The 44,825-nt window shown below is 74.3% G+C and carries 35 protein-coding genes (1 of these 35 running past the window's edge); 9 read left to right on the plus strand and 26 right to left on the minus strand.

Annotation, left to right across the window (positions count from 1 at the left end; genetic code table 11):
• The 3 genes from ACFVUY_RS27550 to ACFVUY_RS27560 form a co-directional block, all read right to left on the minus strand.
• Window positions 1–758, minus strand: the 5' portion of a protein-coding gene (locus ACFVUY_RS27550; RefSeq protein ID WP_387693596.1) for an acyl-CoA thioesterase. It extends 112 nt beyond the left edge of the window; only the first 758 of its 870 coding nucleotides appear in the window; the start codon lies at window positions 756–758; its stop codon lies off the left edge, out of view.
• A gap of 140 nt (window positions 759–898) precedes the next feature.
• The gene (locus ACFVUY_RS27555) at window positions 899–1,588 is read right to left on the minus strand and encodes an alpha-ketoglutarate-dependent dioxygenase AlkB family protein (protein WP_387734318.1); all 690 of its coding nucleotides are present in this window, start codon (window positions 1,586–1,588) and stop codon (window positions 899–901) included.
• 319 nt (window positions 1,589–1,907) lie between these two features.
• Entirely contained in the window at window positions 1,908–2,708 is an 801-nt protein-coding gene (locus ACFVUY_RS27560) for a transglycosylase family protein (protein WP_387693595.1), read from the minus strand.
• 590 nt (window positions 2,709–3,298) lie between these two features.
• Here ACFVUY_RS27560 and ACFVUY_RS27565 point away from each other — a divergent pair.
• Window positions 3,299–4,168, plus strand: a complete 870-nt coding sequence (locus ACFVUY_RS27565; protein WP_387734283.1) for a hypothetical protein — start codon at window positions 3,299–3,301, stop codon at window positions 4,166–4,168.
• Between the two features lie 264 nt (window positions 4,169–4,432).
• Entirely contained in the window at window positions 4,433–5,311 is an 879-nt protein-coding gene (locus tag ACFVUY_RS27570) for a hypothetical protein (RefSeq protein WP_387734285.1), read from the plus strand.
• Between the two features lie 223 nt (window positions 5,312–5,534).
• Here ACFVUY_RS27570 and der read toward each other — a convergent pair whose 3' ends face one another.
• The 3 genes from der to ACFVUY_RS27585 form a co-directional block, all read right to left on the minus strand.
• Window positions 5,535–6,989 carry a ribosome biogenesis GTPase Der gene (gene der / locus ACFVUY_RS27575; protein ID WP_387693592.1) on the minus strand — a complete coding sequence of 485 codons (1,455 nt, stop codon included), beginning with the start codon at window positions 6,987–6,989 and terminating at the stop codon, window positions 5,535–5,537.
• 176 nt (window positions 6,990–7,165) lie between these two features.
• The gene (gene cmk / locus ACFVUY_RS27580) at window positions 7,166–7,879 is read right to left on the minus strand and encodes a (d)CMP kinase (RefSeq protein WP_359899216.1); all 714 of its coding nucleotides are present in this window, start codon (window positions 7,877–7,879) and stop codon (window positions 7,166–7,168) included.
• 342 nt (window positions 7,880–8,221) lie between these two features.
• A complete protein-coding gene (locus ACFVUY_RS27585; protein ID WP_380546829.1) occupies window positions 8,222–9,307 on the minus strand; it encodes a prephenate dehydrogenase in 1,086 nt (361 codons plus the stop codon).
• 383 nt (window positions 9,308–9,690) lie between these two features.
• On the opposite strand from ACFVUY_RS27585, the gene ACFVUY_RS27590 reads away from it, so the two are divergent.
• The 3 genes from ACFVUY_RS27590 (at window position 9,691) to ACFVUY_RS27600 (ending at window position 13,965) form a co-directional block, all read left to right on the plus strand.
• On the plus strand, window positions 9,691–11,967 hold the full coding sequence (locus ACFVUY_RS27590; protein WP_387734287.1) for a DUF4139 domain-containing protein: 2,277 nt from the start codon (window positions 9,691–9,693) through the stop codon (window positions 11,965–11,967).
• A gap of 3 nt (window positions 11,968–11,970) precedes the next feature.
• Entirely contained in the window at window positions 11,971–13,518 is a 1,548-nt protein-coding gene (locus tag ACFVUY_RS27595) for a mucoidy inhibitor MuiA family protein (protein WP_387734289.1), read from the plus strand.
• 84 nt (window positions 13,519–13,602) lie between these two features.
• The gene (locus ACFVUY_RS27600) at window positions 13,603–13,965 is read left to right on the plus strand and encodes a DUF952 domain-containing protein (protein WP_387693588.1); all 363 of its coding nucleotides are present in this window, start codon (window positions 13,603–13,605) and stop codon (window positions 13,963–13,965) included.
• A 268-nt stretch (window positions 13,966–14,233) separates the two neighbouring features.
• Here the strand turns inward: ACFVUY_RS27600 and ACFVUY_RS27605 are convergent, their stop codons facing one another.
• The 10 genes from ACFVUY_RS27605 to ACFVUY_RS27650 all read right to left on the minus strand — a co-directional run bounded on the left by ACFVUY_RS27605 (window position 14,234) and on the right by ACFVUY_RS27650 (window position 28,005).
• The gene (locus tag ACFVUY_RS27605) at window positions 14,234–15,241 is read right to left on the minus strand and encodes a helix-turn-helix domain-containing protein (protein WP_387693587.1); all 1,008 of its coding nucleotides are present in this window, start codon (window positions 15,239–15,241) and stop codon (window positions 14,234–14,236) included.
• A 340-nt stretch (window positions 15,242–15,581) separates the two neighbouring features.
• Window positions 15,582–16,877 carry a pseudouridine synthase gene (locus tag ACFVUY_RS27610; protein ID WP_387734292.1) on the minus strand — a complete coding sequence of 432 codons (1,296 nt, stop codon included), beginning with the start codon at window positions 16,875–16,877 and terminating at the stop codon, window positions 15,582–15,584.
• A gap of 62 nt (window positions 16,878–16,939) precedes the next feature.
• The gene (locus tag ACFVUY_RS27615) at window positions 16,940–17,533 is read right to left on the minus strand and encodes an SMC-Scp complex subunit ScpB (RefSeq protein WP_387734320.1); all 594 of its coding nucleotides are present in this window, start codon (window positions 17,531–17,533) and stop codon (window positions 16,940–16,942) included.
• A gap of 386 nt (window positions 17,534–17,919) precedes the next feature.
• Window positions 17,920–18,825, minus strand: coding sequence for a segregation and condensation protein A (locus ACFVUY_RS27620; RefSeq protein ID WP_387734294.1), 906 nt, complete (start codon window positions 18,823–18,825; stop codon window positions 17,920–17,922).
• Window positions 18,826–19,407: 582 nt separating this feature from the next.
• Window positions 19,408–19,992 (minus strand): hypothetical protein, encoded by a 585-nt coding sequence (locus tag ACFVUY_RS27625; protein WP_387734297.1) that lies wholly within the window; start codon window positions 19,990–19,992, stop codon window positions 19,408–19,410.
• Between the two features lie 41 nt (window positions 19,993–20,033).
• Window positions 20,034–21,101: a ParA family protein gene (locus ACFVUY_RS27630; RefSeq protein ID WP_030245868.1), complete on the minus strand. Its 1,068-nt coding sequence runs from the start codon at window positions 21,099–21,101 to the stop codon at window positions 20,034–20,036.
• Window positions 21,102–21,527: 426 nt separating this feature from the next.
• The gene (gene ald / locus ACFVUY_RS27635; protein WP_387693583.1) at window positions 21,528–22,643 is read right to left on the minus strand and encodes an alanine dehydrogenase; all 1,116 of its coding nucleotides are present in this window, start codon (window positions 22,641–22,643) and stop codon (window positions 21,528–21,530) included.
• A 260-nt stretch (window positions 22,644–22,903) separates the two neighbouring features.
• Window positions 22,904–25,207, minus strand: coding sequence for an AAA family ATPase (locus ACFVUY_RS27640; RefSeq protein ID WP_387734299.1), 2,304 nt, complete (start codon window positions 25,205–25,207; stop codon window positions 22,904–22,906).
• A 336-nt stretch (window positions 25,208–25,543) separates the two neighbouring features.
• Complete coding sequence (locus tag ACFVUY_RS27645) at window positions 25,544–26,191, minus strand: NUDIX domain-containing protein (protein WP_380348098.1); 648 nt, start codon at window positions 26,189–26,191, stop codon at window positions 25,544–25,546.
• 134 nt (window positions 26,192–26,325) lie between these two features.
• The gene (locus ACFVUY_RS27650) at window positions 26,326–28,005 is read right to left on the minus strand and encodes a CTP synthase (protein WP_359899194.1); all 1,680 of its coding nucleotides are present in this window, start codon (window positions 28,003–28,005) and stop codon (window positions 26,326–26,328) included.
• A gap of 718 nt (window positions 28,006–28,723) precedes the next feature.
• On the opposite strand from ACFVUY_RS27650, the gene ACFVUY_RS27655 reads away from it, so the two are divergent.
• Complete coding sequence (locus tag ACFVUY_RS27655; protein ID WP_387693581.1) at window positions 28,724–30,724, plus strand: glycoside hydrolase family 15 protein; 2,001 nt, start codon at window positions 28,724–28,726, stop codon at window positions 30,722–30,724.
• Between the two features lie 53 nt (window positions 30,725–30,777).
• Here ACFVUY_RS27655 and ACFVUY_RS27660 read toward each other — a convergent pair whose 3' ends face one another.
• The 3 genes from ACFVUY_RS27660 to ACFVUY_RS27670 all read right to left on the minus strand — a co-directional run bounded on the left by ACFVUY_RS27660 (window position 30,778) and on the right by ACFVUY_RS27670 (window position 34,565).
• A complete protein-coding gene (locus ACFVUY_RS27660) occupies window positions 30,778–31,956 on the minus strand; it encodes a glycosyltransferase family 4 protein (RefSeq protein WP_387693580.1) in 1,179 nt (392 codons plus the stop codon).
• Window positions 31,957–32,122: 166 nt separating this feature from the next.
• Window positions 32,123–33,856, minus strand: coding sequence for a DNA repair protein RecN (gene recN / locus ACFVUY_RS27665; RefSeq protein ID WP_387734322.1), 1,734 nt, complete (start codon window positions 33,854–33,856; stop codon window positions 32,123–32,125).
• An 88-nt stretch (window positions 33,857–33,944) separates the two neighbouring features.
• Window positions 33,945–34,565 (minus strand): YitT family protein, encoded by a 621-nt coding sequence (locus ACFVUY_RS27670; RefSeq protein WP_387693637.1) that lies wholly within the window; start codon window positions 34,563–34,565, stop codon window positions 33,945–33,947.
• Between the two features lie 210 nt (window positions 34,566–34,775).
• Here ACFVUY_RS27670 and ACFVUY_RS27675 point away from each other — a divergent pair, with 210 nt between their 5' ends.
• The gene (locus tag ACFVUY_RS27675; RefSeq protein WP_387693579.1) at window positions 34,776–36,275 is read left to right on the plus strand and encodes a PLP-dependent aminotransferase family protein; all 1,500 of its coding nucleotides are present in this window, start codon (window positions 34,776–34,778) and stop codon (window positions 36,273–36,275) included.
• A gap of 181 nt (window positions 36,276–36,456) precedes the next feature.
• Here the strand turns inward: ACFVUY_RS27675 and ACFVUY_RS27680 are convergent, their stop codons facing one another.
• From ACFVUY_RS27680 to ACFVUY_RS27695, 4 genes are all read right to left on the minus strand, one after another.
• Window positions 36,457–37,362, minus strand: coding sequence for an NAD kinase (locus ACFVUY_RS27680; protein WP_387693578.1), 906 nt, complete (start codon window positions 37,360–37,362; stop codon window positions 36,457–36,459).
• Window positions 37,363–37,455: 93 nt separating this feature from the next.
• Window positions 37,456–38,262 (minus strand): TlyA family RNA methyltransferase, encoded by an 807-nt coding sequence (locus ACFVUY_RS27685; RefSeq protein WP_387693635.1) that lies wholly within the window; start codon window positions 38,260–38,262, stop codon window positions 37,456–37,458.
• A gap of 35 nt (window positions 38,263–38,297) precedes the next feature.
• On the minus strand, window positions 38,298–38,531 hold the full coding sequence (locus tag ACFVUY_RS27690; protein WP_387734301.1) for a hypothetical protein: 234 nt from the start codon (window positions 38,529–38,531) through the stop codon (window positions 38,298–38,300).
• On the minus strand, window positions 38,515–39,384 hold the full coding sequence (locus ACFVUY_RS27695) for a hypothetical protein (protein ID WP_387734303.1): 870 nt from the start codon (window positions 39,382–39,384) through the stop codon (window positions 38,515–38,517). Before ACFVUY_RS27695 ends, ACFVUY_RS27690 begins: the two co-directional genes overlap by 17 nt.
• Before the next feature lie 199 nt (window positions 39,385–39,583).
• On the opposite strand from ACFVUY_RS27695, the gene ACFVUY_RS27700 reads away from it, so the two are divergent.
• Window positions 39,584–39,931: an SCP2 sterol-binding domain-containing protein gene (locus ACFVUY_RS27700; protein ID WP_387734306.1), complete on the plus strand. Its 348-nt coding sequence runs from the start codon at window positions 39,584–39,586 to the stop codon at window positions 39,929–39,931.
• A gap of 118 nt (window positions 39,932–40,049) precedes the next feature.
• Here the strand turns inward: ACFVUY_RS27700 and ACFVUY_RS27705 are convergent, their stop codons facing one another.
• Entirely contained in the window at window positions 40,050–41,087 is a 1,038-nt protein-coding gene (locus tag ACFVUY_RS27705) for an HAD-IIA family hydrolase (protein WP_387693574.1), read from the minus strand.
• A 168-nt stretch (window positions 41,088–41,255) separates the two neighbouring features.
• The gene (locus ACFVUY_RS27710) at window positions 41,256–41,969 is read right to left on the minus strand and encodes a tetratricopeptide repeat protein (protein WP_387734308.1); all 714 of its coding nucleotides are present in this window, start codon (window positions 41,967–41,969) and stop codon (window positions 41,256–41,258) included.
• A 92-nt stretch (window positions 41,970–42,061) separates the two neighbouring features.
• On the opposite strand from ACFVUY_RS27710, the gene ACFVUY_RS27715 reads away from it, so the two are divergent.
• Window positions 42,062–43,432, plus strand: a complete 1,371-nt coding sequence (locus ACFVUY_RS27715; RefSeq protein WP_387693572.1) for a DUF1015 family protein — start codon at window positions 42,062–42,064, stop codon at window positions 43,430–43,432.
• 124 nt (window positions 43,433–43,556) lie between these two features.
• Here ACFVUY_RS27715 and ACFVUY_RS27720 read toward each other — a convergent pair whose 3' ends face one another.
• Window positions 43,557–44,477 (minus strand): hypothetical protein, encoded by a 921-nt coding sequence (locus ACFVUY_RS27720; protein WP_387734324.1) that lies wholly within the window; start codon window positions 44,475–44,477, stop codon window positions 43,557–43,559.
• Between the last annotated feature and the right edge of the window lie 348 nt (window positions 44,478–44,825).

Here is a 44,825-nt window from a genome sequence, read left to right on the forward strand (position 1 = left end):
GCGATCGGGGACTCCTGCTGGTACAGCAGCCAGTCGTCCGTCCGGAACGGCTGGTGGAACCACATCGCGTGGTCGAGCGAGGCCATGTCGAAGTTCCGCTCGCCCCACAACGGCTCGACCGGGGCACGGACGGCGTCCAGCAGCGTCATGTCGCTGGCGTAGGTGAGGGCGCAGACGTGGATCAGGGGGTCGTCCGGCAGTCGGCCGTTGGTGCGCAGCCAGACGCCGCTGCGCGCCTCGACGCCCTCCAGCTCCTCCTCGGTCCAGCGCAGCCGGTCGACGTAGCGGATGTCGAAGGGCTGGCGGCGACTGATGAACGGGGGCAGCTCGCCGAGCCGGGATCCGACCTCGTCCAGGGCGCTGGGCAGGTCCTCGGGGGCGGCGACGGCCGGCATCGGGTACTGGTGGTCGATGCCGCCCTCCTCGGGTCTGTGGAAGTCGGCGGTGAGCGCGAAGATCGACCGGCCGCCCTGGATGCCGAGCACCCGGCGGGTGGTGAAGGAGCGGCCGTCGCGGATCCGGTCGACCTGGTAGACGATCGGCACGCCGGGGACTCCGGGGCGCAGGAAGTAGGCGTGCAGCGAGTGGACCGGGCGCGCGTCGTCCACCGTGCGCCCCGCCGCGACCAGTGCCTGCCCGGCGACCTGGCCGCCGAACGTCCGTTGCAGCGCCTCCTCGGGACTGCGCCCACGAAAGATGTTGAGTTCGATCTGCTCAAGGTCGAGCAGATCGACCAGGTCGTCGACGGGGGTACCCATGCGCACGCTTCCTCTCCGGACTCCGAATGCATTCTCCAGCTCACTCGAATTCTCCGGCGACCCGGGTCATTCCCGCGCAGCAGTCCGGAACCCCCGGTTCACTCGAACGAGTAGACGAGCGACGGCCCCGCCTCCCGGGGCTACTCCCCCAGTCCCGACTCCCGGACCGTGATGTTGAGCCGCCCGACCAGCCCCAGCGCCGGATCGGCCGTCCCCGGCAGCGTCCGCACCACCCCGTGGTACGCGAACCGGGCCGGACCGCCGAACACCAGCAAGTCCCCGCTGCGCAGTTCCAGGTCGGTCCACGGACGGGTCCTGGTTTCGGCGTTCCCGAGCCGGAAGACGCAGCCGTCGCCCAGCGAGAACGAGACCACCGGCGCGTCCGCCCGCTCGTCGCGGTCCTGGTGGAGCCCCATCTTCGCGCCCTGCGCGTAGTGGTTGACGATCGCGATGTCCGGCTCGTACGACGCCGCGCCCGCGATCTCCCCCAGGGCTGCCCCGTACGCCTCGGCGACGGCCCTGCGGGCCAACTCCCCGAGCAGCGGCGGGAACGGCTTGACGGGCGCACCGTCCTCGGCGACCCGCCGGTACCCGTACGGGTACCAGTGCAGGCCGAGGCTCACCATCCGGACGGACATCATCCCGCCGGTGGGCATCCGCACGGCGTGCAGGCCGGCCGGCGGGCGGGCCCACTCCCGGCAGGCGGCGACCAGGCGTTGCTGAGCGCCGAGGTCCAGCCAGTCGGGCAGCAGGACGGCGCCGGGGGCCGGTTCGGAGCGCTCGCGCCCGTCCGGGCACCCACCCGGGTCGCCGAACAGCTCACCCTGGATCACCCCACCATCCTCCCGCACCGCGCCGGCCCACGAACGCCGACGGCCGCTCCCCCGGTCGGCGGGAAGAACCCGCGGGACGGAGAAGCGGCCGTGGAAGCCGTGCACATCGACACATCGGTACGTCAGCACATCCGTACATCGGTACGTCAGCACGTCCCTATGCCCGGATGCCCGTACGTCGGCACATCGGCACGTCGGTACATCAGTTCGTCAGCACCTCGACAGGTCGGCGCATCGCCGCCCGGTCGGGCACCGGCGCCGTGAAGCCCGCCAGCCGATGCCGGCTGCGCACGGGACCTCAGCGCTCGGGGAGACCTCAGATGCTGAGGGTCTGGCCCGGGAGGATCAGGTCCGGGTTGCCACCGATGACCTTGGCGTTGTTCTGGTACAGGTCGTGCCAGTCCAGGCCCTGCGCGGCGGCGATGGAGCTCAGGGTGTCACCGGCCTTGACGGTGTAGTCGCCCTTGGCGGCCGGCTTGGCGTCGTTCGAGCGGTTCCAGGACTTGGCGCCCTGGTCGGCCTTCGGCGCGGACTTCTGGGCGTCGGCCTTCGGGGCGGCAGCCTTCGGCGCGACGGCGTCGGTCTTCGGCGCGGCCTGGGCCTTGGGGGCGGCCTTCGGGGCCTCGGCCGGCTTGGCGGCGGCCTTCGGGGTCTGCGCCGGCTTGGCGGCGGTCGAGCCGGAGGTGGAGCCCGCCGAGGTGTCGACGGCGGCCGGGGCGCCGCCCTTGGTCAGACCGGCCTTGACGGAGCAGACGGGCCAGGCGCCCGGGCCCTGCGAGGCGAGGACCTTCTCGGCGACGGCGATCTGCTGGGCCTTGGTGGCCTGGTTGGCCTGCGGGGCGTAGGCGGTGCCACCGAAGGCGGCCCAGGTGCTGGAGGTGAACTGCAGACCGCCGTAGAAACCGTTGCCGGTGTTGATGGCCCAGTTGCCGCCGCTCTCGCACTGGGCGACGGCGTCCCAGGTGGAGACGGAGGCGGCGGAGGCCGAGGTGGCCGTGACGAGGCCGGCCACCGGCAGGGCCGCGACAGCGGCGCCCGCCACGACCGCCATCCGAACGCGGTTGCGCTTGGTGACGGTGGAGGTGGTGGCAGCGGCGGTCTCGTTACGGAAGGTCATGGGGTTCCTCTCGACAGCCCCGGGCGGACATGCGGAACCAGGCCCCGGAAGGGGCCTCGTTCGCTTGCCGCGTCCGTCGGACGGCCGTGCACGTGTCGGACGTGCCGCTGCCGCCCCGGCCACCCAGCCGCTCGCCGACGACCTGTTCGAGCGATCGCGTCGGCGGGCACCTGCCGCACCCGGCGGACCGGGGGGCTGTGCGTCGGGGGTGAACCCGGGTGGCGCTCGTTGCGCCGACCAAGAAGCTACGAGCCGGTCGACAAGGAAGCCAAAACTTCAACGATTTGCCCAGCTCAGCCTGGGGTTACCGATGGTAACGACCATGCAATCGTGACCGAAATGTCCGCTTTGGCCATTGATTCCTAGATCAAACATCAGTGCGGCGTGACCCACCTCACTGTTTGATTCCGGCAGTCCAGGCACCGACATCGACAGATTGCGACCACGAGAACACGCCACGCGGTCGGATCAGACGCAATTCCCGTCAGCCTCGACGGGCACCCGTGACGCCTGACACAAGGGCCCGTTGGGCATGGCGACCTCCCTGTGTCCGCTCCGAACCCCCATCCGCACCCATCCGAGGAGACCCTGTGCCGCGCATGCTCGACGTCAGCGACGAGGTCCGGTCCGAGATCGGCGACGACGAGGCCGACCGCCTGCTAGGCGGTGACCGCGCCCCCGACGGCTACGAGTGCACCTCCTGCCGGACCCCCGGCGACACGCACGTGGAGCCCACCAGCACCGTGCTGTTCGTCGGCGAGGAGACCGCCGTCCTCGCCTTCGCGCACGCCCGCTGCATCCCTTCCCAGGTGGTCCCGGTCTCCGAGGAGCAGCTGGTCGGCGCCGTCCGCAGCATCAGCCAGTCCCAGCACGGCGGCCCGGACCTGGCCGTCCCCGCCCCCGCACCAGTCCCCACCTCCGCCCCAGCCCCCGCCCCGGCCGCGGCCGTGCCCGGCGGAGCCGCCCCGACCCAGCCGGCCGCGCCCGGCCAGGCCGCCATCCTCGGCATCACCTGCGGGCTGGTGCTGCACGGCAAGGTCGGGCACGCCTCGCTGGTGGTCGAGCCGACCGGGCCGGTCGGCCGCCCCGGCAGCACCTCGGGCGAGGACGAGTTCCTCGACCTGCTCCACGACGCCGGCTTCCAGCCCGTCACCGACCTGGACGAGACCCCGGACCAGCTGCCCGGCTGGTCCGTCCTGGTCGCGATGGGCAAGCTGCACGCGGTCCTCCAACCCGCCGCGGCCGGCGGCAGCACCGGGTGGTGGCAGGCGCACCAGCCGCTCCAGGTCACCGACGCCTGGCGGATGGCCGCGAACCAGCTGTCCGAGGTGACGATGTACGCCGTGCCGGCCGGCATGGTCGGGCGCCAGCCCCGCGAGGACCTGCTGCGCCAGGCACTGGAGCGGGCGGTGGCACTGGGCCAGGTGGTCGCCGCCTCCCTCCCGCTCGCCGGCACCTGATCCGTCCCGGCGCCCCGTCCCGCCCGGTCCCGCCCCGTACCCGCCGGAAGGCGGCCTCCTCCCCCATGGCCGTCTTCCGGCGGGCGGGCGCGCCCAGCGCCCCAACGCCCCGATACGCCCAACACCCCGGCGCACCGCCCGGCCCGTACCCCGGCGCCCCAGCACTCCGCCCGGCGCGCCCTACCCCTCCACGCTCCGGCGTGTGGGCGCACCCACACCCCGGCGCCCCGCATCCCCCCGCCCCTCTCACTCGTTGGCTCCTACGTGTACAGCTACGACGTCTCCGCAGCCCCCGGCCGGTCCGCCACCGCCTCGCGCTCGATCCCGGGCATGCGCCCGTCGTACGACGCCGAGCACCCGCACTCCGCCACGCCGATCTACGACGAGCTGTACTCCGAGTACCGGCGCCTCTTCCGTGCCCTGCCCGGCGACCGCTCGGGGGAGGAGGACCTGAAGTTCACCGGCTTCGCGGTCCGCGACAGCTACCCGGTCCTCGGCGAGCAGCGCCCGTACCCGCCCCAGCAGCAGGCCTTCCACACCCTCGCGGGCCAGGCGCCGGGGCTCCCCCAGTTCATGCCGAGCTCCCAGCACCACGGGTCCGGTCCGACCGGCGGCCACCAGCACGGACATGCCGGTGCCCAGCAACACGGCCACAGCGGCACCCACACCGGCGCCCACACCGGCAGTCACCACGGAAGTCACACCGGTGATCACAACGGCGCGCACACCGCCGGAAGCCACGTCGGCGGCCACACCGGCGCCCACGCCGCAAGCCTCACCGCCGGCCGTCACCACGGCCACCCCGGCAGTCACTCCAGCAGCCACCCCGAGCCCACCGCCACCACCCCCACACCCGCCGGAGACGGCCCGGGCCACGCCACCGCAGCCCCGCCCCAGGAGCAACCCGCCCTCCCCGCCGCCCAGTTCACCAACGGTCAGGGCTGGGTCGCGGCCGGCTATCTGGGCTCGTCCCCGCACCCCACGCCGATGCCGATGCCGGTCCCCGCACCCCAGCCTCCGGCACCGCCCGCGCCCTCCCCGGTGATGGGTACGGTCTCCGGCCTCGCCCCCACCCGGTCCACCGGCGGCCGCCACCGCCAGATGCTCTCGCTGCCCCCTGGTCCCACGGTCGACCACCGCTGACGCCCGCCGGGCCCCGAGCGGCACCGAGCGGATCCGAGCGGGGCCCCAGGCCGAGCCCGGCTGCACCAGGCCGAACCGGATCGGCTCAGGTCGGGACGAGCCAGGACGGGCCGGACCAGGCCGGACGCGCCCGCGCCCCGAAAACGCCGGAGGGCCCCGCCACCACTGCGGCGAGGCCCTCCGGCCGTCGGTCGGCGGACCGACCACTCCTTGCTACCTACTACTACTTCTTCTTGCGCTTCTCCCGGACCCGCACCGAGATCGAGATCGGCGTCCCCACGAACCCGAACTCCTCACGCAGGCGGCGCTCGATGAAGCGCCGGTAACCGGCCTCCAGGAAGCCCGAGGCGAACAGCACGAAGCGCGGCGGACGGATGCCGGCCTGGGTGCCGAACAGGATGCGCGGCTGCTTGCCGCCGCGGATCGGGTGCGGGTGGGCGGCGACCAGCTCGCCGAGGAAGGCGTTCAGTCGCGCGGTCGGGATGCGGGTCTCCCAGCCCTCCAGCGCGCTCTCGACCGCCGGGACGAGCTTCTCCATGTGCCGACCGGTCTTGGCCGAGACGTTGACCCGCGGGGCCCACTGCACCTGGACGAGGTCGCGCTCGATCTCGCGCTCCAGGTAGTAGCGGCGCTCCTCGTCCAGCTGGTCCCACTTGTTGTAGGCGATGACGACGGCGCGCCCGGCCTCGACGGCCATCGAGATGATCCGGGTGTCCTGCTCGGCGAGGGTCTCGCTGGCGTCGATCAGGACGACCGCGACCTCGGCCTTCTCCAGCGCGGAGGAGGTGCGCAGCGAGGCGTAGAAGTCGGCGCCGGCGGTCAGGTGGACCCGGCGGCGGATGCCGGCGGTGTCCACGAACTTCCAGGTCTTGCCGCCGAGCTCGATCATCTCGTCGACCGGGTCACGGGTGGTGCCGGCCAGCTCGTTGACGACGACGCGCTCCTCGCCGGCGACCTTGTTCAGCAGGCTGGACTTGCCGACGTTGGGCCGGCCGATCAGCGCGATGCGGCGCGGGCCGCCGGGGGCGGCGTCGCCGAAGGTCTGCGGCGGGGCCTCGGGCAGCGCGTCCATGACGGCGTCCAGCAGGTCGCCGGAGCCGCGGCCGTGCAGGGCCGAGACCGGGAACGGCTCGCCCAGGCCGAGCGACCAGAGGTAGGCGGCCTCGGCCTCGGTGGAGGGGCCGTCGACCTTGTTGGCGCACAGGACGGTCGGCTTGCCCGCCCGGCGGATGAGCTTGATCAGGGCCTCGTCGGTGTCGGTGGCGCCGACGGTGGCGTCCACCACGAACAGCACCGCGTCGGCCTGCTCGATGCCCAGCTCGGCCTGGGCGGCCACCATGGCGTCGATGCCGAGGACGTCGATCTCCCAGCCGCCGGTGTCGACCACCTTGAAGCGGCGGCCGTTCCAGCTGGCCTCGTAGGTGACCCGGTCGCGGGTGACGCCAGGCTTGTCCTCGACGACGGCCTCGCGGCGGCCGATGATGCGGTTCACCAGGGTCGACTTGCCGACATTCGGGCGGCCGACGACGGCCAGCACCGGCAGCCGGACGTGCTCGGCACCGTCCACGGCGTCGAAGCCGTCGAGGTCGAAGCCCTCTTCGGCGGCGAGTGCCATGAACTCGGCGTAGTCGGCGGCGTCCAGCTCACCGGGGCCGGTGGCGGCGTGCTCTGCGGTCATGTTCGTCTGTTCCGTTTCCCGGCCCGGCCCTTCCCAGGGGCGTGCCGTGCGTACCTGCCCCGCTCGGGGCAGCGCGATGGTTGTCTCCGCGGCACCTCGACGGCCCGCGGTTCACTTCGGTCGTTGGTCGGCCCGAGTGTGCTCGGACCGGTCCTGATCGGACCGGCGGCCGCCGGTCAGACCGCGGACAGTCCGGCCCGCTCCTCCACCAGTCCGGCGATCCGGTCGATCACCTGCTCCAGGGTGAGGTCGCTGGTGTCGACCAGGACCGCGTCCGCGGCCTGGGCCAGCGGGGCCGTCTTCCGGGAGGAGTCGGCGGCGTCGCGGCGGGCGAGGTCGGCGGCCATCGCGGTGATGGTCGCCTCCTCCACGCCCTTGGCGCGCAGCTCGGCCGCCCGGCGCGCGGCCCGGGCCTGCTCGGAGGCGGTCAGGAAGACCTTGACGGTGGCGTCCGGGAACACCACGGTGCCCATGTCCCGGCCCTCGGCGACGATGCCGCGCTCGGCGACCTCGGCGCAGCCGCGCTGCAGTTCCACCAGCCGGGACCGTACGGCGGGGACCGCGGACACGGCGCTGACCTTGGCGGTCACCTCGGGGCCGCGGATCGGGCCCGACACGTCCTGGCCGTCCACCGTGATGGTGGGGCCGTCGGCGTCGGTGCCCGAGACGATCACCGGCTTGCCGCACGCGACGGCCACCGCCTCCGGGTCGTCGACGTCGACCTCGTTGGCCAGCATCCACCAGGTCATCGCCCGGTACATGGCGCCGGTGTCCAGGAAGCTCAGGCCCAGCCGGGCGGCGACCGCCCGAGAGACGGTCGACTTGCCGGAGCCGGAGGGTCCGTCGATGGCGACGACGACCGGGGCGTGCGCTCGGTCGGCAGTGTCCACGGGGCGAACCTCTCTCGAAGCATGGGAGCCGGAGCCTGGGCAGGCGGACGGCCGGGGATTGTCTCCCTCAAGGTTAATGGACCGCCGCCGTGACACTCTCCGCCGCTGTCCGGCCCGACCGGTCGAGACGGACCGGGCGGCGTGAACCGGGTCGGCGTGAACCGGTCGGCCTCGGCCGGTCTCCACGGATTGGTCGGTAAAGACTAGTCGATACCGACCGGTCGACTCGGACCGGTCGAACTCCCAGCATGCCGGTACGCCGGTACCCCGTGTACTGGTTGTACTGGTACAGCAGGTACACCCGGTACACCGGGCACAGGCCGGGCCGCTCGCCGGGGAACGTCAGTCCCGGACGCTCCAGCCGCTCGCCCGCAGCGCCTTGGTCAGCCGCTTCACCGCCGTCGGCGCGACCGACAGCTGGACGAAGCCGACCTGCTGCCCGGTCGAGTGCTCGATGACGACGTCCTCGATGTTGACCCCGGCGTCGCCGACCTCCCCGAACAGCCGGCCCAGCTCGCCCGGCTGGTCGCCCAGCACGACCGCCACGGTCTCGTACCGGGTGGGCGGCGCCCCGTGCTTGCCGGGGATCCGGGCCTGACCGGTGTTGCCGCGCCGCATGACGGCCTCGATCCCGGCCGCTCCGGCCTGGCGCTCGTCCTCCTCGACGGCTTCCATGGCGCGCAGCGCGGTGACCGTCTCGGCGAGGTCGCGGGCGACCCCCTCCAGGACGTCGGCGACCGCGCCCGCGTTGGCGGAGAGGATGTCGACCCACATGCCGGGGTTGGAGGCGGCGATCCTGGTGACGTCGCGCACGCCCTGACCGGACAGCCTTATGGCGGTCTCGTCGGCGTTCTCCAGCCGGGCCGCGACCAGCGAGGAGACCAGCTGCGGGGCGTGCGAGACCAGGGCGACCGCCCGGTCGTGCTCGGCGGCGTCCATCACGATCGGCACCGCGCCGCAGAGCGCGACCAGCTCCAGCGCGGCGTTGAGCGTCTCGGTGTCGGTGTCCGCGGTCGGGGTGAGCACCCAGGGGCGGCCCTCGAAGATGTCGGCGCGGGCGGCCAGCGGGCCGGACCTCTCACGGCCGGCCATCGGGTGACTACCGATGTAGTGGACGGTGTCGCAGCCGAGCTCGGCGATCTCGCCGCTCGGGCCGGCCTTCACACTGGCGACGTCGGTGTACCAGTGCGCCAGGTTGCGGCGCTGGCAGTCGGCGAGCACCTTGCCGACCAGCGCGGGCGGGACGGCGATGATCGCCAGGTCCACCGGGCCGTCGACCGGGTCGGTGATGCCCGCGCCGAGCGACTCGGCGGTACGGGCCGCGTCCGGGTCGGCGTCCTCCAGATGGACGGTCAGCCCGCGAGCGGTCAGCGCGAGCGCGGCGGAGGTGCCGATCAGTCCGGTGCCGACGACGACGGCAGTGCGCATGGCGGGTCGCTCTCCTCATCACGAATCTCGACAGGTGCCGGGACCGTTCGGGAGCACCCGCGCCCCATCCTCCCTCATCCACCCCGCCGAAGTCCCCACCCACTGCCCGGCAACCCGAACGGCAGCCCCGGCAGCTTCCGGCACCGGCAACCGCCACGAACCCGCCCCCGTCCCACACAGTGCGCACGTCGGACCCGGAAATCCTGCGACGCCCGCCCCGAAGCGGGGCAGACTGGCCGCCCGGAGGAAGGCACCGGCTGCACGGAACCTGGGCAACGCAGAAGAAACGGACCGGCAGCGGAACACCGCACGACGAGCACCGCACCGCCGACGCCACGCGGCGGGGGAACACCTCGGGGAACACGCGAACGAAGGGGTTGCGCATGGACGATCAGCACAACGGCCGGAGCGGGCAGTCGAAACCGCCGGCCGTACCGGCCCACCCGTCGGTCCTGGACTCCGTCGTGGTGTACGCCGAAGGCGCGGTGTGCCGCCGACGGGCCACCGTCCCGGTCCCGCCCGGGGGACGGCTGCGGCTGACCGGTCTGCCCGCCGCCCTGGACGGCCGCTCGCTGCGCGCCCGGGTGCTCTCCGGACCGGCCGGCACCGCCGTCACCGAGGCCCGGCTCGAACTGCTCGCCGAACTCCGCGAGCCGGATGAACTCCCGGACCTGAAGCGGGCGCTGGACGAGGTCACCGAGCGCCGCAGCGCGCTCGCCGAGCGCCACCGGCTGGTCCTGGCCTCGATCGCCGAGACCGCCGCACTGCGCGCCGTCCCGCCGCAGCGCCGACGCGACGAGCCGCTGCGCCGCACGCCCGCCGACGCGTGGCTGGAGCTCGCCGACTTCGTCGACGAGCGGCTGGCCCGGCTCCAGGAGCGCGCCGAGCAGCTCACCCGGGAGCTGGAACTCACCGATCACGAGCTCGACTTGGCCGCCGACCGGCTGGAACGGGCGTCCACCGCCGACCGGGCCGAGCCGATCGGCACCAGCACCACCGTCCTGCTCACTCTCACCACTCCCGGCACCACCCCGAGCGCCACCACGGGCACCGCCGCCCTCACCACCCCCGGCGCCACCGAGGACACCGCCCCCGGCGGTGACCACCTCGACCTGGAACTGGAACTGGAGTACGGGGTCCCCGCCGCCCGCTGGGTGCCCGCCTACCGGTTGTCCTACCGGACCGGCTCCGACACCGCCCACCTGGTCCTGCGCGCCGCCGTCGCCCAGCGCACCGGCGAGGACTGGACGGGCGTGCGCCTCGCCCTGTCCACCGCCGACCTCGACCGCCGCACCGACCTGCCCCGGCTCGCCTCGCTGCGGATCGGACGCAGCCAGCCCGCCCCACCACCCTCCGGCTGGCGCGAGCCCCCGGCCGGCCTGACCGACCTCTTCACCGGCTACGACGCGGCCGACGCCGACCGCCCCGCCCCGCACCACCGGCCCCACCTCACCGCATCCCGCCCGATCGGCGCCCCCGCCCCGACGCCCGTCTCCGCCGTCCCTGCCACCCGCTCCGCCCGTCTCCGCGGCGGCGCACGTCCGGGCGGCCCCCGGGCCGAGGCCTTCGGGGCCGACGAGCAGATCGCCCCCGCGGCCGGCCCGTACGGCGGCGGCCTGCTGAGCGCCGACGAGCCGATGCCCCCTCCCCCGGGCAGCCCCGGTGGCTTCGCCGGCTACGGCGCCCCGCCGCCGCTCCTTTCCCCGGCCCCGGTCGCCGCCTACGCACCGCTGCCGCAGGCTCCGGGCGGCCTCCCGCCCGGGGAGGCCCGCCGCCGTGTCGGCCACGCCGCCCCACCGCCTCCTCCGCCCGGCCTCGCCCCGGACGCCACTCTGCTCGACTACCCCGACCTCGTCCTGGCCGGCCCGGAGGAATCCCCCGCCCGGCGCGGCACCCTGCACGCCCGCCCCGAACGGATCGAGCGCGAGGAGCAGGCCTGGCCCCTGCCCGGCGGCAGCGGTACCACGCAGCTGCGCACCCTCGCCCTGCCCCGGCACGCCGTCCCGCCCCGCGAGTCGGCCGGCTCCTTCGACCACCGCTTCGACGCCGCCGCCCCCGCCGACATCCCGTCCGACGGCACCTGGCACACCGTCACCGTCGGCGAGATCCCCCTCGCCGTCCGACCCGAGTACGTCACCGTCCCCGCCGTCGAGGAGAAGGTGTACGCGACCCTGGTGCTCGCCAACCGCACCGACCAGGCCGTCCTGGCCGGCCCGGCCGAGGTCACCGTGGACGACGAGTTCCTGCTCACCGCCGCCCTGCCCACCCTGGCGCCCGGCGGCACCCGGCGGCTGGGCATCGGCGTCGCCGAGAGCATCGAGGTGGCGCGCCGCACCGAGCTGCACGAGTCCACCACCGGCATGCTGAAGGGCAACAGCACCGTCCTCGACCACCGGGTGCACGTCCGGCTGGCCAACCGGCTCGCACGCGCCGTCACGGTGGAGGTCCGCGAGCGGGTGCCGGTCACCTCCGACGGCGAGATCCGGATCGAGGAGCGGGCCGACTGGCACGCCCCGACCGTCTCCGCACCGGACTGCCCGCCCAGCACCCGGCTCTGGCGCGTCGACCTGCCGCCGGGCGGGCGCACCGAGCTGGACGGCGGCTACCTGATCAAGATCCCGGCCGGAAAGGCCATCGTCGGCGGAAACCGGAGGAACTGAGCGATGACCGTCGAGACCCTTCCCCTCCCCGTCACCGCCGTGACCTGCCTGGAGGACCGCAGCCAGGTCGAGCGCACCACGACGGTCGGGCTCGCCGCGGGCGTGCAGCGGCTGCGCCTCGGCCCGCTCACCGCCCTCGCCGTCGACCGCACCCTGCGCGCCGAATCCGCCACCGACGGCGTCCGGGTGCTGGACGCCCGGCTGGTGCGCGACTGGACCCCGCGCGCCCCGCTGCCGCCCGGCCCGGAGGACTCCGAACTGCGCCACCGGCTGCACCGGCTGGACGTCGAGACGCGCCTGGCCGACCAGACCCGGGCCCGGTTGGAGGCCCGACTGGCACTGCTCGCCCAGCTCTCCGCCGACCTGCTGCGCGAGATCGGCGAAGGCGCCGGGCTCGGCGAGCTCGAACCCAACCGCTGGGCCCGGGAGCTCGGCCGGGTGGACACCGAACGCGAGCGCTACGGCGAGGACCTGCGCGCCACCCACTCCCGGCTGCGCCGCCTGGAGCAGGAACGCTCACAGGCCCTGACCGCACTGGACCAGGCGGAGGAGGACCCGGCCGAGCTGACCGCCCACCTGGAGCTCACCGTCGAGGCGGCGCAGCCCGGCCCCGCCGAGCTGACCGTCTCCCACCTGGTGCCCTGTGCGCTGTGGCGGCCCTCCTACCGGGCGACCCTGGACGGCGCCGACCTGCGCCTGGAGTCGGAGGCGGTGGTCTGGCAGCGCACCGGCGAGGACTGGACGAACGCCCGGCTCACCTTCTCCACCGCCCGCTCCGCCCTCGCCACCGCCCCGCCCGCGGTCGCCGAGGACGTCGTGGTGCTGCGCGAGCGCACCGACGAGGAGCGCCGCACGGTCGAGGTCGAGCTGCGCGAGGAGGCGGTCGCCACCCTGGGCGCGGACTCCCGGGTTCCGGGCGTGGACGACGGCGGCGAGGTCCGGGTGCTGCCCGCCCCCGCCCCCGCGACCGTGCCCTCCGACGGCCGCGCCCACCGGGTGCCGCTGGGTGCCTCCACCGGGCCGGCGAGCAGCGAGTACGCCTGCGCCCCGGAACTGTCCCCGCTGGTCACCCAGGTGGTCCGGTTCCGCAACACGGCCGGGCACCCGCTGCTGTCCGGCCCGGTCGAGCTGGTCCGCGGCAGCGGCTTCACCGGCCGCGGCGAGCTCCGCTTCACCGCCGCCGGCGCCGAGGCCGAACTGTCCTTCGGCAGCTCGGACGGCTACCGGGTGGTCCGGGAGACCGAGGAGCGCCAGGCCACCGCCGGCCTCACTGGCCGCCAGACCACCACCCGGACGGTCCGGCTGCACCTGTCCCGCTTCTCCGGCCCGGAGGAACGCGACGAGCGGATCGTCACGGTGCGCGAGCGGGTCCCGGTCAGCGAGGTGTCGGCGGTCGAGGTACGGCTGCGCAAGGAGGAGTGCGCCTCGGCGCCGGATTCCTTCGACACCGAGGGCATCGTCCGGTGGGACGTCCCACTCGCCCCGGGCGCCCGGCGCACCCTCACCCTGGTGTACGAGGTGTCCGCGTCCGCCAAGGTGGCCGGACTCTGACCGCTGCGGTCGGCACGGCGGACACCGCCGTGCCGATGACGGCCGCTCAGGACCAAACCGGAGACAACGGGTAGAAAAGGAAGCATGATCCTCCACCTTGCTCCCCTGGACGACTGGCTGGCCGACCCCGGCCGCCCGTACGCCACCGCGTCGCTGCTCACCGACGGGTTCATCCACTGCTCGGCGGACGAGCAGACGGCGCTCGCGGTGGCCAACGCCTTCTTCGCCGACACCCCCGAACCGCTGATGGTGCTGCTGATCGAGGAATCGCTGGTGGAGCCGATGGTGAAGTGGGAGGCCCCGCACGGCGCCCCGCCACCAGGGGCCACCCCCGGTGTGCTGTTCCCGCACATCTACGGGCGGCTGAACCGCACCGCCGTGGTCGGCCTGGAGAAGGTCGAGCGCGGCCCGGACGGCCGCTGGGCCGCACTCAGCCCCTGGAGCTGACGGGGCACGACCGGGGAAAGTTATGACAATTCCCGGGGTTCACGCGAGTCTCGGGGTTCACGCCGCTCCGGGGGTTCACGCGAGTCCCGGGGTTCACGCGGTTCCGAGGAGCGGGCAGCTCCCCCGCTCCCCGCCGTTCCCGCGGACCACAAGGAACTCATGAAACACGCTGAGCACGCGGAGCACGCGAAATGTCATAACAATGCGAATGGCCACGACTCCACGGACCATCGCGCCGTCACGACACCAAGAATTGTCACAACATTCCCTACAGCCACCCCCGCTCCCTGGCCGCCATCCCGGCCTGGAAGCGGGTGGTGGCGCCCAGCGAGCGCATCAGGCTCTGGAGGCGGCGCTGGGTGGTCCGGGCGCTCCAGCCGAGCGAACGGGCGATCGACTCGTCGGTGAGCCCGGCCGCCAGCAGGCCCAGCAGCTTGCGGTGGTCGGCTTCCGGTCCCGACGCGCCGTCCTCCGATCCGGCGTCCGCCTGCAACCGCACGGCCCGCTCCCACTCCGCCTCGAAGAGCGTGTCCAGCGCCTGGAGCAGCGCCGAGGGGTGGATCACGTACGCGGCGTCCAGCACGCTGTCACCGACGCTGATCGGAATGATGGCCATCCGGTCGTCCGAGATGATCATCTTCATCGGTAGCGCCGGCCGGACCCGCGCCTCCTCGCCGTCCTCGACCCCGGCCAGGATGTTCTTCTCCAGCCGCCCCGGCCAGGCCACCGCCTCCCGGTCGTAGATCGTCCGGAACTTCACACCCTCGCGCAGCCGCCGCCGCTGCAGGGGCATCGGCGCCACCGGGTCCTGGATGTACGGCGGACGGTCGAAGCCGCGCACCTGGTACTGGCTGGTCTCGGTGATGTGCTCCAGCCGCTGGGCGATCGCCTCGCCGCCCGTCAGCACCTCCACCGAGTGCGCCGGGTCGGTGTACCGCGAGGCCTCCCGGAAGGCGTCCATCAGCCGGTGCATCTCGGCCCGGGCGTAGCGGAGCTCCGACTCCCGGTGCCCGATCAGCGTGCCGATCGCGACGTCCGGCGGGACCGGCAGGTAGCGGTGCCGGTCCACCGGCGCCCGGGTGGCCATGCCCTGCTGCGCCAACCGGTCCAGTGCGCGCACGCTCTGCTGGAACGTCAGCCCGCAGCTCTCCGCCAGCTCCTCCGCCGTGGACTGCGGGTTGGCCACCAGTGCCGCGTAGACCTGCCCGTCCGGCTCCGCCAGTCCCAGCGCGCCGAGGGCCTGTCCGCCGGCCCGTCCCAGTGCTGCATCGGACACGACGCCCTCTCCCCCTGCTCGCCCGTTCCCGTTGGCTCGTTCCCGCCCCGACCCGCGCGCCCCGTGCTGGCGCAGTCCCGCCACGCCGCGGCGTGGTGCGCCGGTGGCCATCCTCGGCCACGGATCATGACGCTGACAAGGCCGTGACCAGCGGTTGCGTCCCGGCTCACACCACTCGTCCGGAACGTGGACGTCCGCAGCGCCCACCCGCACACACCCCACACGTGGACACTCGCACATCGACACCCGCGCGCCCCGGCCCGGCATCCCCCGGGAACGCCGGAGCCCCCGGCCGCAGCAGGTGCGGCCGGGGGCTCCGGCAGAGCGGACGGGGACGGGCCTACAGGCCGACCTCGCGCATCAGCTGGCCGACCTCCGGGTTGGTCAGACGGCGCAGCCAGCCCGACTTCTGGTCGCCCAGGGCGATCGGGCCGAAGTGGGTGCGCACCAGCTTCTCGACCGGGAAGCCGGCCTCGGCCAGCATCCGGCGGACGATGTGCTTGCGGCCCTCGTGCAGGGTCACCTCGACCAGGTAGTTCTTGCCGACGTTGGAGATCACCTTGAAGCTGTCGGCGCGCGCGTAGCCGTCCTCCAGCTCCACGCCCTGGGCCAGCTGCTTGCCCAGGTCGCGCGGGATCGGGCCCTGGATCGCGGCCAGGTAGGTCTTGGTCACGCCATAGCGCGGGTGGGTGAGACGGTGGGCCAGCTCGCCGTGGTTGGTGAGCAGGATGATGCCCTCGGTCTCGGTGTCCAGGCGGCCGACGTGGAACAGCCGGGTCTCCCGGTTGGTCACGTAGTCGCCCAGGCACTGGCGGCCGTCCGGGTCCTCCATGGTGGAGACCACGCCGGCCGGCTTGTTCAGCGCGAAGAACAGGTAGGACTGGGTGGCGACGGTCAGGCCGTCCACCTTGATCTCGTCCTTCTGGGGGTCGACCCGTTTGCCCTGCTCGGTGACGCGCTTGCCGTTGACCTCGACCCGGCCCTGCTCGATCAGTTCCTCGCAGGCGCGGCGGCTGCCGATGCCGGCCCGGGCCAGCACCTTCTGCAGGCGCTCGCCCTCGGGCTCGCCGAAGGTCTTGGGGAGCTTGACGGCCGGCTTGTCGTGCCGGGCGAGGACGGCGTCCTCGATCTTGGCCTGCAGCTCGCGCGAGCGCTGCGGCTGACGGCGCGGGTCGCCCGGGGCGCCCTGGCCCTCACGGCGCGGGCGCGGGGCCGGGCCGGGGCGCCGGCCGGTGTAGCCGCCGCGGGCCGGGGTGGCGTTGGGGCCGCCGCCGTACTCGGGGCGGTCGTACTTGCGCTCCTCGGGCCGCAGCGGGCGGTCCGGGTAGCGGCGGTCGTCACGCCGGTCGTCCCGGCGGCCCTCGCGCCGGTCGTCACGACCGTACGAGCCGCCGCGCGAGCCCGACCCCGAAGCGGAGCCGCCCCGGCCACCGCCGCCGTACGAGCCCGACCCCGAGCCGGAGCCGCCGCGGCCACCACCGCCACCGCCGCCGTACGAACCCCCGCGCGCGCCCGAGCCGCCGCCGCGGCTGCTGCTGCCGCCGCCGCCGTAGGAGCTGCCGCCCCGGCCCCCGCCCTGCCCGCCGCGACCGCTCCCGCCGCCGCTGCTGTTCCTGCCGTTGCCACTGCTACGCATCAAAGTGTCCGTACGTCGTTCCGTCTGGGATGTGCGGTCGTTTCGGCCGACCTCACCGCCCCCTACCGATCGGGCCCGGCCCGATCGGCCTCGCCACTGCCGTCCGCGGCCTGCGCGGCAGCGGCGGCGACCGCCTCCGCGATCATCGTGCCCTCCAGGGACTCCGCTTCCACGTCGTCGACCTCGGGCAGGAAGGGAGCAAGCTCCGGCAGCTCGTCCAGGCCGCGGAGCCCCATCCGTTCCAGGAAGTAGTTCGTCGTCCGATACAGGATCGCACCTGTTTCGGGCTCGGATCCGGCCTCTTCCGCCAGTCCTCGCTGTACCAGGGTACGCATCACGCCGTCACAGTTCACACCGCGGACGGCGGAAACCCGCGATCTGGACACCGGCTGCCGGTAGGCGACCACCGCCAGGGTCTCCAGCGCGGCCTGGCTGAGCCGGGCCTGCTGGCCGTCCAGGAGGAAGCGGTCGACGGCCGCGGAACAGGTGTCCCGGCTGTAGAACCGCCAGCCGCCCGCGACCAGCCGCAGGTCGAAACCGCGGCCCTGGGCCGTGTACTCGGCGGACAGCTCGCGCAGCGCGGCCGCCACCTCGGTCCGGGACCGCTCCAGCACCCCTGCCAGCCGCTCCTCCGCCACTGGCTCGTCGACGACCATCAGGACGGCCTCCAGCTCGGCCCTCAGCCCGGCGTCGGCGGCCCCTTCGGCACCGGAAGTCGGCTGGGCCGACTTCTGACGCACGAGACGGGCCTCCACCACCGCCCCGTCCCCCGCCGACACCTCGGGTACCACGGGCCCAGTGGGCTCCACCGGCTCGGCCCGCTCCCCGGACTCCACCAGCCCGACCGGCGCCACACGCTCGACCGGCTCGACACCCTCGACCCGCTCGGTGCGCTGCACGGGCTCCGCGGGTTCCACCGGCCGGACCGGGTCCACCGGCTCCGGCAACAGCTCGAAGGCCGGTTCCAGCCACTCCTCGGCCCGCGGCTGCCCGGGCAGCCCCAGCGGGCGCCGCACCGGCCGCCCGTTCTCGTTCCCGCCACTCATCGCCGCTCGCCCTCCTCGCCCTCGCCGCTCTCGCCGACCCCGCCGCCCTCGCCGCCCTCGCCGCCCTCGCCCGCCGGCCGGTCGAACTCGTCCGTGACCTCGACCGCCACCCGGCCCTCCTCGGCCACCCAGCGCACCACCAGTTCGCCGAGCGCCTCCGGCTGCTCGAAGGCGAGCACCCGCTCCCGGTACAGCTCCAGCAGCGCCAGGAACCGGGCGACCACCACCAGGTCGTCCGGCGCGTCCTCGACCAGCCGCTGGAACGAGGCCTCGCCCAGCTCGGTGAGCAGCCCCACCACCAGGGAGGCCTGCTCGCGCACGCTCACCGGCGGGGTGTGGATGTGGTCCACGTAGACGACCGGCGCGGGCCTGGGCGCCATCGCCTTGGCCGCCAGCTCGGCGAGCCGCTGGGGCCCGACGCCGATGACGACCTCCGGCAGCAGCTCCGCGTGCCGGGGCTCCAGGGCGGCGCTCCTGGGCCGACGCAGCAGCTCGGCCGCCCAGCGTTCGCCGAACAGCGCGGCCGCCCGCTTGTACGCCCGGTACTGGAGCAGCCGTGCGAACAGCAGGTCCCGGGCCTCCAGCAGGGCCAGGTCCGCCTCGTCCTCGACCTCCGCCACGGGCAGCAGCCGGGCCGCCTTGAGGTCGAGCAGGGTGGCGGCCACCACCAGGAACTCGGTCGCCGCGTCCAGGTCCCAGTCCGGCCCCATCGCCCGGATGTACGCCATGAACTCGTCCGTGACGGTGGCCAGCGCCACCTCGGTGACGTCCAGCTTGTGCTTGGCGATCAGGCTGAGCAGCAGGTCGAAGGGGCCCTCGAAGTTGTCCAGCCGGACCCGGAAACCTCCCCGCGACTCGTTCTCGGCCGCGCTCACGGCAGTGGCGGTGGCCGTCGCGCTCACGGCAGCAGCAGCAGTAGCGGTCGCGCTCGCGACGGCCGCGGCCGGTGGCTCGGAGGTTCCGGAGGCTTCAGCAACTTCGGCGGTTTCAGCGACTTCAGCGGTTTCGGCGGTACTGGACATGGCGGTCCATCTTCACCCGCCCCCTCCCCCGGCCTCGCCCCAGGGCCATCGACACGCCGTTCCACCGGGCCCCGGACCAGCCTCCGCCCGCCTTCCGCCCACTTCCCACGAGGCCTCCGCCCGGCGCACCCGGGCCCGTACGAGGCCCTCGACGCGGCAGCCGACCCGTGGACCGACCCCGGATCCCCGGGAACGCCCCTCCGAAGCCCGACACGGTCCTCGGGCGCCGGGACCCCGCCCCGGCCCCACCCCGCGCCCCTCGGCGCCTTCCCGGCGCCCCGCGCCCCCTCCGACGCCCGCGTGCCCGCGCGCCTCCGGCGCCGCGCCACCCGCCCGGCGGCCTCCCCACGCCGGGCCCGCGGCCCTCGACACCCGGCGGTACCGACCGCCCCCACGAAGCCGGCGGTACGGACCGCCCCCCTCGACGCCCGGCGCCAACGGCCGGCCGCCCTTCCGCGCCGCCTACCGGCCGCGCAGGCGCCGAACCAGGATCGAGGCCTCGCCGCGCTGCTCCAGGTCCGCCAGGACGACCGCGATGGCCTCCCGGACGATCCGCCCGCGGTCCACGGCCAGGCCGTGCTCGCCGCGCAGCACCAGCCGGGTGTGCTCCAGGTCCATGAGCTCCTCGGCGGACACGTACACCGTGATCTTCTCGTCGTGCCGCTCGCGCCCGCTGGGCCGGCGCGGCGCGCGGCCGCGCGGCCGGGCACGTCCGGCGGCACCGGGCTGCTCCTCGGCGGCGCCCTGGTGCGTCCGGGCCGCCGGGGCGGAACCGGCTCCGCGGCCGCCCTGGACGGTCTTCCCGGCCCCGGCTGTGCCTGCGGCCACGGGCCCGACGGTCGCGCCGGAGCGCTGGACGGGCGGCTGCGCGGGCGCCGGCACCGAGGCGGGCGCCTGCTGCCCCGGCGTCACCTGCCGGTCGTCCTGGACGCCCTGGGCGGATTCGGTGCCCTCGGCGCCGTCCGGCTGGCCGTTGACGGTCCGCGCGGTCTCCGGTCTGGCTGCCTCGGCGGCCGGACGCGGCGCGAGGGAGGGCGACAGCGCCATCCCTCCCGTGGTCCGGAACAGCTCGTCGGCACCCGGGAGACTCACTCGGCGGGGCGGCACCGGTCGAGCACCTCCCTGGCGAGCTGGCGGTAGGCGGCGGCACCGACCGAGTTGGTCGCGTACGTCGTGATGGGCTCGCCGGCGACGGTGGTCTCCGGGAAGCGCACGGTCCGCCCGATGACGGTGTGGAAGACGTGCTCGCCGAACGCCTCGACGACGCGCGCCAGCACCTCGCGGCTGTGCACGGTGCGCGAGTCGTACATGGTGGCCAGGATGCCGTCCAGGCGCAGCTCGGGGTTGAGCCGCTCGCACACCTTCTCGATGGTCTCGGTCAGCAGCGCGACACCGCGCAGCGCGAAGAACTCGCACTCCAGCGGGACGATCACGCTGTGAGCGGCCGTCAACGCATTGACCGTCAGCAGGCCCAGCGAGGGCTGGCAGTCGATGATGACGTAGTCGTAGTCGGGCAGCAGCGGCTTCAGGGCGCGCGCCAGCGCGGACTCCCGGGCCACCTCGCTGACCAGCTGCACCTCGGCGGCGGAGAGGTCGATGTTGGAGGGCAGCAGGTCCATTCCCGGGACCGCCGTCTTCAGCAGCACTTCATCGGCCGTCAGGCCCCGCTCCATGAGCAGGTTGTAGACGGTGACGTCGAGCTCCATCGGGTTGACGCCGAGGCCGACCGAGAGCGCGCCCTGCGGGTCGAAGTCGACGAGCAGCACCCGGCGGCCGTACTCGGCCAGCGCCGCGCCCAGGTTGATGGTCGACGTGGTCTTGCCGACGCCGCCCTTCTGGTTGCACATGGCGATGATCTGGGCGGGGCCGTGCTCGGCGACCGGCGCGGGAATCGGGAAGTACGGCAGCGGACGGCCGGTGGGGCCGACCCGCTCGCGGCGCTGCCGCGCGGCGTCGGGGGCCAGCGTGGCGGCGTACTCCGGGTCCGGCTCGTACTCGGCGTCCGGGTCGTCGTAGGCGCCGTAGGCGAACTCGCCGTAGGCCAGGCCGTAGGCCGCCAAGTCGGCGTCGTGATCGGTCACCGTGGTCACCTGTGCTGTGTTCTGGCGTGCTTCGAAAGTACGGAGTGCGACCGAGCCGACCTCGGCCGAGCCCACGGAGGGCTGCCGGGCCCCGGACTCCTCACTCGGCTGGCCGGCGGTGAGCTCCGCCAGTCCTGGCTGACCACCCCCGGGAGCAATTGTCGACTCATTCACAAGTCGTCTTACCTCCTTGGGTCATCCAGGACTCTATGTCGATTCGTCAGCGTGGCAGCATGCCGACGGTTTGCGACTCTAGGCCGTTCAAGGCGTTCGCAGCAACACAATCCACGGTAGTGGGCAGGATGTGTCGAGTATCGAGCGGGCTGCTGTCAAGGGATGAGAGGGTCACCGGCCCCAACGTTTCTGCGGGCGGGTGACGTGACCGACAGATATTGACGACAGAGCGACCTGCCCGGTCGACCCGCTGATCACGGGCACGGCGAAGCCCCCGGCCCGAAGGGATCGGGTCGGGGGCGAACGACCGCCGGGCGGTCAGGGGGTTCAGGCGAGCACGCTCTCCAGGGAGACCGACTCCAGGCCGAAGGCCTCGGCCACGGCCGGGAAGGTGATCTGGCCCTCGTGCACGTTCAGGCCCTTGGCGAGCGCCTCGTCGCGGCGCAGCGCCTCCTTCCACCCGCGGTTGGCCAGCTCCAGCACGTACGGCATGGTGGCGTTGGTCAGCGCGTAGGTGGAGGTGTTCGGGACGGCGCCCGGCATGTTGGCCACGCAGTAGAAGACCGAGTTGTGGACCTTGAAGGTCGGGTCGTCGTGCGTGGTGGCGTGCGAGTCCTCGAAGCAGCCGCCCTGGTCGATGGCGATGTCGACGAGCACGGAGCCCGGCTTCATGCGGGAGACCAGCTCGTTGGTGACCAGCTTCGGGGCCTTGGCGCCCGGGATCAGCACGGCACCGACGACCAGGTCGGCCTCCACGACGGCCTTCTCCAGCTCGAAGGCGTTCGACACGATGGTCTTGACCTTGGTGCCGAAGATGCGGTCGGCCTCGCGCAGCTTGTTGATGTCGCGGTCCAGCAGGGTCACCTCGTAACCCATGCCGACGGCGATGGTGGCCGCGTGCCAGCCGGAGACGCCACCGCCGATGACGACGGCCTTGGCCGGGTGGGTGCCGGGCACGCCGCCCGGCAGGGTGCCGCGGCCGCCGGCCGGGCGCATCAGGTGGTACGAGCCGACCTGCGGGGCCAGGCGGCCCGCGACCTCGGACATCGGGGCGAGCAGCGGCAGCGCGCCGTTCGGCAGCTGCACGGTCTCGTACGCGATGGCGGTGGTGCCCGAGGCGACCAGCGCGTCGGTGCCGGCCCGGTCGGCCGCCAGGTGGAGGTACGTGAAGAGGGTCTGACCCTTGCGCAGCCGGTGGTACTCAGAGGCGATGGGCTCCTTGACCTTCAGCAGCAGGTCGGCGGTGGCCCACACCTCGTCGGCGGTGGGGAGGATGGTGGCGCCGGCGGCCACGTACTCCTCGTTCGGGATCGAGGAGCCGACACCGGCGTTGTCCTCGATGTAGACCTCGTGTCCGTTACGGACCAGCTCATGCACGCCGGCGGGCGTGATGGCCACGCGGTACTCGTGGTTCTTGACCTCGCGGGGGATGCCGACCTTCACGGGTGAACACGTCCTCTTGCCATGGGGGTCCCGACCGGAGAAGACCGGTGGGCGACGCGCACGTGGGGAAGCCTCCGGGGCAGCCCGGGGCGGGATCGCTGCGCGACTGAGTCCGAGTGTAATGAAGCCCAGTCGGCGTGTCAGCCTTCCAAAGTGAATAATTTTCCCGCACACATTGGCAGGTTCGTAGGCTTCCCCTGCGACTTACCCGCCAAAGACGTCCCAACCGGGCATCTTCGACAATACCTCCGAAATGCCTATCACCACCCGGCATCCACGCGTTCCCGCAGGTCCGCGAGGGCCCCGCCGACGGCCTCCCGGCCCCGCTCGTCGCCCAGCCGGCGCAGCACCGCGAGCGCGGCCCGGTACTCCCGGTCGGCCTCGTCGAAGCGGCGCTGCGCGGTGTGCGCCTCGGCCACCCGGGCCAGCAGCCGGGCCTCGGCCGCGTGGTCCCCGAGGGCCTGCCGCAGGCCGAGCGCCCGCCCGTACCAGTCGGCGGCCCGCACCGCGTCGCCGAGCGCCCGGTGACAGTTGGCGGCGCTCTCCAGGGCCCGGGCGCAGAGCGGCTCGTCGTCGGCCCTGCGGGCGTGCTCCAGGGCGGCCCGGTAGTGGACGGCGGCCGGCTCCCAGCGGCCCGCCGAGGCCTGGAGGTCGCCCAGGTTGAGCAGCGCGGCCGAGGCCCGGCGGGGCCGGCCGGCGCGCTCGGCGACGGTCAGCACCAGCTCGTGCAGCCGGTAGAGGTCGGTGGGGGCGGCGGCTCCGGTCAGCGGCAGCGTCCGCAGCAGCGCGGTGACCAGCCGCCCGGCCGAACCGTCCAGGTCGCCCTGGCCGATCGCGTCGGCCACCGCGCCGAGCAGCAGCTCCCGCTCGCCGAGCAGCCACTCACGGGCGTGCGCGGCCGACCGCAGCCGCAGCGGGGCGGGCAGCGGCTCCGGGACGGGGCCGACCGCCGGGTCGAGCAGCGCGCGGGCCGACTCGGTGAGCCGGACCATCCGCTCCAGCAGCCGGGCCCGGGCGAGCTCGGTCTCGGTGGGCCGGTCCTCCTGCTCGCGCAGCCGGACCAGCCGGGGGTACAGCCGCCCGGGCACCCGGTAGCGCGCGGTGCCGTCGGCGGCCGGCGCCTCCTCGCCGAGCAGCTCCCGCTCGGCGAGCGCGGCCAGCGTCACGGCCGCGTCCGGTACCGGGCAACCGACCAGCGCGGAGGCGGTGCGCGGGTCTGCGGTCTGCGCCGGGGCCAGGGTGAGGGTGCGCAGCATCCGTGCCTGGGCGGCCGGCAGCCCGCGGTACAGCAGGGTGAACGCGCCGAGCAGCGGGTCGTTGTCGGGGACGGGCACCGGCTCGGCCGGCTCCGGGCCGGGCTTCACCCAGGCCGCCGGATCACCGGCCGACTCCGTCACCGCGGCAGCGGAAGCGGCACCGCGAGAGACAGCCGCACCGGCGCCGGGAGCGGACTCACCGGCCCGGCCCTGCGTCGCCGCCGGCCCCGCCCCCGTTCCCGGGACCGCCTTCCCCGGGACGGGCTTGCCGGTCCCCTGCTTGCCCGACGGACCCGACGGACCCGACGCCGCCCCGACCGCCCCGGTGGCCCCGCGCACCCCTGTGGCCCCGGTGGCCCCGGCCGGAGCAGCCCCGGAGGACCTCGCCGCCCGCTCCCGCTCCCCTTCCCTCTTCCCCGGTGCCCTCCCCGGCCCCTTCTGCTTCTCCCTCTCCTTTTCCTTCTGCCTGTCCTTCTCCTCGACCCCGGCACCCGCGGCAGGGTCCACCGAAGCCGCTGTGACCGTCGTCTCCTCCCCCACCACCCGGTTGAGCTCGCGCGCCGCATCGGTGACCGCGATCTTCGGGTTCCCGCGCAGCCACCCCGCCATCAGCCGCAGTGCGGCCGGCCGGGCGGCGCAGGCCTCGGCCAGGTCGGCACCGCCGACCGGGTCGCAGGAGATCCGGGTGCCGCCGACCAGGTCGGCCAGCAGCTCGCCGGAGGCCTGCCGGTCCAGCCCGCCGAGGATCACCGGGTCGATGTCCTCGATCCCGGTGAGCGGTCCGGCCGTGGTGGCGAGCACCAGACAGCCGGGCTCGTCGGTCAGCAGCGGCCACACCTGCCCGGCGTCCCGGACGTCGTCCAGCACGAGCAGCACCCGCAGCCCGGCGAGCGCCTCGCGCAGCGCCGCACAGCCCGGTTCGTCCCGCCCGTCCTCGCCGGCGCCGGGCAGCGGCACGACGGCCTGCGGGTCGAGCTGTTCCAGCAGCAGCCGGGCGGCCCGGGCCGGCGGCACCCGGCCGCCGTCCGGGGCGGACAGCCGTACGAACAGCACGCCGTCCGGGTAGTCGGCGGCGACGGTACGGGCGAAGCGGGCCGCCAGCACGGTCCGGCCGGAGCCGGGACGTCCGGCCAGCACCAGCACCGGGCAGCGTCCGCTCGCCGGGCGGGCGGCGGCCGCCCGCAGCGCGGCCAGCTCGGCGCGCCGCCCGACGAACAGCGCGGGCGCGGCCGGCAGCCGCTCAAGGCCCGGGACGGCCCCGGCGGGCGCGCCGGGGCCGGGGTCCATCGTCGCCGTCTTCCTCGCCACCCGTGCCACTCCCGACGTCATCACGCGCTCGGCATCCGACGCTCGGCATCCGGTGCCCAGCCTCCGGAGCTCAGCGGAGGCGGCCCGGGACGGGCGCCCTGTCTGCGAAGCGTAGTTCGACCGTCCGGCTCAGCCGAGGTGACATCCGGTCGTACGAATCGGCAAATCACCCCAACGACTCAACGCACGGCGGCCGGCCGTCCCCCGACCGGCCCTCTCGTCCCCCGTCTGCCATCCCGGACCCGGACCGACCACCCCGCCCCGTCCGCCCCCCGGAGCCCGACCGGCCGGCCCGGACCCCGACCGCTCGCCGTCCCGAACCCCGACGGGACCGCCTCAGGCCTCGAAGGGACGGGCCGGCCAGGGCGAGTCCGCCGGGCGCAGCGCGTCCAGCCCGTCCGGGCCGGTGAGCGCGGCGTGCACCGCGAGGGTGCCGGTGACCAGGGTCGGGTTGTGCAGCTTCCCGGCCTGGATCAGCCGGATCAGTTCCGGCACCGGCACCCAGGCGACCTCGATCTCCTGCTCCTCGCCCTCGGCCGCGTAGCGCTCGCCCTCGGCCGGCGCCAGGTCGGTGGCCAGGAACATCCGCAGCGCCTCGTCGGTGCCGCCCGGGGAGGTGTAGTAGTCGGCGAGGATCCGCCAGGTGCCGGCCTTGCAGTACGCCTCCTCATACAGCTCGCGCTGCGCGGCGCGCCACGGGTTCTCGCCGGGCACGTCGAGCAGGCCGGCCGGCAGCTCCCACAGCCGCTGGCGCACCGGGTGGCGGTACTGGCGCAGCACCAGCACCCGCTGCTCGTCGTCCAGGGCGAGCACCGAGACGGAGCCGGGGTGGGTCTGGTAGTCGCGGCGCGCCCAGCTGCCGTCGGGCATCCGGACCTCCTCGCTGCGCACCCCGGTGACCTTGCCCTGGAACGGCGTTCCGCTCTCCCGGACCTCCCACTCCTCGGCCACGTCGAAGATCCCCTGGCGGCCCTGCTCGTCCATCGTTCTCCCCTTTTCGTCAGTACGACACAATCTAACGCCGAACGGCGGCCCCGCGGGAATCGCGGGGCCGCCGTCGGGTGAACGAGCGCTGTCGACGACCGCAGCCGACGACAGCCGACTGCGACGACCGGGGACTACTCGGAGGCCGCGGTCTTGATCTCGATGGCCGCCTTGACCAGGCCCGCGAACAGCGGGTGCGGGCGGGTCGGGCGGGACTTCAGCTCCGGGTGGGCCTGGGTGGCCACCAGGTAGGGGTGCACCTCGCGCGGGTACTCGACGTACTCGACCAGGTCGCCCTTGGGCGAGAGGCCGGAGAACACCAGGCCGGTCTTCTCCAGGTCCGCACGGTAGGAGTTGTTGACCTCGTAGCGGTGGCGGTGGCGCTCCTCGACGTACTGCTCGCCGTCGTAGACCTCGCGGACGATCGAGCCCTCGGCGAGCTTGGCCGGGTACAGGCCCAGGCGCATGGTGCCGCCCAGGTCGCCCTTGCCGTCGACGATGGCCAGCTGCTCGGCCATCGTGGAGATGACCGGGTGCTTGGCGGCGGCGTCGAACTCGGTGGAGTTGGCCTCCGGCAGGCCGGCCAGGTTGCGGGCCGCCTCGATGACCACGCACTGCAGGCCCAGGCACAGGCCCAGCAGCGGGACCTTGTTCTCGCGGGCGAAGGTGATCGCGCCGACCTTGCCGTTGACGCCGCGGTCGCCGAAGCCGCCGGGGATGCAGATCGCGTCGACGTCGCCGAGCTGCGCCCGGGCGCCCTCGGGGGTCTCGCAGTCGTCCGAGGTGACCCACTTGATCTCGACCCGGGCGTTGTTGGCGAAACCGCCGGCGCGCAGCGCCTCGGTCACCGACAGGTACGCGTCCGGCAGGTCGATGTACTTGCCGACCAGGGCGACCTTGACGATGTGCTGCGGCTCGTGGACGCGGCGCAGCAGGTCGTCCCAGGTGGTCCAGTCCACGTCGCGGAACGGCAGGTCCAGGCGGCGCACCACGTAGGCGTCCAGGCCCTCGCCGTGCAGCACCTTGGGGATGTCGTAGATCGACTTGGCGTCGATGGCCGCGACCACGGCCTCCTCGTCCACGTCGCACATCAGCGAGATCTTGCGCTTGATCGCCTGCGGGACCTCGCGGTCGGCGCGCAGCACGATCGCGTCGGGCTGGATGCCGATGTTGCGCAGCGCGGCGACGGAGTGCTGGGTGGGCTTGGTCTTCAGCTCGCCCGAGGGGCCGATGTACGGCAGCAGGGAGACGTGCACGAAGAACACGTTGTCCCGGCCGACCTCGTGGCGGACCTGGCGGACGGCCTCCAGGAACGGCAGCGACTCGATGTCGCCGACGGTGCCGCCGACCTCGGTGATCACCACGTCGACGTCCTCGGTCGCCATCCGGCGGATCCGGGACTTGATCTCGTTGGTGATGTGCGGGATGACCTGGACGGTGTCGCCCAGGTACTCGCCGCGGCGCTCCTTGGCGATGACGGTCGAGTACACCTGGCCGGTGGTGACGTTCGCCGAGCCGTGCAGGTTGGTGTCGAGGAACCGCTCGTAGTGGCCGATGTCCAGGTCGGTCTCGGCGCCGTCGTCGGTGACGAACACCTCACCGTGCTGGAACGGGTTCATGGTGCCCGGGTCCACGTTGAGGTAGGGGTCGAGCTTCTGCATCGTCACGCGCAGGCCGCGGGCCTTGAGCAACGCGCCGAGGCTGGAGGCGGTGAGCCCCTTTCCGAGAGAAGAGGCGACACCCCCGGTGACGAAGAGGTGCTTGGTCGTCACGGCGCGGCCGTTCGCTGCCTTGCCGGAATGGGGCTGTGCCAAGAGGGGGCTCCCGTGGGTCGCGTGTCGAAGCAGACGTGGGCGGGAGGCTCGGGGTTCGCCGGGCGACGGAGGCCGGCTCGGTGCGCGGCGCTCGTTGGGTCGTCGGTTCGGCTGGTCCGGGGCGTTTGATCCCGCCGGTCCACGGGATACCAGGGTATCAGCGACCGGACCCGAACGCCGTTCCGGGCCGAGCGTGCCTCCCCGGGGGCGCGCGCGGGGCGCACCACCGGCGCATCACGCGCCACAGATTTCACACCGGTCGCACAACCCGCCGGACCGGGCCAGAGCGCGGTATCCGTCCGGACCATCGCGGCTCATCCGGCCGGACCAGCCGGAGGTGATCCTTCCGGACCATCCTGCGCCGCGCCCTCGCGATGCACGGCATTTCCGCCGAATTGCGGCGCCACACCGGGCTGCGCCCGCGTGCTTCGCCCCTTTCGTCCGTCGTAAGCTGCTCGGACGCATCGCCGACAGCACGAGCACGCGGAGGGCGTGGGAGGGTCAGGACACTCCCGGTCCCCGATGCGCGACCGGACCTCCCCGTATTCCAGCCCATCCCCACCCACTCCAGGGGCTCGACCGAGCCCCGCGGACACTCCAGCAAGGCCTGCCACCACCCCCGGCAGGCCGGACGTCCCGGGGTGGACCTCCGGCCCCGCAGACCGCTCGCTCCCTCCGCTCGCCGATGCCCTGACCACATTGCGAACTGGAGATCCACGTGGCCGGCCGTATCGAGGACTACGCACTCATCGGGGACATGCAGACCGCTGCCCTGGTCAGCAGGGACGGGGCGGTGGACTGGCTCTGCCTTCCCCGCTTCGACTCGCCGGCCGTGTTCGCCGGCCTGCTCGGCACCGATGAACACGGCTTCTGGCGGATCGGCCCGGCCGAGGCCGTCCTGACCGAGGTCCCCGCACCGGCCGCCGCCACGCCCCCCGCCGACGCGGGCCGGGCCCGCATCGCCGACACCGCCGACCTGCGGGTGCCCCCGCCCACCGCCGCCGCCCCCGCCGTGCCCGCCGACCGCCGCCGCTACCGGGGCGACTCGCTGGTCCTGGAGCAGGAGTGGGACACCGACGGCGGCACCGTCCGGGTGATCGACTTCATGCCGCCGCGCCCGCTGGCCGGCAAGGACGCCGTCCCCCAGGTGATCCGGATCGTCGAGGGCGTCACGGGCACCGTACGGATGCGCTCGGCCGTGCGGATGCGTTTCTCCTACGGCCGCATCGTGCCCTGGGTGCACCGCGTCGAACAGGCCGACGGCGGCCACCGCACCGTCGCCGTCGCCGGCCCCGACTCGGTCTGGCTGGACGGCGAGGCCGAGACCTACGGCCGCGACCTCACCACCTACGCCGACTTCACCGTCACCGCCGGCGAGCGGATCGCCTTCGCCCTCACCTGGCAGGCCTCCCACCTCGACCCGCCCAGGCCCCCGGACGCCGAGGGGATGCTCGACGCCACCGCCGACTTCTGGCACGAGTGGGCCGACCAGTGCACCTACCAGGGCCCCTACCGCGAGGCCGTGATCCGCTCCCTGATCACCCTCAAGGGCCTCACCTACGCCCCCACCGGCGGCATCGTCGCCGCCCCCACCACCTCCCTGCCCGAGGACATCGGCGGCGAACGCAACTGGGACTACCGCTACACCTGGCTGCGCGACGCCGCCATCACCCTCTCCTCCCTGCTGCGCACCGGCTACCGCGAGGAGGCCCGCGCCTGGCGCGAGTGGCTGCTGCGCGCGGTGGCCGGCGACCCTGAGAACCTCCAGATCATGTACGGCATCGCCGGCGAGCGCGAGCTCACCGAGTCCTCGCTGGACTGGCTGCCCGGCTACGAGGGCTCCCAGCCCGTCCGGGTCGGCAACGGCGCCGCCGGACAGCTCCAGCTCGACGTCTACGGCGAGGTCGTCGAGGCCCTGCACCTGGCCCACATGACCGGCCTGGTCCGCAACGACCACGCCCACCACCTCCAGCTGCGCCTGATCGACTACCTGGAGGAGCACTGGCAGGAGCCGGACGAGGGCATCTGGGAGGTCCGCGGCCCGCGCCGGCACTTCGTCCACTCCAAGGTGATGGCCTGGGTCGCCGTCGACCGGACCATCAAGCTGCTGGAGCAGACCCCCGAGGACGAGCCCACCGGCGGCCACCTGGAGCGCTGGCGCGCGCTGCGCGCGCTGATCCACGCGGACGTCTGCGAGAAGGGCTACGACCCGGAGCGCAACACCTTCACCCAGTACTACGGCGGCAAGGAGCTGGACGCCTCGCTGCTGCTGATCCCCCAGGTCGGCTTCCTGCCCCCGGACGACAAGCGCGTCATCGGCACCATCGAGGCGATCCAGCGCGAACTGTCCACCGAGGACGGCTTCGTCCTGCGCTACCCGACCCACGACGAGAGCGGCAACAACGTCGACGGCCTCTCCGGCCACGAGGGCGCCTTCCTCGCCTGCTCGTTCTGGCTGGCCGACGACCTCGCCATGATCGGCCGGGTGCAGGAGGCCCGCGAACTGTTCGACCGGCTGCTGGCGCTGCGCAACGACCTGGGCCTGCTCGCCGAGGAGTGGGACCCGCGGCTCAAGCGCCAGGTCGGCAACTTCCCCCAGGCCTTCAGCCACGTCCCGCTGATCGATACCGCGCTGCGGCTGACCGCCTGCGGCGCCGCGTACCTGTCCGCCCAGCCGGACGGCCCGGCCGCCGACCGGGTCGAACGGGCCACCGTCTGACAGGCCACGGTCCAGCGGGCCACCGTCCGGCGGGCCACCGCCCGGAAGCCGGTCTAGCCGCGCTGCACCAGCTCGTCGTAGGTGCTGAGCACCTGGGCGACGGTGGCGGCCTCGTCCGGCCAGGTCTCGGCCTGCTGCCGGCCGGCCGCCACCAGCTGCTCGCGGCGGGCCGGGTCGGCCAGCAGGGCGCGCACCGCGCGACCGAGCGCCGCCGGGTCGCCGGAGGGCACCAGTACGGCGGCGTCGCCGACCAGTTCGGGGATGCCGCCGACGGCGGTGGCGACCACCGGCACGCCGGCCCGCATCGCCTCCTGCACCACCAGCGAGCGGGCCTCCCAGCGGCTGGGGATCACCACCACGTCGGCGGCGGCCAGCAGGTCGGGCACGTCGGTGCGGTAGCCGAGCAACCGCACCGGCAGCTTCTCCGCGGCCGTCCGCTCGCGCAGCACGCCCGCCTCCGGGCCGTCCCCGGCGAGCAGCACCAGCGGCTCCGGGTCCAGCGCGGACAGCTCCCGGGTGGCGTCCAGCAGCACTCCGAAGGCCTTCTGCGGAACGAGCCGGCCGACCGCCAGCACCAGCGGGCGGTCCGGGTCCGCGCCGAGCAGCGCGGTACGGGCCTCGGTGCGGGCGAGCTGCCCGTCGGGCATCGGCGGGGCCGCCACCGGGCCCAGCCGGGCGTCGGTGGCGCCCAGTTCACGGGCCCGGGCGACGAGGTCGGAGGAGGCGCCGAGAACCAGGTCGGCGGCGCGCGCCACCCGGCGCTCCATCAGCCGCTGCAGCCGGCGCTCCATCCCGGTGGCCAGCAGCGCGTGGTGCGAGGTGACCACCAGCGGGGTCTCCGGGCGCAGGCCCGGGAAGCGGCCGGCGGTGCGCAGCGCCAGGTCGGACAGCAGCCCGGCGCGCAGCCCGTGGGCGTGCACCACGTCGGCGCCGGTGAAGGCCCGGCGCAGCTCGCCGATCGCGGTGGCGTCGCTGCGGGCGCCCGCGGTGGGGGTGATGTCGACGGTGTGGAACCTGGCACCCGTGCGGGAGAAGCCGAACAGCGCGTCCGCGCCGGCCGGCGCGCAGACCGTGACGTTCACTCCGTGCGCGACCAGGCCCTGGGCCAGGGAGCGCACGTGCGCACCGATGCCGCCGGTGCTGGCGGCCAGGACGAGTACCACGTGCAGCTGCCCCGGTTCGGGGACGGCCGCGGTGGCCCGGGCGGCGGAATGGTCCACGTCGTCTCGCATCCGACTCGATCAGGTTCGCGCGCCGCCTCGCGAGGATTGCCCGCCCGGCGGCGCTCGGGGCTGGAAAGCCAGTGTCCAGGCGCCACCATGCCAGGTCGGCGGCCCTCTTGGACAGTCGGCGCCACGGGGGCGCGTCGCCGGGGTCCGAGGGGGCCGCCGGCGCCGGCTAGCGGCGGCGCGGGGCCCGCGCGGCGGCCAACAGTTCCTCGGCGTGGGCGCGGCCCAGCTCCGAGTCCTCCAGGCCGGCCAGCATCCGGGAGAGTTCGCGCACCCGCTCCTCGTCGTTCAGCACCTTGACGCCGCTGCGGGTCACGGTGCCGTCGTTGGTCTTCACCACGACCAGGTGCCGGTCGGCGAACGCGGCGACCTGCGGGAGGTGGGTGACCACCACGACCTGGGCGGACTCGGCCAGCTTGGCCAGCCGACGGCCGATCTCGACCGCGGCCTTGCCGCCGACGCCCGCGTCCACCTCGTCGAACAAGTAGGTGGGGACGGGGTCGGCGCCCGCGAAGACCACCTCGACGGCGAGCATCACGCGGGACAGCTCACCGCCGGAGGCGCCCTTGGCGATCGGGCGCGGCTGGGCGCCCGGGTGCGGGGCCAGCAGCACCTCCACCTCGTCCACGCCGTGCGGACCGTAGGCGACGGTGCGCCCGCCGACCTCGATCCCGGCCAGGTCGTCGACCTGGCCGATCGCGAAGGTCACCCGGGCGTGCGGCATGGCCAGTTCGGCGAGTTCGGCGGAGACCGCCTCGGCGAACCGTCCGGACGCGGCGTGCCGGGCCCGCGAGACCTCGGCGGCCAGCTCGGCCAGTTCGGCCCGCAGCTCGGTCTCCCGGGCGCCGAGCTCGTCGATCCGGTCGTCGTCGCCGTCGAGTTCGGCGAGCCGCACCGCCCCGGCCTCGGCCCAGGCGATCACCTCGGCGAGCGAGTTCTCCTCGCCGCCGTACTTGCGCAGCAGCTGGGCCAGTACGGCCCGGCGGTCCTCGACGGCGGACAGGCGCACCGGGTCGGCGTCCAGGTCGTCCGCGTAGCCGGCCAGGTCGCCGGCCACGTCGGCGAGCAGGTAGCCGACCTCGTTGAGGCGGTCGGCCAGGGCGGCCAGCCGCTCGTCGTGGTGGCGCACGGCGTCCAGGGCCCGGCGGGACTGGGCGAGCAGGGTGCCCGCGTCCAGCGCCTCCGGGTCGACCGGGTCGCCGGCCAGGGCGGCGTGGGCGAGGGTCGCGGCGGAGGACAGCGCGTCGGCGTGGCCGAGCCGCTCGGCCTCGGCGGCCAGCTCCGCGTCCTCGCCGGCCACCGGTTCGGCGGCGGCGATCTCGTCCAGGCCGAAGCGCAGCAGATCGGCCTCCTGGGCGCGCTCGCGGGCCCGGGTGGTCAGCTCCTCCAGGATCGCGGAGACCTCGCGCAGGACGCGGTAGGTCTCCCGGTAGCGGGCCAGCGGCCCGGCCACCGAGGCGCCCGCGTACCGGTCCAGCGCGCCGCGCTGGCGGGCCGGGCGCAGCAGGCGCTGCTGGTCGGTCTGGCCGTGCACGGCGATCAGGTCCTCGCCGAGCTCGGCGAGCAGCCCGACCGGGACGGACCGGCCGCCGACGTGCGCCCGGGAGCGGCCCTCGGCGGAGACGGTCCGGCTGATCAGCAGCGCGCCGTCGTCCAGTTCGGCCCCCGCCTCGATCGCGCGGACCGCCGCCGGGGAGTCGGCGGGCAGCTGCAGCCGGCCCTCCACGACGGCGCGTCCGGTGCCGTTGCGCACCAGGCCCGGGTCGGCGCGGCCGCCGAGCAGCAGGCCCAGGCTGGTCACGACCATGGTCTTTCCGGCGCCGGTCTCACCGGTCACGGCGGTGAAGCCGGGGGCGAGTTCGACCACCGCGTCGTCGATGACCCCAAGATCCCGTATCCGCATCTCGTCCAACACGGAGACGACCTTACGAGGTTCCGCCCCCGGCGCGCGACGAGCGACAACGGCGCGCGGCAACTCCGTGCCCGGAAGTTCATCCCTTCCGGGGGTCCCCGGCGGCCACCGGCACCGTGCACCAGCGCAGGAAGAGCTGCGCCATCGGGCCGATGGCCAGCGCGTACGCGACGGTGCCGACCCCGGCGGTGCCGCCGAGCAGCACACCGGCGGTGAGGACCGTCACCTCGATGCCGGTCCGCAGAAGTCGCAGCGAACGGCCGGTGCGCCGGTGCAGGCCGGTCATCAGGCCGTCGCGCGGGCCGGGGCCGAGCCGGGCGCCGATGTAGAGGCCGGTGGCCAGGCCGTTGAGGACGATCGCCCCGGCCGACAGCGCGATCCGGACGGGCAGGGCGCCGGGCTCTCCGACGACCCGCAGGGTGAGGTCCATGGCCGCGCCGATCAGCAGCACGTTGGCGACGGTGCCCAGGCCGGGGCGCTGGCGCAGCGGGATCCACAGCAGCAGGACGAGGGCGCCGCAGATCGTCACCCAGGCGCCGACCGACAGCCCGACGGTGCGCTGCAGGCCCTGGTGCAGGACGTCCCAGGGGTCGAGGCCGAGGCCGGAGCGGAGCATCAGCGCCATGCTCACGCCGTACAGGACGAGGCCGGCGAACAGCTGCGGTATCCGGCGGCCGAGGGCGTGGGTGTCGCCGAACACCCGGACGGCGAGGCTCCGCCCGGCGGCCGGTGCGGGGGTGGTGGTGGCGGCCGATGTCGGTGTGGTCGTGGTGGCCAAGGCTTGCTCCTGCGGTGGTGCTGCACCACCGGGACTCCCGGTAGTGGCGGCCGGCACGGCCGCCCTGCCATGATGGCCAGTCCAAAGCGGCCTGCTCCAGGGCCAATCTCTAGCAAGTGGACTTATTCAGCCATGGTCGACTGGCACACCACCGTCACCCCGCCCGCCCTGGCGCGGCTGCTCGCCACCGCCCGGCTCCCCGAGCCGGCCGCCGCCCGCCGCCCCGCTTACCGCACCCTGGCCGGGCAGATCCGGCTGCTGGTCACCGAGGGCCGGCTGCCGGTCGGCGCCCGGCTGCCCGCCGAACGCGAACTGGCCACCGCCCTCGCGATGAGCCGCACCACCGTCGCCACCGCGTACGAGACCCTGCGCGGCGACGGCTACCTGCGCAGCCGGCGCGGCGCGGGCAGCTGGACCGCCCTGCCCGAGGGCGCCCCGCCGCCCAGCGAGGCCCTGCACCCCGTCCCCCCGGACGAGCAGAGCCGCATGCTGGACCTCGGCGTCGCCGCCCCGCCCGCCCCCCAGCCCTGGGTCGGCCAGGCCGCCGCCCGGGCCGTCGAACAGCTGCCGCACTACGCCGCCGGGCACGGCCACTACCCCACCGGCGTCCCGGTGCTGCGCGAGGCCGTCGCCCGCCGCTTCACCGAGCGCGGACTGCCCACCACCCCCGACCAGATCCTGATCACCACCGGCGCCATGGGCGCCCTGCACCTGCTCCAGCGGGCCCTGATCGGCCGCGGCGACCGGGTCGCCGTCGAGGCGCCCAGCTACGCGAACACCCTGCAGGCACTGCGGCTGGCCGGCGCGCGCCTGGTCCCGGTGCCGTACGCCTGGACTCCGCGGCCCACCTGGGACCTCGACGAGTGGCGGCGGGTGCTGCGCGGCGCCGGCCCCAAGGTCGCCTACCTGATCCCGGACTTCCACAACCCGACCGGCACCCTGATCGACGAGGAGCAGCGCCGCGAACTGCTGGCCGCCGCCCGGACCGCCGGAAGCATCGTGCTGGCGGACGAGACCACCGCCGAGCTCGGCTGGGGCGTCCCGCCCTCCACCCCGCTGCCGCGCCCCATGGCCGCACTGGACCGCTCCGCCCAGGTGGTCACCGTCGGCTCGGCGGGCAAGCTGCTCTGGGGCGGTCTGCGGATCGGCTGGGTCCGGGCCGCGCCGGCGCTGGTGCGCCGACTGGCCACCGAGCGGGTCTACAGCGACGTCGGCACCCCGGTGCTGGACCAGCTGATCGCCGCCGAACTGCTGGGCGAACTGCTGCCCGACGTCCGGGAGCACCAGCTGACCCGGCTGCGGGCCACCGCGCGGGCCTTCGCCGCCGCCCTGCCCGAACGGCTGCCCGACTGGAGCTTCACCATGCCGACCGGCGGTCTCTCGCTGTGGGTCTCCACCGGCGCGCTGTCCGGCGCCGCGCTGGCCCGGGCCGGGGAGCGCGGCGGGGTCCGGATCGCCTCGGGCAACCGCTTCGGCTCGGACGGCGCCTTCGAGCACCACATCCGTCTCCCGGTCACCGTGCCCGCCGCGACCGTCCCCGCCGCCGTCGAACGCCTCGCCGCCCTGGCCGCCCAGGCGGCGGCCGACGGACGGCTCGAACCGGCCGACGAGGCCCAGCCACTGGCGGTCTGACGGCTCAGCCAATGAGGCCCAGCCGCTGACGGCCTGACGGCTCGTCAGGGGCATGCGATCGGCCGGTGCGCGGCCCGGGACAGGCGAAAGCCCCGGGCGCGCACCGGCCTCGGCGCATCCGGACCAGCCGCGGCCGACCGCCCGCCGGCCTGCCGGTCCGCCGGCCTCCTGCTGAGAGGTGCTAGCAGTGGCCGGCCCGGCCGCGCCAACCCGTCACCGGCAGCGCGAACTTGGCCACCAGCCGGTCGGTGAACGGCGCCCGGTGCAGCCTCGCCAGCCGCACCGGAGTCCGGCCCCGGCGGACCTCCACCCGCGCCCCGGCGGGCAGTTCGACCGAACGCCGCCCGTCGCACCAGAGCACACCGTGCGGGGTCTTGGGCTGCACCTCGACCGCCAGCACCGACTCCGGCGAGGTCACCAGCGGGCGGGCGAACAGCGCGTGCGCGGAGATCGGCACCATCAGCAGCGCCTCCACCTCCGGCCACACCACCGGCCCGCCGCCGGAGAACGCGTACGCGGTGGAGCCGGTCGGCGTCGCGCACACCACGCCGTCACAGCCGAAGTTGGAGACCGGGCGGCCGTCCACCTCGGTCACCACCTCCAGCATCCGCTCCCGCGCCGCCTTCTCGATCGAGGCCTCGTTCAGCGCCCAGTCCTCGTGGACCACATCGCCGTTGGTGCGGACGATGACATCGATCGTCATCCGCTCCTCGACCTCGTAGTCGGCGTCCACCACCCGCTCCACCACCACGGCCAGGTCGTCCCGCTCGGCCTCGGCGAGGAAGCCCACCCGGCCCAGGTTGATCCCGAGCATCGGCAGCCCGTGCGAGCGCGCCAGCTCCGCCCCGCGCAGCAGCGTCCCGTCCCCGCCGGCCACCAGGATCAGCTCGCAGCCGTCCGCCGCCCCGGGGCCCTCCGCCACCTTCTCGACGCCCTCCGGCAGGTCCAGGTCGACCGCCTCGGCCTCCAGCAGTCTGATCCGAAGGCCCGCCTTCAGCAGCCCGTGCACCAGGGCCTCGACGCTGCGCAGCGCCGCCTCCCGGCCGGTGTGCGCGATCAGGAAGACCGTACGTTCTTCATCGCTCATGCCGCTGCCCTCTCCCTAACGCCTGCCGGGTCGCCCTTGGCCCCGGTGCGGCCGCGCCATACGGCATGACGGGCCGGACGCTCGCAAGGCACCCTACCGGGGCCCCTCGGCCACGGCCCGGTCCGCCTCCGCGGGGTCCAGCTGCGGGGCGTCCCGGCGCAGCCAGAGGAAGTACTCGACGTTGCCGGACGGCCCCGGCAGGGGGCTCGCGGTGACCGCGCGCACGCCCAGCCCGAGCTCCCACGCCTGCCCCGCGACCTGGCGCACCATCTCGGCGCGCAGCTGCGGGCTGCGCACCACGCCGCCGCTGCCCAGACGCTCCTTGCCGATCTCGAACTGGGGCTTGACCATCAGCACCAGGTCGGCGTCCCCGGCCGCGCAGGAGGCGAGGGCCGGGAGCACCAGGCCCAGCGAGATGAACGACAGGTCGCCCACCACCAGGTCCACCGGGGTGCCGCCGATCAGCTCCGGGGTCAGCTCGCGCACATTGGTGCGGTCCATCACGGTGACCCGGTCGTCGCTCTGCAGCGACCAGGCCAGCTGCCCGTACCCGACGTCCACCGCCAGCACCCGCGCGGCCCCGGCCCGCAGCAGCACGTCGGTGAAGCCGCCGGTGGAGGCGCCCGCGTCCAGCGCCCGGCGGCCCTCGACCACCAGGCCCTGCGGCACGAAGGCCGCGAACGCGCCGGCGAGCTTGTGGCCGCCGCGCGAGACGTAGTCGGGGTCGTTGTCGTCCTTGGCCACCACGACCGCCGCCGAGGTCTCCACCTGGGTGGCCGGCTTGGTCGCGGTGGTGCCGCCGACGGTCACCCGGCCGGCCGCGATCAGCTCGGACGCGTGCTCACGCGATCGGGCCAGCTTGCGGCGGACCAGTTCCGCGTCGAGTCGGCGTCGTGCCACTGCCACTGGTGTTCAGCTCCTACGGATCCTGCGGGTCATTCCTGATCGAGCGCGGCCAGTGTGTCGACCAGCCGCTGGTGAACATCTTCGTACACCGCGACGTGTGCCTCGGCCGGGACCCCGTCCAGAGCCTCCAGCCGGGCCAGGCCGGCGTCCACTCCGGGGTGGCCGGTGAGAACCGGCTCGACGCCCAGCGGCTCCACCAGGGCGATCACGTCCGACGCCCCGGCGTCCCGGACGGACTCGGGCGGTTCACTCGTCCCGGGCATCGGGCTTCTTCGTGCTGGTGGCCTTGCGGACGGTGGTCTTCCTGGTCGCGGCACGCTTCGCGGGCGTCCCGGACCGGGTGGCGGCCTCGGACCGGGCCTCGGTCTGCTTGGCGGTGGCGGTCTTCTTGACGGTCGTCGTCTTCTTCTTCGCGGTGGCCTTCCCAGCCGCCGTCCCCTTCCCGGCCGTCCCCGTCGTCGCCGGCTTCTCGGCCGCGCTCTTCCTCGCCGTGCTCTTCTTGGCGGCGCTCTTCTTCGCCGAACTCTCCTTGGCCGGGCCCTCCCCTGCGGAACTCTCCTCGGCCGCGGGCGCCTCCGGCGGGACCGGGGCGGCCCGGGACACCGGCGGAACCGGTGGATCGACCTCGACCGGCTCGTCCACCTCCACCCGCTCGGCGACTATCGGCTCCCCCGTCGCCGGGACCGCCGAGCGCTCCTCCTCGAACTCCCAGCCGCGCCCGAACAGGTCACCGGCCCGCGGCGCCGGCACCGGCTCCTCGGCCTCGTACGACCCCGGCCCGGACCCGGCCGTCGGGGCCTCCTCCTCGACCTCGCGCAGCTTGGTCTCCAGGTACGCCAGCACCACGCCGACCTTGGTCACCTGGTCGCCGACCTTCTCGAAGACCTTCTCCGCCTCGTTGCGCGCCACACCGACCGCCAGGTCCACCCCGGCGCGCCCGGCCGTGACCGCCTCCCCAGCCAGGGTCTGCAAGGTCTCCACCGACGGCGGGAACTGACCGCCCAGCCGGCGCTCGACCTCGGCGACGTCCACCCCGGCCTTCTCCAGGATCGAGGTCGCCGTCCCGACGACCAGCTTGCCGACCTCCTCGACCACTCCGGCGGCGGTCTCCACCACTCCCCGAATCGTCCTCGGCAGCATCCGGGTGCCTCCCAATCGCGTACGCGCGTCGCTCCGTCGCCCTCAGTACCCGGGCCGTTCCGGGCACCCCACGGACGGCGTCCGGGCACCCCACGGACGACGCTACCGCCAAAACCCGCCTGAGGTACCGTGGCCCGCAGTCAGCACCGTAGCGACCGGGGGAGGGAGCCGCCCCGTGGCGAACGCCGAGGAGTGCCGGGAGGCACTGGAGCAGCTCAGCCGGAACATGGCGAAGTCCACCGGCGACGTCCGCAAGGCCGCGGCCCTCGACCGTTCGCTCAGCTGCCGGATCACCGACCTCGACCTGACCTTCACCGGGCGACTGCGCGACGGCCGGATCCAGGACATGGTGGTCTCCCCCGGCGCCCCGGCCGGGAAGGCGGAGATCCGGCTCACCATGACCAGCGACGACCTGGTCGCACTGGTCGGCGGGCGGCTCGGCTTCGCCTCCGCCTGGGCGAGCGGCCGGGTCAGGCTGGAGGCGGGCTTCCGCGACCTGCTGCGACTGCGCACCCTGCTCTGAGCCGGGCCGCCGAACCGGCCCCGAGTTCGGCCACCGGGCCCGTCCCGGACCCGTCCCGGATTCGGCCGTCGGACCCGGCGCTGCCGAGGGCGGCCCCGGGTCGACCGGCGACCTGTTCTCAGAACCCCAGATCGGCCAGCGCCTTGCGGCCGTCCACCGGCGCGCCGCCCGCGTCCAGCACCGACCACGCCGCCGCGCACAGCGCCCGCAGGCCGTCCCAGCGGTCCCCCGCCCCGGACAGCCGCAGCACACCGGCTTCGACGCCCGCGACCCAGCCGCCGCACCCGAAGCCGCCGTCCACGGCCGCCACCGCGGGGTGGGGGACGAGCAGTCCACGCAGGTCTGCGGCCAGGTAGGTCGGCCGGTGCTCGACCGGGGCCGCCAGCAGCAGCTCCGGCGTGGTCACCCCGGTGAACACCAGCAGGCTGTCCACCCCGCCGTTGAACGCGCCCTCGATGTCGGTGTCCAGCCGGTCCCCGACCACCAGCGGACGCTCCGCACCGGTACGCAGCACGGTCTCCCGGTGCATCGGCGGCAGCGGCTTGCCCGCCACCTCCGGCTCCACCCCGGTCGCCGCCCGCACCGCCGCCACCAGGGTGCCGTTGCCGGGCGCGATGCCACGGGCCCTCGGCACCGTCAGGTCCAGGTTGGACGCCACCCACGGCAGACCGCTCTGCACGGCGTACGAGGCCTCCGCCAGGTCCGTCCACCCCACCGAGGGGTCGAAGCCCTGGACCACCGCGAGCGGACCGTCGGCCAACGAGCGGACCGCGACCAGCCCCAGCTCGGCCAGCGCCTCCTCCAGTCCGAGCCCGCCCACGACCAGCACCTTCGAGCCGGCCGGCACCTTCTCGGCGACCAGCCGGGCGGCGGCCTGGGCCGAGTTGATCACGTCGGCCGGCTCGGCCGGAACGCCCAGCTCGGTCAGGTGCTCGGCCACCACCCGCGGCGGGCGGGAGGCGTTGTTGGTCACGTAGGCGAGCCGCATCCCGGCCGTGCGGGCGGCGTCCAGCGCGTCCACGGCGTGCTCGATCGCGTGCGCGCCCGCGTAGACCACGCCGTCCAGGTCCAGCAGCGCGGTGTCGTACGCGTCGGTCAGCGGCCGCTCGCTGCCGCCGGGGGCGGTCCGTCGCACGGGGGTGGCCGTCTCGGTCATGGCTGCGCTACCTCATTCACTGCGTCGTCGTTCACTTCGTCGTCCGCGCCGCACGTCCTCGTGCGGCGCGACTTCCGTCACTCGTGCGTGGCGGAGCCTGTCACGGCGTCCGTCACCCGTCCGTCACGGAGTCCCTCACGGCGTGCGGCCGGTCCTCGCGCCGGCCGGTCAGGCGCCGTCGTCGGCACCATTGCCCGTGCCGGCGTCGTCCGCCGGCCCTCCGGTCGGGCCCTCGGCACCCGCCGGGGGCGCCGCGTACCCGGGTGCTCCCGGCAGCAGCGGGCCGTACGCCCCGGCCCGGGCGGCCAGGGTCGCCCGGGTCTGCCGCAGCGCCTGGCGGTAGTGGTCGCTCTCCGGCCGCATCGCCACGGCCAGCGCCAGGTGCTCGGCGGAGGTCTCGAAATCGCCCAGCCGGGCCGCCGCGACGCCCCACCCGAACTGAGCGTAGTCGTCCGCCGGGTCGGCGAGCGCCACGGCGCGGAAGTTCCCCAGGGCCGCCGCGTACGAGCCCGCGTCGAACTGGGCCCGCGCCAACGCCTCCCGGATGCTGCGCGAGTGCGGCTCGGCCGCCACCGCCCGGGCGAGCAGCTGCTCTGCGGCCGCCGGATGCCCCTGCGCCAGCAGCTGGGCACCCCGGCGGAACCAGTCGTACACATCCCCGGCGGGCTCCCCGGAACGGCTCTGCCGCGGCACCCCGCCGGCCCCGGTACCGTCGACCCCCGCGCTGCCGGCCCCCGCGCCGCCGCCCGGTGTTTCGTCGCCCGGTGCACGGCCCGGCACGCCGCCGGCCGGAGCATCCCCGCGGGTGGCACCGACCGGCCCGACCGGTCCGCCCGACTCGACCGGGCCGCCGCCGTCCACCCGTTCCTGCCCGTCGTCCATGCCGTACCTCGCCCTCGGTCGCACACCCGGCCCACGACTCGGCACGGGCATTCCGATCTCTCAACAACGCGTACCCGGTTACGATGCCCAGAATGAGCACACCCAGTGCAGAAGACGGAGTCGAGACTCCCGAGGGCGGCCCCGGTGATCCCGGGCACGTCGCCACCGCCGGCCTGTCCCTGTCCCCCTTCCGCGGCCTGCGCTACGTCCCCGACCGGGTCGGCGCCCTGGCCGCGGTGATGTCCCCGCCGTACGACGTCGTGGATCCGGGCCGCCGGCTCGACCTGGAGACCGCCGACCCGCACAACGTGGTCCGGCTGATCCTTCCCAGGCCCGAGCCCGAGGACGCCGGCGACCGCCCCGACCGCGACACCCGCTACCGGCACGCCGCCCGGCTCCTGGCCGCCTGGCAGCGCGAGGGCATCCTGGCCGCCGACCCCGAGCCCGCGCTCTACGTCTACGAGCAACGGGTGCCGGCCACCGACGACTCCCCCGAACTGCTCCAGCGCGGCCTGATCGGCGCCCTCGCGGTGAGCGGCCGCGAGGGCGGTGTGGTGCTCCCGCACGAGGACGTGATGCCGCGGCCGGTCGCCGACCGGGTCGGCCTGATGCGCACCACCCGGGCCAACCTGGAACCGCTGCTGCTCACCTACCGGGGCAACGGCGGCGCCTCCGGCGTGATCGAACGGACGGTCGAGCGCGAGCCACTGCTCTCCACCGCCACCAGCGACGGCACCCACCACCGGCTGTGGGCGGTCACCGACCCCGCCGAGATCGCCGGGATCAGCCGCGACCTCGCCACCTGCCGGGCGCTGATCGCCGACGGCCACCACCGCTGGGAGATGTACCTGCGCCTCCAGCGCGAGCACCGCCACCTGCCGCGCAGCCCCTGGGACCGCGGCCTGGTACTCCTGGTGGACACCGCCCGCTACCCGCTGCGGGTCCGCGCCATCCACCGCGTGCTGTACCGGCTGCCGGTGGCCGAGGCACTGGAGCGGCTCGGCGACCAGTGGAAGGTCAAGGAGGTCCCCGGGCCGCTGTCCGCCGCGCTCCAGGCCCTCGCCGAGCAGAAGCGGCACGGCGGAAACGGCTTCGTCCTCACCGGCGGCGACGGCGTCTACTGGCTGCTCGGCGAGCCCGAGGAGTCCCTGCTCGACGCCACCGTGCCGCAGGGGCGGCCCGAGGAGTGGCGCCACCTGGACGCCACCGTCCTGCACGCCACCCTGCTGGACCACACCTGGCACGTCCCCGACGGCCCGGACGACATCGGCTACCTGCACACCGCCGTGGCCGCCGAGCAGGAGGCCGCGCGCACCGGCGGCACCGCCGTCCTGCTGCACCCGGTCCGGGAGTCGGTGGTGAGACGGCTGGCCGAACAGGGCGTCACCATGCCGCGAAAGTCCACCTCCTTCGGGCCGAAGCCGGCCACCGGGCTGGTGCTGCGCAACCTCGCGCTGGGCTGACGACGCCGCCGGCCCGGACACGGCCCGGACACGGCCCGGACACGGCCCGGAACGCCGTGAGGCCCTGCCGTTCCCCGGGATTCCGGGGAACGGCAGGGCCTCACGGCGTTGCCTGGGGAGCTGCTCAGCTCTTGTCGGCGGCAGCCTCGACGTCGGCCTTGGTGTCGGCCTTGGTGTCCTGGACCTCCTGGACGCGCTCGGGGACGACGCCGTCGAAGTCCTCGTCGATCTCGAGGTCGTCCTCGTCGTAGAACTCCTCGACGTCCTCCTCGTCCTCGAAGATCACGCGGTCGTCGGCGTTGTCGCCGCCACCGCGCTTCTTCGCCGGCGCATCCGTCGACTCGGTCTCGTCCTCGGCCAGCTCCGGGTCGAGCGTGTCGATGAACTCCACGCCGTCGATCTCGGCCAGCCGCTCCGAGGCGTTGGTGGTGCCGTCGGTGTCGGCCTCGGCGGCCTTGGCGAACCAGTCACGGGCCTCGTCGGCCCGGCCGGCCGCGATCAGGGCCTCGGCGTAGGCGTACCGCAGGCGCGCGGTCCACGCGTGCACGGCGCTGGAAGCCAGCTCCGGGCTCTGCAGCGTCACCACGGCAGCGTCGAACTGCTCCATGTCGCTGCGAGCACCGGCCGCCACGAGACGCATCTCGACCTGGCCGGCCTTGTCCAGCTGCTTCACCTCGGGCTCACCGGCCATCGCCAGCGCCCGCTCCGGGCGGCCCAGACCGCGCTCGCAGTCGGCCATCACCGGCCACAGGTCCGCCCGGCCGGTCATCCGACGGGCGGCGCGGAACTCGGTCAGCGCCTCGGAGTAACGCTGCGTCATGTACGAGGCGAAACCGGCCGCCTCACGGACCGCAGCCACGCGGGAGGCCAGACGGAGCGCGACGCGCGAGTACTGGTAGGCCTCCTCCGGCTCGCTGTCGAGCATGCGGGCCACCATCACCAGGTTGCGGGCGACGTCGTCCGCGAGAGTCTTCGGCAGGCTCTTGAGCTCCTGACGCACGTCCGCGTCCAGCTCGAAGCCGGTGATGTCCTCCGGGATCGGCAGACGCTTGACGGGCTCGTAGTTGCCCCGGCGGTCGTCGTAGTCCCGACGGTCACTGCCGCGGTCGTCACGGTCCCGACGGTAGCCGCCGCCCTGGCGGTCGTCACGGCGGAAACCACCGCGGTCGCCGCCGCGGTCGTCACGGCGGAAGCCGCCACGGTCACCGCCGGAGGGGCGGTCGTCGCGACGGAAGCCACCACCGGTCGGGCGGTCGCCGCGGTCACGGTTGAAACCGCCGCCGGAGGGACGGTCGTCGCGACGGAAACCACCGCGGTCACCGCCACGGTCATCACGGTCACGGCCGTAGCCACCACCGGAGGGGCGGTCGTCACGACGCGGACGGTCGTCACG

Source organism: Kitasatospora sp. NPDC058063, from assembly GCF_042885395.1.
In the GTDB taxonomy this organism is placed as follows: domain Bacteria; phylum Actinomycetota; class Actinomycetes; order Streptomycetales; family Streptomycetaceae; genus Kitasatospora; species Kitasatospora lactacystinica.

Excerpts from the sequence above, each read along its gene's own strand:
- ACFVUY_RS27560 (WP_387693595.1), bottom strand. The coding sequence starts at position 2,708 with ATGACCTTCCGTAACGAGACCGCCGCTGCCACCACCTCCACCGTCACC.
- der (WP_387693592.1), bottom strand. The coding sequence starts at position 6,989 with ATGACCGCAGAGCACGCCGCCACCGGCCCCGGTGAGCTGGACGCCGCC.
- ACFVUY_RS27585 (WP_380546829.1), bottom strand. The coding sequence starts at position 9,307 with ATGCGCACTGCCGTCGTCGTCGGCACCGGACTGATCGGCACCTCCGCC.
- ACFVUY_RS27590 (WP_387734287.1), top strand. The coding sequence starts at position 9,691 with ATGGACGATCAGCACAACGGCCGGAGCGGGCAGTCGAAACCGCCGGCC.
- ACFVUY_RS27595 (WP_387734289.1), top strand. The coding sequence starts at position 11,971 with ATGACCGTCGAGACCCTTCCCCTCCCCGTCACCGCCGTGACCTGCCTG.
- ACFVUY_RS27600 (WP_387693588.1), top strand. The coding sequence starts at position 13,603 with ATGATCCTCCACCTTGCTCCCCTGGACGACTGGCTGGCCGACCCCGGC.
- ACFVUY_RS27610 (WP_387734292.1), bottom strand. The coding sequence starts at position 16,877 with ATGCGTAGCAGTGGCAACGGCAGGAACAGCAGCGGCGGCGGGAGCGGT.
- ACFVUY_RS27615 (WP_387734320.1), bottom strand. The coding sequence starts at position 17,533 with ATGGTCGTCGACGAGCCAGTGGCGGAGGAGCGGCTGGCAGGGGTGCTG.
- ACFVUY_RS27625 (WP_387734297.1), bottom strand. The coding sequence starts at position 19,992 with ATGGCGCTGTCGCCCTCCCTCGCGCCGCGTCCGGCCGCCGAGGCAGCC.
- ACFVUY_RS27645 (WP_380348098.1), bottom strand. The coding sequence starts at position 26,191 with ATGGACGAGCAGGGCCGCCAGGGGATCTTCGACGTGGCCGAGGAGTGG.
- ACFVUY_RS27660 (WP_387693580.1), bottom strand. The coding sequence starts at position 31,956 with ATGCGAGACGACGTGGACCATTCCGCCGCCCGGGCCACCGCGGCCGTC.
- recN (WP_387734322.1), bottom strand. The coding sequence starts at position 33,856 with ATGCGGATACGGGATCTTGGGGTCATCGACGACGCGGTGGTCGAACTC.
- ACFVUY_RS27675 (WP_387693579.1), top strand. The coding sequence starts at position 34,776 with ATGGTCGACTGGCACACCACCGTCACCCCGCCCGCCCTGGCGCGGCTG.
- ACFVUY_RS27680 (WP_387693578.1), bottom strand. The coding sequence starts at position 37,362 with ATGAGCGATGAAGAACGTACGGTCTTCCTGATCGCGCACACCGGCCGG.
- ACFVUY_RS27690 (WP_387734301.1), bottom strand. The coding sequence starts at position 38,531 with ATGCCCGGGACGAGTGAACCGCCCGAGTCCGTCCGGGACGCCGGGGCG.
- ACFVUY_RS27705 (WP_387693574.1), bottom strand. The coding sequence starts at position 41,087 with ATGACCGAGACGGCCACCCCCGTGCGACGGACCGCCCCCGGCGGCAGC.
- ACFVUY_RS27710 (WP_387734308.1), bottom strand. The coding sequence starts at position 41,969 with ATGGACGACGGGCAGGAACGGGTGGACGGCGGCGGCCCGGTCGAGTCG.
- ACFVUY_RS27715 (WP_387693572.1), top strand. The coding sequence starts at position 42,062 with ATGAGCACACCCAGTGCAGAAGACGGAGTCGAGACTCCCGAGGGCGGC.